The 47,915-nt window shown below is 61.7% G+C and carries 48 protein-coding genes and 2 tRNA genes (1 of these 50 running past the window's edge); 32 read left to right on the top strand and 18 right to left on the bottom strand.

The window, feature by feature from the left end:
- On the bottom strand, window positions 1-939 hold the 5' portion of the coding sequence (gene tfrA / locus BP869_RS05700; protein ID WP_342677745.1) for a fumarate reductase (CoM/CoB) subunit TfrA. 684 nt of this gene lie to the left of the window's left edge; only the first 939 of its 1,623 coding nucleotides appear in the window; it begins with the start codon at window positions 937-939; its stop codon lies beyond the left edge, outside the window.
- Between the two features lie 80 nt (window positions 940-1,019).
- On the opposite strand from tfrA, the gene BP869_RS05705 reads away from it, so the two are divergent.
- Entirely contained in the window at window positions 1,020-2,411 is a 1,392-nt protein-coding gene (locus BP869_RS05705) for an aspartate kinase (protein ID WP_342677747.1), read from the top strand.
- The gene (gene purM, locus BP869_RS05710) at window positions 2,404-3,399 is read left to right on the top strand and encodes a phosphoribosylformylglycinamidine cyclo-ligase (protein ID WP_342677749.1); all 996 of its coding nucleotides are present in this window, start codon (window positions 2,404-2,406) and stop codon (window positions 3,397-3,399) included. Before BP869_RS05705 ends, purM begins: the two co-directional genes overlap by 8 nt.
- A gap of 555 nt (window positions 3,400-3,954) precedes the next feature.
- Here purM and BP869_RS05715 read toward each other — a convergent pair.
- The 3 genes from BP869_RS05715 to BP869_RS05725 are packed head-to-tail and all read right to left on the bottom strand — an operon-like array spanning window position 3,955 to window position 5,410.
- Window positions 3,955-4,494 (bottom strand): ZPR1 zinc finger domain-containing protein, encoded by a 540-nt coding sequence (locus tag BP869_RS05715; RefSeq protein ID WP_342677751.1) that lies wholly within the window; start codon window positions 4,492-4,494, stop codon window positions 3,955-3,957.
- Entirely contained in the window at window positions 4,494-4,865 is a 372-nt protein-coding gene (locus BP869_RS05720; RefSeq protein WP_342677753.1) for a cell division protein SepF, read from the bottom strand. The genes BP869_RS05715 and BP869_RS05720 overlap by 1 nt, the downstream gene beginning before the upstream one ends.
- Window positions 4,866-4,912: 47 nt before the next feature.
- Window positions 4,913-5,410: an RNA-binding protein gene (locus BP869_RS05725; RefSeq protein WP_342677755.1), complete on the bottom strand. Its 498-nt coding sequence runs from the start codon at window positions 5,408-5,410 to the stop codon at window positions 4,913-4,915.
- A 110-nt stretch (window positions 5,411-5,520) separates the two neighbouring features.
- Here BP869_RS05725 and BP869_RS05730 point away from each other — a divergent pair, with 110 nt between their 5' ends.
- The 3 genes from BP869_RS05730 to purF are packed head-to-tail and all read left to right on the top strand — an operon-like array spanning window position 5,521 to window position 7,375.
- The gene (locus BP869_RS05730; protein ID WP_067046633.1) at window positions 5,521-5,748 is read left to right on the top strand and encodes an LSM domain-containing protein; all 228 of its coding nucleotides are present in this window, start codon (window positions 5,521-5,523) and stop codon (window positions 5,746-5,748) included.
- Window positions 5,749-5,763: 15 nt separating this feature from the next.
- Window positions 5,764-5,946: a 50S ribosomal protein L37e gene (locus BP869_RS05735; protein WP_067046631.1), complete on the top strand. Its 183-nt coding sequence runs from the start codon at window positions 5,764-5,766 to the stop codon at window positions 5,944-5,946.
- Window positions 5,947-5,962: 16 nt separating this feature from the next.
- Window positions 5,963-7,375, top strand: a complete 1,413-nt coding sequence (purF, locus tag BP869_RS05740; protein ID WP_342677759.1) for an amidophosphoribosyltransferase — start codon at window positions 5,963-5,965, stop codon at window positions 7,373-7,375.
- A 378-nt stretch (window positions 7,376-7,753) separates the two neighbouring features.
- Here purF and BP869_RS05745 read toward each other — a convergent pair.
- A tRNA-Met gene (locus BP869_RS05745) sits at window positions 7,754-7,828 on the bottom strand.
- 205 nt (window positions 7,829-8,033) lie between these two features.
- Window positions 8,034-8,381 (bottom strand): 4a-hydroxytetrahydrobiopterin dehydratase, encoded by a 348-nt coding sequence (locus BP869_RS05750; RefSeq protein ID WP_067046627.1) that lies wholly within the window; start codon window positions 8,379-8,381, stop codon window positions 8,034-8,036.
- Between the two features lie 53 nt (window positions 8,382-8,434).
- On the opposite strand from BP869_RS05750, the gene BP869_RS05755 reads away from it, so the two are divergent.
- Genes BP869_RS05755 through BP869_RS05765 form a run of 3 tightly spaced genes read left to right on the top strand, consistent with a single transcriptional unit; the run spans window position 8,435 to window position 12,293 of the window.
- On the top strand, window positions 8,435-10,615 hold the full coding sequence (locus tag BP869_RS05755) for a DEAD/DEAH box helicase (protein WP_342677762.1): 2,181 nt from the start codon (window positions 8,435-8,437) through the stop codon (window positions 10,613-10,615).
- Window positions 10,615-11,112 carry a hypothetical protein gene (locus BP869_RS05760; protein WP_342677764.1) on the top strand — a complete coding sequence of 166 codons (498 nt, stop codon included), beginning with the start codon at window positions 10,615-10,617 and terminating at the stop codon, window positions 11,110-11,112. Before BP869_RS05755 ends, BP869_RS05760 begins: the two co-directional genes overlap by 1 nt.
- Complete coding sequence (locus tag BP869_RS05765) at window positions 11,109-12,293, top strand: ABC transporter substrate-binding protein (protein WP_342677766.1); 1,185 nt, start codon at window positions 11,109-11,111, stop codon at window positions 12,291-12,293. Before BP869_RS05760 ends, BP869_RS05765 begins: the two co-directional genes overlap by 4 nt.
- Before the next feature lie 374 nt (window positions 12,294-12,667).
- On the opposite strand, the gene BP869_RS05770 is transcribed toward BP869_RS05765, so the two are convergent.
- Both BP869_RS05770 and BP869_RS05775 read right to left on the bottom strand, forming a co-directional pair.
- The gene (locus tag BP869_RS05770; RefSeq protein ID WP_342677768.1) at window positions 12,668-13,444 is read right to left on the bottom strand and encodes a DUF1616 domain-containing protein; all 777 of its coding nucleotides are present in this window, start codon (window positions 13,442-13,444) and stop codon (window positions 12,668-12,670) included.
- Window positions 13,445-13,890: 446 nt separating this feature from the next.
- Window positions 13,891-14,595, bottom strand: a complete 705-nt coding sequence (locus BP869_RS05775; protein WP_342677770.1) for a metal-dependent hydrolase — start codon at window positions 14,593-14,595, stop codon at window positions 13,891-13,893.
- A 194-nt stretch (window positions 14,596-14,789) separates the two neighbouring features.
- On the opposite strand from BP869_RS05775, the gene BP869_RS05780 reads away from it, so the two are divergent.
- Window positions 14,790-15,209, top strand: coding sequence for a hypothetical protein (locus BP869_RS05780; RefSeq protein ID WP_342677772.1), 420 nt, complete (start codon window positions 14,790-14,792; stop codon window positions 15,207-15,209).
- 30 nt (window positions 15,210-15,239) lie between these two features.
- Here the strand turns inward: BP869_RS05780 and BP869_RS05785 are convergent, their stop codons facing one another.
- The gene (locus tag BP869_RS05785; RefSeq protein ID WP_342677774.1) at window positions 15,240-16,433 is read right to left on the bottom strand and encodes an MFS transporter; all 1,194 of its coding nucleotides are present in this window, start codon (window positions 16,431-16,433) and stop codon (window positions 15,240-15,242) included.
- 192 nt (window positions 16,434-16,625) lie between these two features.
- Here BP869_RS05785 and BP869_RS05790 point away from each other — a divergent pair, with 192 nt between their 5' ends.
- A complete protein-coding gene (locus tag BP869_RS05790; protein ID WP_342677776.1) occupies window positions 16,626-17,756 on the top strand; it encodes a hypothetical protein in 1,131 nt (376 codons plus the stop codon).
- A 56-nt stretch (window positions 17,757-17,812) separates the two neighbouring features.
- Window positions 17,813-18,199 (top strand): hypothetical protein, encoded by a 387-nt coding sequence (locus tag BP869_RS05795; RefSeq protein ID WP_342677778.1) that lies wholly within the window; start codon window positions 17,813-17,815, stop codon window positions 18,197-18,199.
- 37 nt (window positions 18,200-18,236) lie between these two features.
- Here the strand turns inward: BP869_RS05795 and BP869_RS05800 are convergent, their stop codons facing one another.
- From BP869_RS05800 to thsA, 3 genes are all read right to left on the bottom strand, one after another.
- Window positions 18,237-19,043, bottom strand: a complete 807-nt coding sequence (locus BP869_RS05800) for a DUF3658 domain-containing protein (RefSeq protein ID WP_342677780.1) — start codon at window positions 19,041-19,043, stop codon at window positions 18,237-18,239.
- 236 nt (window positions 19,044-19,279) lie between these two features.
- Window positions 19,280-19,364, bottom strand: a tRNA-Ser gene (locus BP869_RS05805).
- 214 nt (window positions 19,365-19,578) lie between these two features.
- A complete protein-coding gene (gene thsA, locus BP869_RS05810; RefSeq protein WP_342677781.1) occupies window positions 19,579-21,171 on the bottom strand; it encodes a thermosome subunit alpha in 1,593 nt (530 codons plus the stop codon).
- A gap of 178 nt (window positions 21,172-21,349) precedes the next feature.
- Here thsA and BP869_RS05815 point away from each other — a divergent pair, with 178 nt between their 5' ends.
- Window positions 21,350-21,910 carry a hypothetical protein gene (locus BP869_RS05815; protein ID WP_342677783.1) on the top strand — a complete coding sequence of 187 codons (561 nt, stop codon included), beginning with the start codon at window positions 21,350-21,352 and terminating at the stop codon, window positions 21,908-21,910.
- 190 nt (window positions 21,911-22,100) lie between these two features.
- Here BP869_RS05815 and BP869_RS05820 read toward each other — a convergent pair whose 3' ends face one another.
- The 4 genes from BP869_RS05820 to BP869_RS05835 form a co-directional block, all read right to left on the bottom strand.
- Window positions 22,101-22,721, bottom strand: a complete 621-nt coding sequence (locus tag BP869_RS05820; protein ID WP_342677785.1) for an orotate phosphoribosyltransferase-like protein — start codon at window positions 22,719-22,721, stop codon at window positions 22,101-22,103.
- 83 nt (window positions 22,722-22,804) lie between these two features.
- Window positions 22,805-23,260 (bottom strand): nucleotide-binding protein, encoded by a 456-nt coding sequence (locus tag BP869_RS05825; RefSeq protein WP_342677787.1) that lies wholly within the window; start codon window positions 23,258-23,260, stop codon window positions 22,805-22,807.
- Complete coding sequence (gene rtcA, locus BP869_RS05830; RefSeq protein ID WP_342677789.1) at window positions 23,257-24,222, bottom strand: RNA 3'-terminal phosphate cyclase; 966 nt, start codon at window positions 24,220-24,222, stop codon at window positions 23,257-23,259. The genes BP869_RS05825 and rtcA overlap by 4 nt, the downstream gene beginning before the upstream one ends.
- Complete coding sequence (locus BP869_RS05835; RefSeq protein ID WP_300166365.1) at window positions 24,216-25,067, bottom strand: ribose-phosphate diphosphokinase; 852 nt, start codon at window positions 25,065-25,067, stop codon at window positions 24,216-24,218. The genes rtcA and BP869_RS05835 overlap by 7 nt, the downstream gene beginning before the upstream one ends.
- Before the next feature lie 85 nt (window positions 25,068-25,152).
- On the opposite strand from BP869_RS05835, the gene lonB reads away from it, so the two are divergent.
- From lonB to BP869_RS05855, 4 genes are read left to right on the top strand one after another with little or no spacing between them, the layout of a single operon-like run.
- Window positions 25,153-27,081 carry an ATP-dependent protease LonB gene (lonB, locus tag BP869_RS05840; RefSeq protein ID WP_342677792.1) on the top strand — a complete coding sequence of 643 codons (1,929 nt, stop codon included), beginning with the start codon at window positions 25,153-25,155 and terminating at the stop codon, window positions 27,079-27,081.
- A 2-nt stretch (window positions 27,082-27,083) separates the two neighbouring features.
- Window positions 27,084-28,412 carry a TldD/PmbA family protein gene (locus tag BP869_RS05845; RefSeq protein WP_342677794.1) on the top strand — a complete coding sequence of 443 codons (1,329 nt, stop codon included), beginning with the start codon at window positions 27,084-27,086 and terminating at the stop codon, window positions 28,410-28,412.
- The gene (locus tag BP869_RS05850; RefSeq protein WP_342677796.1) at window positions 28,399-29,679 is read left to right on the top strand and encodes a TldD/PmbA family protein; all 1,281 of its coding nucleotides are present in this window, start codon (window positions 28,399-28,401) and stop codon (window positions 29,677-29,679) included. The genes BP869_RS05845 and BP869_RS05850 overlap by 14 nt, the downstream gene beginning before the upstream one ends.
- Complete coding sequence (locus BP869_RS05855) at window positions 29,680-29,943, top strand: pro-sigmaK processing inhibitor BofA family protein (protein WP_067046523.1); 264 nt, start codon at window positions 29,680-29,682, stop codon at window positions 29,941-29,943.
- Window positions 29,944-30,933: 990 nt separating this feature from the next.
- Here BP869_RS05855 and BP869_RS05860 read toward each other — a convergent pair.
- Both BP869_RS05860 and BP869_RS05865 read right to left on the bottom strand, forming a co-directional pair.
- The gene (locus tag BP869_RS05860; protein WP_342677800.1) at window positions 30,934-31,635 is read right to left on the bottom strand and encodes a KaiC domain-containing protein; all 702 of its coding nucleotides are present in this window, start codon (window positions 31,633-31,635) and stop codon (window positions 30,934-30,936) included.
- Complete coding sequence (locus BP869_RS05865) at window positions 31,635-32,459, bottom strand: RAD55 family ATPase (protein WP_394339020.1); 825 nt, start codon at window positions 32,457-32,459, stop codon at window positions 31,635-31,637. The genes BP869_RS05860 and BP869_RS05865 overlap by 1 nt, the downstream gene beginning before the upstream one ends.
- Before the next feature lie 138 nt (window positions 32,460-32,597).
- Here BP869_RS05865 and BP869_RS05870 point away from each other — a divergent pair, with 138 nt between their 5' ends.
- From BP869_RS05870 to BP869_RS05945, 16 genes are all read left to right on the top strand, one after another.
- Window positions 32,598-34,175, top strand: coding sequence for a type II/IV secretion system ATPase subunit (locus tag BP869_RS05870; protein ID WP_342677804.1), 1,578 nt, complete (start codon window positions 32,598-32,600; stop codon window positions 34,173-34,175).
- Window positions 34,172-36,112: a type II secretion system F family protein gene (locus tag BP869_RS05875; protein WP_342677806.1), complete on the top strand. Its 1,941-nt coding sequence runs from the start codon at window positions 34,172-34,174 to the stop codon at window positions 36,110-36,112. The genes BP869_RS05870 and BP869_RS05875 overlap by 4 nt, the downstream gene beginning before the upstream one ends.
- Before the next feature lie 72 nt (window positions 36,113-36,184).
- On the top strand, window positions 36,185-36,337 hold the full coding sequence (locus tag BP869_RS05880; protein ID WP_160329460.1) for a hydrogenase maturation nickel metallochaperone HypA: 153 nt from the start codon (window positions 36,185-36,187) through the stop codon (window positions 36,335-36,337).
- Window positions 36,334-36,813 carry an alpha/beta hydrolase gene (locus BP869_RS05885; protein WP_342677809.1) on the top strand — a complete coding sequence of 160 codons (480 nt, stop codon included), beginning with the start codon at window positions 36,334-36,336 and terminating at the stop codon, window positions 36,811-36,813. The genes BP869_RS05880 and BP869_RS05885 overlap by 4 nt, the downstream gene beginning before the upstream one ends.
- 57 nt (window positions 36,814-36,870) lie before the next feature.
- Complete coding sequence (locus tag BP869_RS05890; protein ID WP_067046501.1) at window positions 36,871-37,200, top strand: V-type ATPase subunit subunit G family protein; 330 nt, start codon at window positions 36,871-36,873, stop codon at window positions 37,198-37,200.
- A 40-nt stretch (window positions 37,201-37,240) separates the two neighbouring features.
- Window positions 37,241-39,163, top strand: a complete 1,923-nt coding sequence (locus tag BP869_RS05895) for a V-type ATP synthase subunit I (protein ID WP_342677813.1) — start codon at window positions 37,241-37,243, stop codon at window positions 39,161-39,163.
- A 3-nt stretch (window positions 39,164-39,166) separates the two neighbouring features.
- Window positions 39,167-39,424 carry an ATPase gene (locus tag BP869_RS05900; protein WP_067046496.1) on the top strand — a complete coding sequence of 86 codons (258 nt, stop codon included), beginning with the start codon at window positions 39,167-39,169 and terminating at the stop codon, window positions 39,422-39,424.
- 25 nt (window positions 39,425-39,449) lie between these two features.
- On the top strand, window positions 39,450-40,028 hold the full coding sequence (locus tag BP869_RS05905) for a V-type ATP synthase subunit E family protein (RefSeq protein ID WP_067046493.1): 579 nt from the start codon (window positions 39,450-39,452) through the stop codon (window positions 40,026-40,028).
- Window positions 40,029-40,040: 12 nt separating this feature from the next.
- Window positions 40,041-41,096, top strand: coding sequence for a V-type ATP synthase subunit C (locus BP869_RS05910; RefSeq protein WP_342677816.1), 1,056 nt, complete (start codon window positions 40,041-40,043; stop codon window positions 41,094-41,096).
- 2 nt (window positions 41,097-41,098) lie between these two features.
- Window positions 41,099-41,401: a V-type ATP synthase subunit F gene (locus BP869_RS05915; RefSeq protein ID WP_067046487.1), complete on the top strand. Its 303-nt coding sequence runs from the start codon at window positions 41,099-41,101 to the stop codon at window positions 41,399-41,401.
- Window positions 41,392-43,164 (top strand): ATP synthase subunit A, encoded by a 1,773-nt coding sequence (locus tag BP869_RS05920; protein ID WP_342677818.1) that lies wholly within the window; start codon window positions 41,392-41,394, stop codon window positions 43,162-43,164. Before BP869_RS05915 ends, BP869_RS05920 begins: the two co-directional genes overlap by 10 nt.
- Entirely contained in the window at window positions 43,161-44,555 is a 1,395-nt protein-coding gene (locus BP869_RS05925; RefSeq protein ID WP_342677820.1) for an ATP synthase subunit B, read from the top strand. Before BP869_RS05920 ends, BP869_RS05925 begins: the two co-directional genes overlap by 4 nt.
- A 6-nt stretch (window positions 44,556-44,561) precedes the next feature.
- On the top strand, window positions 44,562-45,209 hold the full coding sequence (locus BP869_RS05930; protein WP_342677822.1) for a V-type ATP synthase subunit D: 648 nt from the start codon (window positions 44,562-44,564) through the stop codon (window positions 45,207-45,209).
- A 163-nt stretch (window positions 45,210-45,372) separates the two neighbouring features.
- A complete protein-coding gene (locus BP869_RS05935) occupies window positions 45,373-46,590 on the top strand; it encodes a phosphoglycerate kinase (RefSeq protein WP_342677824.1) in 1,218 nt (405 codons plus the stop codon).
- An 80-nt stretch (window positions 46,591-46,670) separates the two neighbouring features.
- Window positions 46,671-47,411 carry a hypothetical protein gene (locus BP869_RS05940; RefSeq protein ID WP_342677826.1) on the top strand — a complete coding sequence of 247 codons (741 nt, stop codon included), beginning with the start codon at window positions 46,671-46,673 and terminating at the stop codon, window positions 47,409-47,411.
- A 184-nt stretch (window positions 47,412-47,595) separates the two neighbouring features.
- The coding region (locus BP869_RS05945) for a hypothetical protein (RefSeq protein WP_342677828.1) at window positions 47,596-47,915 on the top strand (320 nt) is incomplete at its 3' end.

The raw sequence follows: 47,915 nt of genomic DNA on the forward strand, positions 1-47,915 counted from the left end.
CGTCTCTGCCGGGAGGTGGGTGACGTCGAGCCAGACGCCGCCGTTCGTCGTCCCCCGTCCCTCCAGCACTTCGGTGGCGATCGCCCGGGCGACGACGTCCCTGGTGGAGAGTTCCATCCTCTTCTCGTCGTAATATGCCATGAAGCGCTCGCCCGACGTGTTGATGAGGCGCCCGCCCTCGCCACGCACCGCCTCCGTGACCAGGCGACCGCGGGCGTCGTACGGGTACACGGCGCCTGTCGGGTGGAACTGGACCATCTCCATGTCGATGAGTTCTGCCCCGGCCCGGTACCCGAGGGCGAAACCGTCCCCCGTCCCTGTCCCGGAGTTCGTGGAGACGTCATAGGCTCTCGCCCCCCCACCTGCGGCAAGGACGACGGCGTCGGCCCTGATAGGAACGATCTCGCCTTTTTTGTCGAGGACGAGGGCTCCGCAGACCCTCTCCCCGTCCTTCAGGAGATCTATGGCGGCGGTCTCCTCGATCCGCTCGACCCCGCTCCCGCGGAGACGCTCCATCAGCGTCGCCATTATCTCGTGCCCTGTCCTGTCGCCTGCATAGCAGGTCCGCGGGATACTCTGCCCGCCGAAAGATCGCTGGGCCACCTCGCCGTCCGCGGAGGCGTCGAAGACGGCGCCCCAGGAGACGAGGTCGGCAAGGCGCGCGGGGGCGTCGGCGGCAAGAGCCTCGACCAGGGCCGGGTCGTTGAGGTACGCCCCTCCCCTGAGGGTGTCCTCCGCATGCACGGTACAGGCATCACCTTCCCGCAAAACGGCGTTGTACCCGCCCTCCGCCATCGTCGTGCACCCCCCCTTTCCGGTGATGCTCTTCGAGAGGAGGACCGTCTCGCCATACCGGTCGGCTTCGATCGCCGCCCTCACTCCGGCGCCGCCACTCCCGATGACAAGGGTATGGCAGTCGATACTATCCAGCGCGCGCATCCTATTATACCGTGGGAAGTGTCAGTACATAAATACCATTGTGTGGGACCAGTGAGAGTGAGCCATAAATGAGGCTTGTAATGAAATTTGGCGGCACCTCGGTCGGCGATGCCGGGGCGATCGGGCGGACTGTCGACATCCTCGCCCGCTACCATGCCGAAGGGCATGAGGTGGCGGTCGTCGTATCGGCGATGTCGGGCGTCACCGATCAGCTCCATGCGATCGCTGCCGAGGCCGAATCATCTGTAGAAGAGCCCCCGATTGCCGCATTTATCCAGGCTCTCCGGGCGAAACATCTCAAGACGCTCGAAGCCGCCGCTCCCGGCCAGGCCGAAGAGGTGGGGGCTGTCATCAACGAGCGCCTTGTCAACCTCGAACACATCCTTACGGCGGTTCACGCCCTCCATGAACTCACCCAGCGTTCGAAGGACTATATCGTCAGTTATGGCGAGCGTCTTTCGGCGCTCATCCTCTCGGCTGCGATCAGGGAGCGGGGCATCCCCTCCACCGCCCTCGATGGCTGCGAAGCCGGGATCCTGACGACGAGCAAGCACGGCGACGCTCTTGTCCTGCCGCAGAGCGACCCCCGTATTCACAGCCGGGTCGTCCCCCTCCTCATGGACGGCATGCCGGTGATCACCGGCTACATGGGCTGCACCCCCGAGGGCATCGTCACCACTCTCGGCCGCAGCGGTTCCGACTACTCGGCCGCGATCGTCGGCCGTGCCATCGACGCCGACGAGATCTGGATCTGGACCGACGTCGACGGCGTGATGACCTCCGACCCGAAGATCATTGCAGATGTCCGTGTCCTGTCCTATGTCAGCTACCGCGAGGCGATGGAACTCTCATACTTCGGGGCGAAGGTCCTCCACCCGAAGACGATCGAACCCGCGATGGAGAAGGACACCATCGTCCGGGTGAAGAATACTTTCAACCCTGACTCTCCCGGCACAGTCGTCCGCCGGCAGGAGCAGAAGGAGAAGCGTGTCGTCAAGGCGATCACCCACATCGCCCGCGTCGCCCTCGTCAACATCAACGGCGTCCAGATGATCGGCAGGCCGGGCGTGGCCAGGGAGATCTTCACCGCTCTCGGCGACGCCGGGATCAACGTGATGATGATCTCGCAGGCCTCGTCGCAGGCGAACATCTCCCTGATCATCGAGGAGAACGACCTGCCGCTCGCCCTTGAGGTGCTTGCAGCCCCGGTGAAGAGCGGCCTGGTCCGCGAGGTCACCTCCGACCGGAACGTCGTGGCGATCGCGGTCATCGGCGCAGGCATGGCCGGGACGCCCGGGATCTCGGGCAGGATCTTCACCGCCCTCGGCAAGGCCGGGGTCAATGTGATGATGATCTCGCAGGGATCGTCAGAGGTGAACGTCTCGTTCGTGGTGCGGCAGGACGAGAGCAGAAAGGCACTGCAGGTGCTCCACGACGAATTCAGGCTTTCGGAGGAATGCAAAGATGAGTAAAAGTACAGGGTACGCCGAAGCCGGCGTGGACATCGATCTCGAAGCGCGGGGCGTGCGCACGCTTATTGACCAGCTTTCCTACCGGCGTCAGGGCTCCTTCCCGATGCTCGGGAGCGTCGGCCACTTCGCCGGGCTCATCGACTTCGGCGACATGGCGCTTGCCCTTGCCGTCGACGGCGTCGGCACGAAGATGCTCGTCGCCGACGGCCTGCAGGACTGGTCGACGGTCGGCATCGATTGCGTGGCGATGAATGTCAACGACCTCTTCGTGATGAACCTGGAGCCGGTGGCTTTCGTCGACTATATCGCCACCGAGGGCATTTCCGTGGATAAGATGCGCCAGATCGGGATCGGCCTCAATGAAGGGGCGCGCCAGGCGAACATGAACATCGTCGGCGGGGAGACTGCGACCCTGAAGGGCCTCGTCACCGGCCTTGACCTTGCAGGCACCTGCCTTGGCGCCCAGAAGAAAGATAAGGTCGTCACCGGTGAGACGATCGCCCCCGGCGACCTTATCGTCGGCGTGCCCTCGACAGGCGTCCACTCGAACGGTTACACCCTCGCCAGGAAGGTCGCCCTGGAGAACGGCGGCTATGACGTCGTTCTCCCCTCGGGACGGACGGTCGGCGAGGCCCTCCTCACGCCGACGCGGATCTACCGCGAGGCCCTGGACGCCGCCGCGGTCTGCGACGTCCACGGCATGTGCCACATCACCGGCGGCGGCCTCCTGAACTTCACCCGCCTCTCGAAGTACGGTTTCGACATCACCGACCCCCTGCCCGTCCCCGAGATCCTTGCCTGGATCCAGGAGTTGGGCGGTCTTGACGAGAACGAGATGTACCGCACCTTCAATATGGGCATGGGCTATGCCTTTGTCATCCCCGAATCGAGCCTCCCTGCCCTCAGGGCAGTCATCCCCGACGTGCAGGTGGCGGGCACCGCCGTCCCGGAGAGCGGCGCGTACCTCCGCGGCGTGAAGATCCACTGATCTTCTTTTTTCTGGTTTTATGGCTCTGTAGAATCGGGCATGAACCCCTGGCTCAAGCATACGTGATGAAAAATTCTCGTTGCAGTTCTCCTGAGTGCGGAGGGATACTTGATTCCTCTCCTTGCAACAGGGCACCTGAAGGATACTGTTCACTTGCCGCCCCCCGGTGCGAGACGGCGGTGAAGATTCTGCGGTCGGGGCGGCACGCCTGATCATCACCCCTTCCCACATCTTCACGCCGGGGGCGCTGCCCCCGGACCCCCGGGACGAAGATAGGGGCGGGAAGGCAGAGAGCCCGATCGTTCTGAGGGCGGTTTTGTTCTCCGTATATCAGGTATGAGAGAAATCTGTGTGTTCAAATTCTCATCCATAACTCCAGAATTGAACGTCTGGATCATTTTCATGGTAAATCCTGTTCTTGAGGTTTGACGCGGGAGTGTACGTTCTCGGTATATCTGGGAGGAAGGTGGAGGGGTCCGCATCGCTCATCATGCAACCAGAGGAGAGATCGATCCGGGATAAAGATTCAAAAGAGCCAGAAAAGATCGTATCAGGTCAGGGCGAGGTCTGCCCTGCCTGTTCTTCTTCTTGGTCGGCATCAGCGTCCTTCGGGTTTCTGATGATTGCGGAGTTGCCCGAGGGGTCGTCGATGACCAGGGTGATGCTCTCCTCGCCGCGCTTGACCGCCTCGATCTGCGCCTTGATGGAGATAGCCCGATCCCTTTCCTCGCTGTCGGCCGTCTTCAGGGCGATATCGAGAGCGTCCTCGATCCGGTCGAGCACCCCCTCTACATTGGTTATGAACCCCTCCGACGCCGGCCCGGGATTCACCGTGATCCCGAGTTCGGGTACTTCGATCGTGCCGGCGGAACTGCGCACCACCCGTACCGAGAGATCGTCCTCGCCCGAGATCCGTATCTCGCTTCTTTCAGGCTGGCCGTTCCGGAGGATGAACGTGTCGGCCATCCGCCAACCGCAGGGACAGACCGCGCTCTCGATGAGGATCTCCGAAAAATATGGGATTTCTTCCGTCTGGTAGATATACTCGATCTCCTGTTTACAGATCGGACAGGGCGCATGCAGGACGTTCCGCACTACGCTCCTCCGATCCTCTCGCGGGAGATCTTTACCGACATGGGGGTAATGATGACGTACTGCTGGTCGCCAAGGCCGATGATGTCGCCGTTGACGTCATTGGCAACCTCCCTGAGGTCTTTTAAGACCCGCTCGTACATGATCTTGTCAAGCTTCAGCCGGGAGATGTCGACGATGACAACATTGCCATTGTAAACCTCGTCCTTCACGCGGGGGGTGTCCTTGATATCGGCGATCTGGGCGACTTTCACAAGCATCGATGCGGGCTCGTCACTGGCCGTACCCTCGTACGATGCCAGATCCAGTTCCATATAGTCGTCCTGATGTGCAGGAGCGCTCTTGCCCATGATGGAATCGAGAAATTTACCCATGGAAAGAACTGTAGAATGGAATTTATTTAATGGTATCCAATCCATCCTCAGAGTTCCAGGTTCCAGATCAGGTCTCCGACGCGGTGGACTGTCCTGACGGCCTTTCCCTTCTCCAGTGCAAGGAGGTCCGTCCCATCGTACAGGGCGACGCCCACCGCGAGGGGCTTGCCGTACCTCTCCTCGGCAATGATGCACGGGCGGTCCTTCTTGATGTCCGGCGTGGCGGCGACGATGCCGGGGCGCATGATATCGGCACCGTTCATCACGTACGGCACGGCCCCGGAATCGATCGTGATCCTCCGGGCGGCGAAGGGGTGTTCGATCGCCCCACGCACCGTCGGGAAGATCCAGTCCTCGAAGGCCATGAAAGCGGGTTTTTTCTCCACCAGATAGATGCTGAAGGCTGACGTCGTTTCTACGACCTCGATACTCTTTGATGTGAAAAGTGTCTCTTCGTCTCCGATTTCATCTTTCAGGGCGTTTCTGATGCGCGCGATCTCCGACTTTTTGATCGTGTGCCTTTTTTTGACCTTTATCTCTTCCATTGTTCACCACGATTCTGGTCTATTCTGCTTTAAACCGTTCGACGCGGTATATTTAAGTAGATTCCCCACGCACGTATGGTACTCTTGAAGAGGTCTGAAAGGTAATTGCCATGACAAAAAGACCACTAGAGATTCTGGATCAGGTGCTCAACGGCCAGCCTGTTATCATTTCTCTGAAAGGCGGGCGTGAGATCCGCGGAGTCCTGCAGGGTTACGACGTCCATTTAAACCTCGTCCTCGATCGGGCCGAAGAAGAGATCGAAGGCAAGGTGGAGAAACGCGGTACGTTGATCGTACGCGGGGACAATGTGATCTATATATCTCCCTCTGTTGAATAATTACGGTGAACGGTTATGACGAAAGGTACACCATCAATGGGTAAGCGGCAGAAGCACAGTCACATTATCTGCCGCCGGTGCGGGAAGATGTCCTTCCACGCACGGCACAAGGTCTGCTCTGCCTGTGGTTTCGGGCGGAGCAAGAAACTGGTCAGTCACAAGTGGACGACGAAGCGTTCCCGGATCCCGACCCATTAAGTTTTCAGGTCAGATCATGTGTGGGATCGTTGGCATCGTGGATGCTGGCGGTGTCTCTTTCCCGCTATACTATGCCCTGTACGCTCTCCAGCACCGCGGGCAGGAGAGCGCGGGGATGTCCACTTTTGACCACCGGCCCTATGTCCACAAGGGCAAAGGGCTTGTGGCCGAGGTATTTGATGAGCAGATACTCCAGGAGCTCAGTGGGAACGTTGGTATCGGGCATGTCCGGTATCCGACGACCGGCGCAAACTTGCCGGAGAACATCCAGCCATTCAATTTTGTCTGTAGAGATCATACGCTCTCCCTTGCTCACAACGGCAACCTCGTGAATACCGATGCCCTGCGGTCCGCCTATGAACAGGACGGACAGATCTTCTGCACAAGCACCGATTCCGAGGTGATCGCGACGATCCTTGCCCACGAGCTCCGCGACTCGGGCTCTGTCGAGGACGCCGTCGGTGTGGCGATGCGGAAGTTGCGGGGGTCGTACTCGGTCGTGCTGATGCTCGACGAGACGCTGTACGCCTTCCGCGACCCTCTCGGGATCAAGCCCCTCTGCATCGGGCGCACCGAGACCGGATATATCGTGGCCTCGGAGAGCGTTGCGATCGACGCCCTGAACGGCACCCTGCTCAGGGACGTGCGGCCCGGAGAACTGATCACGGTCACGGAGAACGGGATCCGGTCTGTCCAGATCGCGACGTCTGATAGGCGCGCCCACTGCATGTTCGAGTATGTCTATTTCGCACGGGCAGACTCGGTCATCGACGGCACTCTTGTCTATGACGCCCGCCGGAAGATCGGTGAGGTCCTCGCCCGCGGTGCACCTGTCGACGCCGACATGGTCGCTCCGGTGCCTGATTCGGGGACGGCATACGCGATCGGTTATTCGACGGCGTCGGGTACCCCGTACCTGGAGGGCCTGATGAAGAACCGGTATATGGGCCGGACATTCATCATGCCGAACCAGCGGAAGCGGGAGAACGCCGTGCGCATCAAGCTCAACCCGATCAAGAAGCACCTGGAGAACAAGTCTGTCGTGCTCATCGACGACTCGGTGGTGCGGGGCACGACCTCACGGCGGCTCATCGACATCGTCAGGGACGCCGGGGCGAAAGAAGTCCATCTCAGGGTCGGTTCGCCGCCGATCATCGCCCCCTGTTATCTCGGGGTCGATTTCCCGACACGGACCGAACTCATTGCAAATGAGCGGAATACCGATGAGGTGCGCGACCTCATCCATGCCGACTCTCTCTATCATGTCCCTCTGGACAGGATGGTGGAGGCGATCGGCATCGACATCGGCAACCTCTGCACCGCCTGCCTCACCGGGAAGTACCCGGTCGAGGTCTGCGGGGAGTGCTGCGACTGCCGGTGCATCGAATTTATGAAAGGAAGCGTCCAGACTCATCTGGATCTGGACTGAACCCTTTTTTCTTTCTCTTCTTTCTCTCCTCCGTATCGGTGTCGCTTGCGCAGCGGTATGGTATTGATGGTCCGGGCCGGAGGTCTTCGAGGCCGGGGGACATATGTCCTGGATATCCGGAAAGGGAGACAGATATATCGGTGTGGGGTGTTGTTCTGGATAGGATTTTCTATGGATGGCCTGTCTTTCCCGGACCAATCCTGAAGGGCGACGAACACCGGCGATTGTACGAAAACAGGGGCCTTTGAAGGACACTCCTTTTCAGGCACATCTTCGAGCTGCCCGCAGGCGAAATATGCTCGTTTTATGTGGCCTCTGGGCTGCACGGTGTTGTCGTGGGGAAAAAACGCTCTGCGCTTTGAAAAAGTATCAGAATAGTAGCGAGGGATGGATTTGAACCATCGGTCTACGGGTTATGAGCCCGTCGGGATTTCCTGACTACCCTACCTCGCTCCGGTATATTAACAAGGTTGTCACAGCGTATATAGTTTCCCTCGCAGCAGGGGATAGATTAATGTACTGCCCTTTTTCTCCCTCCCGTGGACGGTGAAACCGAAGCGGTCGGGTAAAGAAGCGCGAGGGTTGCCCCCCTGAAAGAGGGCGTGCTCACCTTTGACATTGCCCCGTTTTCCCGTGCGCCGGTGAGAAAGTGTTTGGATTATCTGAAGAACCCTTTCGGCCCTGTCCTTTCCCCCAGTTGTGCGGCAAGGACGAAGTCTGTCCGCGTCAACCCGCCTGAGGAGTGGGTGTACCAGGAGACCTCCACCTCGTGGTATTTCCTGAGACAGATGTCCGGGTAGTGGCTGGCGCTTTCCGATCCAAGGGCGATGACCTCGTTGATGAAGGTGCATGCCTCGCCGACGGACCTGAAGACGAACCTCCGTCTCAACCGTCCGTTCTCCAGACACCACCCCGGCACGTCGGGGAGGAGGGCCAGCATCTCCGGTCTGGTGAGCGGCGCTGCACCGGGCACGATGGGCCGTGCCGACTCCTTGCTGAGAGGCATGGTAGTGCCTCTCCGTCCTCATATATGATGGTTTGCTCTTCGGCGATGAAAACTTGTTATGGACGAAGACCGCACTTTTCTCCATGTCGGCCGTCTTCTCCTCCCTCCATCCCACTCTTCAGGGCATTATTGCCGGCCGCCTCGGCTGGGACGACCTGCGCCCGGTGCAGGAGGCGGCCTGCCAGGCCGCCGCCGACGGCCGCGACCTCCTTGTCGTCGCCGGCACGGCCGGGGGCAAGACCGAGGCAGCGCTCATCCCGGTGATCGATGCCGTCCTGAAGGGCGGTCTTCCCGGCGTCGCCTGCCTCTGCCTCTCCCCCCTGAAGGCCCTGATCAACGACCAGGAGGAGAGGATGCTGGAGATATGCACTCCTGCCGGCCTCTCGGTCGCAAAGTGGCACGGCGACGTCGGAAAAGGCGAGCGTTCCTGGTCGGGCGGCGACCCGCCCCACATTCTCCTCACGACGCCCGAGTCCCTGGAGGTGATCCTCCTCGACCGCTCTCTCAGGCCCGACCTTGCGCACCTCAGGTTCGTCGTCGTCGACGAGGTCCATGCCTTTGCCGCCGACCTGCGCGGCGTCCAGATCCGGTGTCTCCTCGACCGTCTCGACCGTCTCGCCGGCCGGCCCCTCCAGAGGATCGGCCTCTCGGCCACGGTCGGCAACCCCGGCGAGATCCTTGCCTGGCTCTCCGGTCCCGGCCGCGAGGCCGGCCTTGTCGCCTCTCCGGTCAGGCCCGGGAAGAAGCAGTTCTCCTTCTCCCTTGCCGTGGGGAAGGAGGAGCAGGCCGCCGCCGTCGCCGGCCTGGTCGCCGGCAAACGGGCCCTCGTCTTTGTGCGGAGTCGGAGCGAGGCCGAAGGACTTGCCACCGCCCTCAAAGGGAGGGTCGATCGCCTCTCCGTCCACCACTCGTCCCTCTCTGCTGCGGTGCGCCGGGAGGCCGAGGCCTCCCTCTCCGTCCCCTCCTCCTGCGTCATCTGCACGAGCACCCTGGAACTCGGCATCGACATCGGCGGCCTCGACCTTGTCGTTCAGGTCGGCCCCCCGACATCTGTCTCCTCCTTCCTTCAGCGCCTCGGCCGCACAGGCAGGCGCGGCGGGGCCGCGCGGATGGCCTTTGTCCTCGGGTCGGACCTCGACCTCCTCCTGGCGGCCGGCGCGATCGAAGCGGCGGCGCGGCGTGAGGTCGAACCCCTCAGGCCCCCCTCTCTCCCGTACACGGTCTTTGTCCAGCAACTTTTCCTCGCCCTCATCGGTGCGGGACGTCTCCCGCGCCGCTCCCTCCTCACCTCCCTTCTCTCGTCCCCTGTCCTTGCCGGCATCGCGCCCGACGACGCCGGGGCCATCGTCGACCACCTCCTCGCCACCACCCACCTTGCCGCCGACGGCCCCTTCCTGATGCCCGGCCCCGCGGCAGAGAAGGACTTCTCCCGGTCCCACTGGTCGGCCCTCCTCTCTGTCTTTTCCACGGGCGCCGCGTTCCGGGCCCTCACGCCGGAAGGCGAGGAGGTGGGCGACCTCGACGCGCGGTTCGTCGCCGGGGGAGTCGGGACAGTCTGCACCCTGGGCGGGCGGCGGTGGCGGATCATCGCCCTCGACCCCGGCCACCGCATCGCCACCGTCGTCGGTGAGGGCGGGGGCTCGCGCGCCTCCGACCGCCGCCCTTTCTGGTCGGGAAGCGGTGCGCCGATGAGCCCGGTCATCGCCCGTTCCGTGCAGGGCATCCTCGCCCGCGGCAGGTCGTCCCTCCCCCTGGCGAAACGGGAACAGGCGGCGGTCCGGGGCATCGCCACCGAGATCGGGGCCGGCATCCCTGCCGAAGGTTTCCTTGTCACCGAATGCTCAGAAGGCATCTTTGTCCTCTCCTGCCATGGCGGCCGACTTAACAGGTTGCTCGCCTCTCTCCTCGCGCAGGCCCTCGGCGACGGCCCGAAGGTCAGGGCATCCGACCTCTGCCTCCTCGTCGAAGGGGTGACCGGCCCTGACCCGGCCGGGGAGGTGTACGACGCCCTCTGTGCGATACGGACCCGGCCTGCCGCCTCCATTGCCCTCGCTCTCCCCCTGCCCGATCCGGCCGACTGGAAGTTCGGCCCCCTCCTCCCTCTCCCCCTCTTTGCCCGGATGGTCGCGGCCGACGTCCATGACTGTGACGCCCTTGCCGAGGCCCTTGCCGCTGCGCCGGTGCATACGGGTGAGGAAACTATATCTGGAGCCTCTTCCCCAGATTTTCCATAATGAAGCCTGCCCTCATCCTGCTCCTCTGCCTGGTCGCGGCGGTCGCAGCCACTCCCGTGCAGGCGGCCCCTGTACGGGAAATCGCGGCCGCCCCTCTTCCCGGCGAGGAGTTTATGGTGACCCTGGACCTGAGCGGGATCGCCGTCGGCGGCATCGTCGAGACAGTCCCCCCGGGCTTCACCTTCGTCTCCACCACCCATCCGCCTGGCAGAGTCTCGATCAAGGGGCAGCAGGTCTCCTTTGTCGTCCTGAACGACACCATTGTCAGGTACCGCGTCCGTGCCCCCGATACCGGCAGTGGCACCTTTACCGGCGTCTGGGAAGATTTCCTTGCCGACAAACACGGCGCTATCGATGGGACGGAGGTTACCGTCAGGACCGGATCCGAAGAGGGTGCCGGGACCCCCGGGGCGACCCCGGGCCTGCCTGGCTGGACAGCCTGGACCGCCCTGTGTGCCCTGGGTGCCGCGGCCTTTTTCCGGGGGCGGTCTCTGTGAGGTCTGTCCCTGTCGCCGTCTTCCTCCTCCTGCTGGTGACCCCGTCTCTGGCTGCCCTGCCCTGTGACGGCAATGGCGATGACGTCCTCTCCGAGGGGGAGTTCGTCTCGGCGGCCTTTGCCTACCTGGACACCGAATACCGGAATGGCACCGGTCAGGCACCGCCGCGGGACGACCTTGCCGACGCCGCCTTTGTCTATTATTACTGGGGCGGCAGGCCCTGGACATGGACCGGTGCGGCAGGGAGCACCCCCTCTTCGTTTGACCGGCCGGTCAGGCGTGCGGCCGTCATGCACCCGTTCGTGCTGGAAACCCTCCGTTCGATCGGGTACCCGATGGAGAATGTTGTCGGGATCGATTCTGCCACGGCACAGGCCTCGACTTTCTTCCCTGAGATGGCGGGCCGTGCAGTGGTCGGGAGCCCCGAACACCCCGACACTGCCGCGCTCCTCTCCCTCGCTCCCGATGCCGTCTTCGTCGAGGCGGGCGCAGGCGGGGACCGTGCTGCACAGGCCATTTCAGAGGCCGGCCTTCCTGTCGTGCGTGTCGCCTGCTCCTCCCCCGCATCCTATCTCGGGGAAGTCAGGGCTCTTGGAGATCTTCTTGGCCTGAACGACGGTGCCGCCGCTCTCTCGCGCTTCATCGACGAGGAAGAGGAACGGGTGCGCGCCTGCCTGGCCGGCCTTCACCCGCGCGAGGCGCCGGTCGTCTATGCCGAGGACGTCGTTGACTACACCGCGTGCGGGGAGGGGACGCCTCTCTGCGAGGAGGTCAAAGCCGCCGGCGGCCGGCCTGCCTTCAGCGGCACCGAAACGGTGAGCGACACCGCGGTTCTTGCTGCGGACCCTGAATATGTCGTCAAACTTGTCGGCCGCGAGCCGTACCTGATGGGCGGGTATGGCGACCGGATCCCCGTTCGTTTCATCGAGGTACGAAATGAGATCGGCAGGAGGCCGGGCTGGTCCGGCACCCGGGCCGTAAAAGCCGGGCAGGTCTTCGTGGTCCACACCTCCCTCGTCGAGGGGCCGCAGTATTTCATCGGCCGCCAGTACCTCGCGTCATGGTTCCACCCTGACCTCTGCGCCGACCTCGACCCTGCCGCAGTCCAGGCAGAATACTTTTCCCGGTTTCAGGGGCTTCCGGGATCCGCAGGGATCTATGTTTCGGGAGGAGTGGGATGAGGCAGGATCCTGGACCTGATACCGGCAGGATCGAAGGTGTCCGGCGTTGTCCCTGACACCCCCTCCCGCTGTATGACGCCGGAGGGTGATGCTGTGGTCATCACCCCTCTCTGTGCCCCCCTCTCTCGCGCCTCCGAACATCGCCTCCTTCGAGGTACCTGATGAGAGGAACCATCTCCGCGATGCGGTCAAGGAGGTGTCGAGGACAGGCTTGGACTGACGGGTGCGGCATTGCATCGGTGCAGTTCGAGGATGAGGACCTTGTTGTCGACCTGACCGATTTTACCTCTGGTTGAGGGATGCCGGAGAATCCGATCGGCCTCGCAGGCAGCCTCACGCCACGGCGACGCCTACAGGGAACAGCCCCTCCTCCATCATTGTGCCGGTGGCCTGACCCCTATCCAGAGGTGGAGGTCCCGGTACGCGGCGTCGAGCCTGTCCTTCCCCCAGACGCTATCTGAAGGAACTGTTTCGTTGAAAAGAATGAAATCCAGGCGGTTCATGTCGGTCCTTTCGACTGTGAAGGGGAAAGGTACTTCGGCCGTCTGGTTGTGGGGGACGGTGACGGCGAAACGGTCGATTATCTCCATGTCCCTGAGGCTTGAGGTGTTGGTCGTCGGGTCGAAGGCCTGTGAGGTAAGCAGCACCTCGACGGTATAGGTGATGTCGCGGTATTCGTGGTTCCCGATACCGATGATCACCGACTGGTTGCTCCCGGCCGCGAAGGCGGTCGGATAATCTGTGGCCTTCCCGCCTGGACCGAGGATGTAGAACTCGGTGAAGTGCTCTCCCTCCTTGGGAACGGCGAGCACGTAGAGAGTTGTGGCGATGGCAAGGAGAATTGCAAGGACGAGGATGATGGAGAGGGTTCTGTCTGTGCGTGACTGGTTCTCGGGGAAAAGGTCTGCCTTTGCCTCTGCCGCCATCTCCCTGAAGGGTACGACGAATCGTTTCTCCGCCGGGACCACCGCCCGTCGCCAGTGGGCGACAGCGAGCATGGCGAAGGTGAAGAGGGTGGGGGCGATGAGGATCGGGAGATAGGCGCACAGGACGCTCGCCACTGTGCATATGGCGATTATAGCGAGGTTTTTTGGCACGTTCCGCGGTTCGAAGCCCTCAAAGATTCTCTGATAATATCCTTCCTGGTCCATGTCATCCCCTTTTTTCGTGATCTCTCGCAAGGATGTTTATAATATTATTCTCTCTTCTGCCTCCCTGCGAGATACAGGGGGCTGTAAGGGCTTCCGGTACAGGGAAGGCTCCTGTCCTGATTTCTGAGTGATACCCGGCGTTGCGGCAGTGGTTGTCGGGGCGAATGTCATGGAAGCATATGTACCTGATGCCGGGATCTCCACGCCGATTCAGTCCCCGTCGATCCGGAAGGGCATCTGTTACTATGCCCCGTCTTCATAGTGATCCCGAAAGAGTGTCCGGGCCTTCGGGGTCTGCCGGCGGAGAAAAAGCAGTCCCTGAGGGGGTGAGGACGGTTTCCCGCTCCTCCCGACTCTCGTCATCCTGGCCATCGTCATCGCTCTGGCGGTTGTCAGTTACCGGATGGTCCGGAAGCAGTAATCTCTCTTCCCTTTTTTCAGGTCTTTCAGGCACTGTCGATCCTGAGACGGTGGGCCTGCAGGATCGCAAGGCCGGCGCCTCCAAGAACCAGACCGCAGAGGACGAGGTCTCCTGGCTTTTCGAGGCCGGTCGGTATCAGGTGCAGGGCGAGCACCCCTGAAAGGATCATGATGCCGGCAAGGAGTATGAGCACCCCGCCGAGGGGCAGCCTGACCTTTTCAAGGAGGGGCCCTGTCCTCTCGAAAAGTGCCGTCCTGAACTCTTTTTTCAGGAGGAGAAGAGTGGCAATGAAGAGGGCTGCAAAGAGGATCCACTCTGAGGGTTCGGAGAGTTCGGTTATGAGGAGGGACCAGAGGTCGCGGCTCTCTGCCCCTGCTGTGAAGGAGCCAAGGAAGGGATAGAGCCAGTTTGCCGGATAGAGCCACATCGTGTCGAGGGCCTGGTGAGAGGCGACCCCGGTCGCACCGGCAAGGACGATGGGGGACCTGAACCGCCAGAAGACGAGGAGGCCGACTCCAAGGGCGAGGACGAGGAAGAGAAGGGTATGCGTATAGATCCTGCCGTAGCCGACCGAATCGGCGAGGATAATATAGCCGAGGGGCTTGTCGACGAGGTCGGGGAGGATGGCGCCGAGAGCGCACGCCGCAACGACGGCCCGCCTCCCCCCGACCGCCCCGGCGAGGATGAGGCCGAGGACGATACCGGCGGCGAGGTGGCAGAGGAGGAACATTCCACCACCACTCGGGCACCCCGCCATATCTAACTTCCCGATACTGCAGGTTTTCCTGTATTTGTCGGGGGAAAGATGTCATGTGCCCGTGCACAACACCATATCGAAGGGTATATGAGAGGAGGTAACATTCGATGGATGGGGAACACTCATGTCCGGGCCCTCCCGGAGGAGACCCCCGGTGGTGAGCACCCGTGAATGATATTCATATCCGCATTCCGTTCCCCTTTGATGACGAGGGCTATATTGAACGGACCTGCCCTGCCTGCCGGAGGAACTTCAAGATGCAGCTGAACGAGCGCGAGGTCGAGTGGATCTCCCGGGCACGGCTGAACTCCTTCAATCTCCTCTGTTCGAACAGGATATATAAGTTCGAGGACGAACCCGAAGCCCAGTGTTCGTGTCCGTATTGTGGCCATGTCGCGCCGGTGAACCGGTGGTGGACCCATGACCAGCGGAGTTATATCCAGGTCTATGCCCACATGGCGATCCGCGATATTCTCCTGCGCGACCTCGCAGCGGGGCAGGTCTCCGGGGCCGGCCATTCTGCCGGGACCTACTCGACTCGCCTTCAGGTTACCGGGGTGCGGAACCTCCCTCTGTCCATCCCCTGAGGATGGCTTTTTTAATTCTTTCCGCCGCCGTCATCGGAATTTTGCCGCTTTCTTTCTGGCGTGTCTTCGCATCCAGAAATACGCAATGATCGCCATTGTCTCGGCGATCGCGACAAAGCCCACGATGTGGGCGACCGAGACCTCGTACAGGACGCCCATCACCGTGCTCCCCAGGAACCAGCCTGTGCCATAGACTGCATAGATGTAGCCGAAGGCCTGACCCCTGATCTCGGTGGCTGTCCGGTCGGCCAGGGACGCCCGCATCACCGTCTCGTGGAGGCCGATGCCGGCCCCCCAGATGAGGGTGCCGAGGACGATGAGAGAGGGGGCTGTGCTGAAGGCGAGGGCCGGGATGGCGATGTTGATCAGGGGGATGAGGAGAAGGGCTCTCGTCCCGATCCGGTCGTAGGCCCATCCCCCGCCGAGGGCGACCAGTGTGGAGACGGCCATCGCCCCGGCATAGATGAGGGGGATGCTCGGGTCTGCGATGAGCCCCTGGACCTTCATGTGGTAGGAGATGAGGGGGAAACTGGCAAACCCGGCCATTGCAAGGAAGAGGAAGGTGGCGTACGGGACGAAACGCCGTGCCGCCGGGACGGCTGCATCTTCGTCCGACCTCTCGAAGATGCCAGGTTCAGGGACGGCCCTCTTCCCGATGGCGAGGAAGACGAAGAGGAGGACGATCGGGAGGGCGAGGAGGGCGAAGCCGGTCTGATACCCTCCCCCGGTCAGGATCGCCGCGGAGAGGAGGAGGGGGCCGATGATCGCGCCGACCTGGTCGAGGGCCTTGTGGACGCCGACCCCCCAGCCCCGGCCGACAGGCGAGGCCGCGAGGGAGATGATGGTGTCGCGTGCCGGCGCACGGATCGCCTTGCCGATCCTTTCTGTGATGAGAAGGACGGCGGCGACCTCCCAGGTGCCGGTCAGGGCAAGGAAGGGGATGGCAAGGAGGAGGCCGTAGCCGAGGTAGACGATCCGCCAGTAGTGTTGTGTCTGGTCTGAGTAGAGGCCGGTGAGCACACGCAGGCCGTACCCGGTGAACTCGCCGAGACCTGCGACAAGGCCGACGATGGCGGCAGAGCCCCCGAGGGTGAGGAGGTACGGGCCGGTGACGCTCCTCGCCCCGTTCGAGACGATGTCGCCGAGGAGGCTGACGATGCCGAGGAGAAGGATGAGCCTCATGGCGGTCTGCCGCGGGGCGGTCATCTGGTCTGGCCCGGCCATGGCGAGGGGTGGAGGATGGAGGAGAAATAGGTTCGCCTGGCATCCTGTCCTTCTCCGGCGGCCGTGGGATGGTGTTATGGAGGGTTTCTGCAGAAATAATACCTTTAATGATATTTTTTATCTGTCTAATCCTCTGTGTGGCAAATAGATAATCACATATATTTGATATTTAATATTTTTGCATGTGATGATATGCGATCCCTTCTCTCTCCCCCCGGTAGAGGATGCCTCCTTCTCCTCCTCCTCATTCTCTTTGTTTGTGCTGCAGGATGCGTCGGTGAAGAAGAAAAAAAGATTGCGGAAGCAGGTGCGCTTGTCGAGTCGGCGGCTGCCCGCTATGAGATCCTGAACACCACCGAAGATCTTGACACCGTCTCTCTCGGGAATATCAGAGCAGAGATGGCTGCAGCGAAGACGGACCTTGATGAGGCCCTCGTGATTCTCGACACCGTCTCCTATGACCGCCTCTCCCCTGACGGAAAAAAACAGCTCGATACTCTCAGGACGCTGTGCCAGGTGGAGGCTGAGTTTGCTGGAATGATCCGCGACGAAGGCTGTGATCTGCTGGAGCATTCCCAGAACGCGATGTTTGAGAAGGGCAATGTCTCCGGGCTTGAATCATTCGACCGGGCACGGGAGGATCTTGTCAGGATGAAAGAGAAATCTCTGGTTCTGGAGACGAAGATGGCCAGGATCGATCTCGAATCCCTTCCTCCCGACTGGCAAGAGGACGTGACCGGGATGAAGGCCGATGTGGGGGATTTCACCACGATCCTTGGAGACACTATCACGCTGGTCGACCAGCTCGAGAAGATGTCTTGCCTGATAGATTCTTCATATGCCCGTTTTGAAGTCCTGGAGACCGTCGGAGAGGCCGATCAGTATTCAACCGGAACCATAAGGGCAGAGATGGCTGCTGCAGAGACCGATCTCAGGGAGGCTCTCAGGATCCTCGAGACGATCCCCTACGATCGACTCCCTCCCGAAGGGAAGGAGCAGTTTGATGCCATAAAAACAGTGTGCGAGGTGAACGCGGACTTCTGCGCGATGATGCGGAATGAAGGTTGTGACTGCCTGGACCACTGCCAGAAAGCGACGCTTGCACCCGACGAAGCCTCCGCGATTGCACAGTTTAGACTTGCAAAGAAGGATCTCGCCGGGATGAAAGAGAGACTTACGGCGATCGAGGCGAAGATGGCGACTATCGATATCGAATCTCTGCCCTCTCCCTCCAGAGGAGATCTTGTCGGCATGAAGGTCTATATCGAGGAGTACGGCAAGAGCGTCAACGACGCGATCGATCTGCTGGACCAGGTCTGCTGACGCCCTCTTCCGGGTGAGGGCGGCGGATGTTTATCCGTGGAGGGGCAAGATCTCTCATGGTATCGGATCTCTCCCACGAGTGCGATGCGCCCCTCTCCCGTCCCCGGAAGGATCCGGCGATCGCCGCCTCCGCCTCCTTTGTCTGGGGAGGGATGGGCCAGGCCTACAACGGCCAGTACGGGAAAGGCCTCCTCTTCTTCATCGGGGTGATGGTCGGTTCCCTTCTCCTCCTCGTCCCCGGCATCATCATCTGGGCCTATGGCATCTACGACGCCTACGTGACCGCACAGAAGGTGAACGACGGCGCGGCGCCATACAGGGAGACGGGTTTTCTCCACCTCCTCGGCTTTGTCCTCCTCACGATCGCCCTCATCTTCGTCTTCGCCGTGGCGGCCGTCTTCCTCCTCCTGATGGCAGGGCTGGCCGGCTACCTGCCTCTCTGAACTTTTTTTCAGGTCCCCCGCGGTCGTGACACGGCCTTCACTCTGTCGGCGCCCTGCGCACCTGCAGGATGTGCATCGCCCGGGTGTCGCCATCGGCCTCGACCCACCCCATCTCGACGAGGCCGAGAAGCCGGGAATAGAGGTAGGCGTCGCCGCATTGATCGTATTCCATGGAGAGGGCTCCGAGGGCGTCGCCGATAACCCGGGCCGCACTCATCCACTCGTCCGGGACGGCGTCGAGGACGGCCTGGGGGATGGTAGCTGAGACGGTATGGCAGAGCTGCCCCCTCCAGAGGGTGCGGACGTCCTGGCCGTCCTCGTCCTGTTTTAACTGTTTCCAGGTGCGCAGATAATATTCTGCCTCGTCCGGTGTGAGTGCCCGTCCTTCGTCCTGCTGAGCGGCGAGCCACTCTGGCTCGAGTTCGCCGAGGCTGATCGGGACGATCCTGTCAGGGCCCGGATCGGGTTCGTCCTCGTACAGGACATCGATCCCGTCGGTGAGGTCGACGACTTCGATCCCGCAGGGGTCGGGCTCCCTGCTGAGGAACTCCAGGAATCCGGCGTACTCCCGGGCAGACCGCCGGGTGAGCCAGACAACACGCCGGGCGTTGCCGGGCCGTGTCTCTTCCCAGAACGCCTTGATAGCGTTCAGGTCGTCGGCGTACCAGGACTCGTACTCGGTCCCGGCGTACAGGGCCCGGAAGAAGGCCTCCCTTGCCTCCAGGTCGTACGGGTCGATCGGCCCGAGGGAAAGGTTGTCAGGGAGGGCGAGTGCTGGCCTGCCCGCGGCATTGAGGGCGCCGGCTGATGATTCGGTAAAAGTGATATTGATGGTGTTGGTCATTATAGGTGTCTCCGGTTCCGGGAGGGATTGAGGCAGGTACTTCGGTGGCCGGGCACATATGTGTGCGGGTCGGGGACGACGTATCGGCCTTTCCTAGTCTCTCACCTGTATGACTCAGGCCCCCTCAGACGATGCGTCAGGAGAATGGGGGATGCTTCCACCAGTGCTGCTGCAGAAAAGGAACTTTCCGGAGGGCTCCCGCTCTCCCCTGTCACACCGTGCAAAATGGAAGGAAGCGCCGGGGGGGAGATTTGAACTCCCGAGGTGTCAAACACCAGTAGCTTTCGAGGCTACCGCCTTCCCGGACTAGACTACCCCGGCCTGTCCGGCTATTATTATCTGTCGGCTGCGTTCATAACCTTTGCGATGGCATGGATGCGCCGCCTCTCTACGTGACCGCGTCCTCCCGTGCCTGCCGACGCCGTCATGGGTGCCGCTCCTCTCCAGGAAGGGGCGGATATATCCCGACCCTCCGGTCAGGCAGGACAATGGGATAAAAACAGGGGAGCCGGGACTTTCCCGGCTTTTCATCTCTTCAGGCGACAGGGCCTGAGGGACCCTTCTTGACGGTGACGAACATGTCGTCGACCCGGACGAGCATTGCCGCCATCTCGGTTGCGGACATGATCGCCTGCTTCTTCACCCGTGCCGGCTCAAAGACCTTCTCGGCCTTCATGTCCACGACCTCGCCGGTGTAGACATTGAGGCCAGCGTACCTGTTGCCGGCGGCGTGGGCCTGCTTGAGTTCGACGACCTTGTCGATCGGGTCGAAGCCCGAGTTCTCGGCGAGAGTCTTCGGGATGTCCTCGAAGGCCGCTGCATAGGCTTCGAGGGCGATCTGGGTCCTGCCGCCGACGCTTGCTGCGTAGTCGCGGATCCGCAGCATCATCTCGACCTCGACAGAGCCGCCGCCGACGACGAAGGTCCCGTCTTCAAGGGCGTCCTGGACAACACGGCGGGCGTCTTCGACCGCACGTTCGAGTTCGTCGATGAGGTGCTGGGTCGAGCCCCGCAGCAGGATGGTGACTGCCTTCGGGTTCGGGCACTCGGCGATCTTCACCAGGTCGGCGTCCTCGAACTGCTCGACATAGCCGGCCGTGCCGAGGACCTCGGGCGAGATCTCCTGGACCTTGTTCACGATCACGGCGTTGAGGGCCTTTGCCGCGAACTTCATGTCCTTCTCCGCAACGTCCTCGACCGCGAAGATGCCGTACTTCGCCAGGTAATACTGGACGGCGTCGGCGATCCCCTTCTGGCAGAAGACGACGTTGACTCCTGCGTCGCGGATCGCGTCGGCGAGCTTCTTCAGGCTCTCGCGCTCCTGTTCGCCAAAGGCGGTGAGCTGCTCGCTGCCGGAGATCTTGATCTTCGACTTCACCTGGGTCTTCGTGATCTCCAGGGGCTGGGCAAGGAGGGCGACCTTCGCGTTCTCGACTCTGCGGGGCATCCCGTCGGCGACCCGCGTCTTGTTGATCACGACACCCTTGACGAGTTCGGCGTCGTCCATCGAGTCGCCGACCTCCTTGGTGACGGCCACATCGTCCTCGTCGATGACGGTCTTCCCGTTCTTCTCCTCGGCAACGGCCTGGACGGCGTCGACGATGATCCCGGCGACCTTCTCCTTCACCGACTCGATCGACTTCCCGGTCATCGAGGTGGAGGCGATCTGCAGGAGGATCTCGCGGTCCTCGGGCGTGACCGTGATGATCAGGTCGTTGAGGATCTCCAGCGCCTTCTCCATACCCTTCCTGTAGCCGAGGGCGATGATCGTCGGGTGGATCTCCTTTGTGAGCATCGTGCTGGCCTGCTCCATGAAGGCGCCGCCGAGGATGCAGGCGGTGGTGGTGCCGTCGCCGACCTCGTCGTCCTGCGTCTCGGCGACCTCGACCATCATCTTGGCGCCGGGGTGCTGGACCGAGAGCTCACGCAGGATCGTCGCTCCGTCGTTCGTGATTGTAACATCCCCGCTTCCGGAGACGAGCATTTTGTCCATACCCCGGGGGCCGAGCGTCGTCCGTACCGCGGCGGCGATTGCCTTTGCCGCAAGGATGTTGGACTGCTGCGCCTCGTGCCCCTTGGTACGCTCGATGTTATCTCGTAATATGACAACTGGCTGTCCGGCAAGCATGATAGAATCCTCCGATATCTCATTAATATGGATTAGAACTTCTATATATATGGTCCGGTGTTCTCTCCACCTGCTCTGAGTGGGGCAGAGTGTGTGCTTCCTCCTCCGGCGGAAATGCCTTCTGGCGCAGAGATCCGGTCTGCAGAGATTCTTTATGGATCGGCACCGAAAGCTGCGTATGGATCACAGCCTTGCCCTCACCAGGCTGGAACAGGGTATCCTTCTTCTGGTCATTCTTGGCGGGGCCGGCATCGCCTTCAATCTCTATACAGGCCCGGGTACGGACAACCCTGTCGGCATCGTCCCCGACGCCCTTACCGGTTCTTCGGCGGCCCTCCTCGTCGATACCCCTCTCGAAGGGTTCGGCGACCCGGCAGATCCCGGCAGGATCGGTTCTGTCTCCATCTCCCTCAGGCTCTTCCCGGGCTCTGTCGGGGCCGTGGACATGGGCCGGGCAGGTGTCCTCTTCACCACGCAGGGAGGCACGGAGACCTGCAGCACCAGCCCGGTCCCCCCGAACTGGACGATCACCGACAGGCTGAACGCCCTTCCCATCGGCGCCGCCGACGATGACGACCTCCTCGAACCTGGCGAGGAGTTCGTCATCAGGGTCTGGCCGTCCCGCGCCCTTGCACCCCGCGAGACCTTCACCCTCACCGTCGCCCCGCCGCGGGGCCCGGCGGTGAAGGTCACGCGGACAGTGCCCCCGAGGATCACGCCGGTGACCGATCTCGGATAAAATCGGGGGCCGCAGGTCGTCCACGACCCCGCCCCTCCCGGTCCTGCCTGTCGTGATCTCGTCGTCGACGTGAGCATTGCCCCCTGCGGAGAGTGGTGGGAAGGCAGATGGGTCAGCACCGCTCTTCAGGGAATGTGAAGAGAGATCGATCTGAGAATGAGGGTTTTTACAGTGCCAAAAAAAGGGGATCTCAGTCGATCCGCGAGACCGTGCAGAGCGGGAGGACAGGCACTCCCTCGACGGCCCGCACGTCCCTCTTGTCAAAGATCACCCAGATCGCGACCGGCCTCGCCCCGTGGGACCGCAGGTAGTCCACGACCTCGTGGAGGGTCCTGCCTGTCGTGATCACGTCATCGACGATGACGCAGGCGTGCCCGGCGATGGAGGCGAAGTTCCCGGAGATCGAACCGACCTTCTTCTCGGCAGGGCTGTGCTTTGCCGGGTGATAGATCGCAAGCCTCTTCCCTGTCCGGCCGGCGATGATCGTCGCCATCGGGACTCCGGAGAGGGAGATGCCGACGACGGTGTCGTATGCGGCGGCCTCGGGGCCGGAGAGGAACTGCCCGTCTGCGGCGGCGCCCTCGTGCCGCCTGACCAGCATCTGCCCGACAAGGTCGAGCATCCCCGCGTCGCTGCTCATCGGCGTCCAGTCGATGTGCACGTCCTTCGGCGCCTCGGCACTCCGCTGCTGCGTCAGGAGCCAGGTCACCGTCTCCATCGAGAGGGAGAGCTCGTCCGCGATCTGCTCCGGGCTATGGCCGTCGGAGAGGAGGATCTGTGCCTTGTTGATCAGTTCGTCGAGGGAACTCATAGAAGAGTGGTCTTCGGATGGATATTTAAGCGTTTGCGGGGCTCCTCCTCCCGGCGATGCGGGGGGCGTCGCCCCCTGATGGCCTACCGCCTCTTCCTCTTTATCGCCGAACCGCAGATCGGGCACTCCCCTTCGTGCCCGAAGTACCGGCCGCAGCCGGTGCAGCGGTACTTCCATGCCACCTTTGCGGCCCGCCTCTGCTGGATCGGTTCTGTGGCGACGCCGAGGCGCATTGCCGCGTTCTGGAGGGCGAAGTCGTCGGTGTACACCGTCGCCCCGAGTTCGCGGGCGAGGGCGAGGACGGAGAGGTCGGTCGGGGAGAGGACGCCGATGTCGCGGCTCTTCCCTGCCGCCTCCCGTGCGGCGAGGGTGCTCTCCGGGGAGGGACTGGCAACGGCGAGCCCCTCTGCAAGGAGTGCCTCGTACCGGCACTTTGCCCGCAGGTCCACCAGTTCGGCGACGACCTCGGGCGTCGTGTACAGCTCCCCGGCATAGGGGCGGTCCACGAAGAACGCCGTGGCGTCGAGGACCGCCTTCATGCCGAGAACACCGCCGGGGTTGCGCCTGAGACGGCGATCTCGTAGCCGAAGAGGGAGAGCAGGCGGCAGGTCGTCGCCGCGTGGCTCGATATTTCTGGCGCCGAGTACGATCCCCCGGCCCTCGCAAGGTAGACGAGGAGCTGGTCGGCGAGGTGGACGTCGACATCGCAGGCGACCGACCGGGCGGCGAGCAGTTCGTCTGCCGCCATCCAGCCGACCTTTTCCGCGGGAAGGCCGCGCCTCCCGACGGCGACGCCGCCTTTCGCCCCTTCAAAGACCGTCACCGATGTCCCTGTGCCAGGCCCGGGCGTCCTCTCGATCCGTACCGGGAAGCCGGGGAGGGCGGCAGATGCCGCCTGTGCCTGCCTCTCGGCCACGTGATCGGGGAGGTTCTGGGAGCAGGAGATGATCCCGGCATGGGCAGGCACCCCTCCGATGGCGAGGGGGGCGAGCTTCGAGGGCTCGACCGTGACCCGCACCCGTCCGCCGCCGACCGGGAAGTATCCCCGGCCGAGGACCTCCACCTCTATCTTCGCCCCGTGGGCACGGAGGAGAGGCACGAGCACCTCGGAAAAATAGTCGATGGTCGGGCTCTTCGAGACCTCGGTCCCGCCGGTGAGAGTGATCGTCCCCCCTGCCTCCAGGGCCACAGGCAACCAGGCCTGGAGGACGAGGGGGATGCTCCCGGCCGTGCCGATCGCAAGGTCGATCTTGGTCTTCCTGACCTCGCCGGGCGCAAAAGTCAGGGTGTCGCTCTCCCGGCGGCACCCCCTCATCTCTGCCCCGCAGGCGAGGGCGACCGCCTGCACCGCCGTGCAGTGCTGGGCCGCAAGCCCGGGTTTCGGGCGGTTCGCCCTGATCTTCGTGATCCTGATGGGCGTGCCGGTGAGGGCCGCAAGGGCGACCGCGGTCCTCACCACCTGCCCCCCGCCCTCCCCGACGGCCCCGTCGACCTCTAACATTTCCGCAGAGCTGCCGCGATGCACCGTGCCGCCGAGACCTCGGAGCACGCCCGCTCGATCGTGTCAGAGCAGACGACGCTCTTCACTCCGGCACTCCTGAGGTGGACATAGGCCCCGCCTGTGAAGACGCCGTGGACGCAGATGGCATGGACGGCCGCCGCACCCTGGGCATAGAGCATCTTCGTCGCCGTGGCGAGAGTTCCGCCGGTCGAGATGATGTCGTCGGTGATGACGACCTCGCGGCCGGAGACGTCGAAGGTCTTCGGCTCCATCCTGACCTCCTCGCCGGAAATTCTGGTCTTTTTCAGGTAGTCACACTGCCACCCGCCCGCGGCCGCGATCTCGGCCGCAAAGTCCGCAGCCCCGGAGTCGGGGGCCAGGATCAGGGGGTTGTCGAGGTTCCTGCCTTTCAGGTACTCCCCGATCTCGGTCGCAAGCGAGAGGTCGTGGGAGGGGACGTCGAAGTGCCCGGCAATGTCCTTCTCGTGGATATTGACGGTGATCACGTCGGTGACCCCGCGGGAGAGGGCCCGGGCGGCGACGCGGGCGCTCACCGGCTCGCCGTCCTTGAACTTCTTGTCCTGCCTGGCATAGCCGAGATACGGGATGACCAGAGTATTTGTCGTCGTCTCGCAGGCGTCGACGAGGAGCATCAACTGAATAAAAGCGTCATTATCGGTGACGCTCCCCACGATCACGGTCTCGTCGTCCAGGGGGTCGAGGACCTGCAGGTACAGCTCCCCGTCAGGGAAGCGGGCGAAGCGGGTGTCGGCTACCTGGACCCCGAGTTCATCGGCGATCCGAACGGCGAGTATCTGGGATTTTTCTGTGCATACAACCTTCATTTCTGGTTTTTCCCCCAGCTGAAACTACTTAAACTATCATGAAAATAGTATATAAGTATCATTGCCCAATGAGGTTGCACTGCTCATGCAAGACACTGTTTCTAACATCCTTGAGAAGAAAACGGACGAGGATCTCCTTCAGGGCTCTGCCATCACAAGCTCCTCCGAGGTCACCGTCCCACCCCGGCTGATCGATCAGGTGATCGGTCAGGACGCAGCCGTGGAGGTGATTAAGAAAGCGGCCACCCAGCGCAGGCACGTGATGATGATCGGCAACCCGGGAACGGGCAAGTCGATGCTTGCGAAGGCGATGGCCGAACTCCTCCCCAAGGAGGAGCTCAAGGACATCCTTGTGTACCCGAATGTCGAGGACTCGAACAATCCCATCATCAGGACGGTAGCGGCAGGAAGAGGCAAGCAGATCGTGGCCGCTCACAAGGCCGAGGCTGCGAAGAGGAAGCAGATGAGGAACACCCTCGTCATGCTCCTGATCTTCGGCATTATCGGCTACGCCCTCATCGCCGGCCAGGCGCTGATGGGCATCATCGCCGCCGCCTTCATCTTCATGGCACTCCAGTACTCGCGGCCGCGTGAGGATGCGATGATCCCGAAGCTCCTCGTCTCCAGCGAACCGAACAGCATCGCCCCCTTCATCGACGGCACCGGCTCACATGCCGGCGCCCTCCTCGGCGACGTCCGCCACGACCCCTTCCAGTCCGGCGGCCTGGAGACCCCGGCCCACGACCGCGTCGAGGCCGGCGCCATCCACCGGGCGAACGGCGGCGTGCTCTTCATCGACGAGATCAACACCCTGACCCCGCACTCCCAGCAGAACCTGCTCACCGCCCTCCAGGAGGGGGAGTTCCCCATCACCGGCCAGTCAGAGCGTTCGAGCGGTGCCATGGTCCGGACCGAGGCCGTGCCCTGCCGGTTCATCATGATCGCCGCGGGAAACCTCGACGCCATGCAGGGGATGCACCCTGCCCTGCGGTCCCGTATCCGCGGCTACGGCTACGAGGTCTACATGCAGGACACGATGCTCGACACCCCGGAGAACAGGGAGAAGTTCATCAGGTTCATCGCCCAGGAAGTCAAGAACGACGGGAAGATCCCGCACTTCGACAGGAGCGCCATCGAAGAGGTGATCAGGGAGGCACAGCGCCGTTCCAACAGGAAGGGCCACCTCACCCTGAAGCTCCGTGAGATGGGCGGCCTGATCCGGGTCGCGGGCGACATCGCCAGGCAGGAGAGCGCCGACGTGACCTCTGCCAGGCACGTGCTTGCGGCGAAGAACACGGCCCGCTCGATCGAGCAGCAGATCTCCGACGAGTACATCCACCGCAGCCGTGACTACGACCTCACCGTCGTGACCGGCACACAGGTCGGTCGGGTGAACGGTCTTGCCGTGATGGGCGCCGACTCCGGTTCTGTCCTCCCGATCGTTGCCGAGGTGACCCCGACCCAGGGGGCGGCCGGCACGGTCATCGCCACCGGCCTCCTGAAGGAGATCGCCCAGGAGTCGATCAAGAACGTCTCCGCGATCCTGAAGAAGTTCACCGGCAAGGACATCAAGAACATGGATATCCACATCCAGTTCATCGGGACGTACGGCGGTGTCGAGGGTGACTCGGCCTCCATCTCCGTCGCCACTGCGGTCATATCGGCCATCGAGGGTATCCCGGTGAAGCAGGACCTCGCGATGACGGGTTCCCTCTCGGTGCGGGGCGACGTCCTGCCCATCGGCGGCGTCACCTACAAGATCGAGGCGGCCGCGAAGGCCGGGATCAAGACAGTGATCATCCCGAAGGCAAACCTGGGCGACGTGCTCATCGAGGACCGCTACCGCTCCATGGTCGAGGTCATCCCTGTTGCGCACATCGAGGAGGTGCTCGAAGCGGCCCTTGTCCCGCAGAACCGCGAGCTCTTCCTGGACAAACTCAAGAAAATCGCCGCCGAGCCGGTGAAAAAGGCCCTCGAGTCCTCGGCGATCGGCGGCACCCATCTGGCAGCATAAGCATGGACAGCGTCCGCTACTATGATATCAGGCATGTCCGCGGCTCGGCCACTCACGTCGACATCGACAATGGTGTGGTCGAGTCCGCAGGCACCAGTTTTTTTGACCAGGCTGTTGTGAGAGTGCTCGGCCCGCAGGGCTGGGGCATCCTCACCCTGGAGAACTTCGATCCCGACGCACCCTGCGACAGGCTGATCGCACGGGCACTCGAACTTGCCGCGATCACAGGCGACGAGGTCGACCTCTCTGACGCCCCGCAGCGTGGCGTCCTGCCTGTGCCGAAGGCCGGCGAAGATCCGGTCGAGGTCTCTCTTGAAGAAAAGACAGAACTTCTCTCCTCGATCGAGGGGGCGGCCAGGCTGCCGGGGATTGTCAACACCCGGGCCCGGTATGCCGAGTCGATCGAAGAAGTGCGCTTTGTCGATTCCTCGGGCTGCGAGTACTCGTACGAGATCCCGCGCTGCGGTTTCTCGGTGGTTGCCGTCGCCTCGCGGAACGGCGAGATGCAGATGGGCCGGGAGAGCAACTACACGATCCTGGGCCTCAACCTCCGCCACAGGCAGGAGATGGGAGAGAAAGCGGCACAGACCGCTCTCGCCCTCCTTGACGCAAAGGCGGCGAAGGGCGGCAGGATGCGGGCCGTGCTCGACCCCGAACTCGCCGGTGTCTTCGCCCACGAGGCGATCGGCCACGCGAGCGAGGGCGACCTGATCCAGGAGGGGAACTCCGTGCTTGCCGGGAAGACCGGGGAGAGCATCGGAAGTCCTCTCCTCACCATCGTCGACGACCCCTCCCTCCCGTACTTCGGGTTCGAACCTGTGGACGCGGAGGGCGTCGCCGTCGGGAGGACCGAACTGATCCGGGGAGGCAGGGTGAACGCCTACATGCACTCCAGGCAGACCCTTGCCGCGGTCGGCAACGGCCTTGCCGGCCATGCCCGGGCCGAACCCGGCGAAGCGCCCCTGGTGCGGATGAGCAACACCTTCATCGAGGAAGGCGACGCCTCGTACGACGAGATCATTGCCGAGTGCCGGAACGGCGTGCTGCTGCAGGGTTCCCGCGGCGGCCAGGTCGATCCTGGCCGGGGTGTCTTCCAGTTCAATGCCGAGTATGGCTACATCATCGAGAACGGCGAGATCGGGACGATGGTCAGGGATGTTTCCCTCTCCGGGGACATTCTCGGCACTCTCCATGCGATCACGCTCCTCGGGAACGACCGGGAGATGCACGAGGGGTACTGTGGAAAAGGCGGGCAGAGCGTCCCGGTGAGCGACGGTTCGCCCCATGTGCTCCTTGAAGATGCGGTGGTGGGTGGCAATGGAACTGATTGATGCGATCCTCCGTGCCGGTGCGGCAAAGGCCGACGAGGTGGAGGTCTATATCTCCGAGGGGGAGTCTGTCTCCGCCGACCTGAAGCGCGACCGGATCGAAAATGCCGGGGGCTCGAAGGGCTTCGGCATCGGGATCCGTGTCATTGTCGGCGGGCGCATCGGCGTCTCCTCGACCGCAAGCCCGAAGGACTGGGAGGCGTGCCTCGCCGCCGCCCTTGCGAGCGCCAGCCTCGCCCACCCGCAGGAGTGGGGCGGCCTTCCCGGCCCGGCCTCCCTCCCCGACGCCCCGCAGATCAACGACACCTCTCTCCGCCTGGACGCGGCGACGGCGCGGTCGATCTGCATGGAGATGCTGGAGGGCGCCGCGGAGCACGACGCCGCGGTCACCGGCGGTTCGGCCTCCCTCGCACGGGGAAAGGTGACGATCGCGAACACTTCCGGCATCCTGTACGAGCAGGAGAGGACGAGCACGGGTTGTTCTCTGGAGTGCATCCACGAGCGCTCGACCGGGTTCGAGTTCGACGCATCCCCCTTCATGGACCTCGACCCCCGCCATGTCGGGGAACAGGCGGCCTTCTTCGCGGAGCACGGCGCCGACGCCGGCGAGATCGAGACCGGGGACTACGACCTTGTCCTCTCGCCTGTCGCCCTCTCCCAGTTCCTGGACTATGTCCTCGAACCCGCTCTCTCGGGGAGGAACGTCCATGCCGGGCGGTCCTGGCTTGCCGGGAAACTCGGCGAGACCTGCATCGGCGAGGAGATCTCGGTCTTCGACGACCCCTCCCGCCGGGGCCTGGGGAGCACGCGCTTCGACGCCGAAGGCGTGCCGGCCCGGAAGATCACCTTCTTCGACCACGGTGTCCTGGCCCACTATGCCTATGACCTGCGGACCGCCTACCGCTATGGTCAGAAGAGCACCGGCTCGGCGGTCAGGGCCGGGCCCGGCGGTGCTCCCGCCATCGGCGTCCACACCATGGTCATCGACGGCCCGCGCGACACCGTCGACGACGACCGTGCGGTCTATGTGAACGACATTGTCGGAGCGCACACGGCCAACCCCCTCACCGGCGACTTCTCGGTCGAGCTCTCCAATGCCACCTGGATCGAGGGCGGCGAGTTCGGCGAACCGGTGCGGAGCGCCATGTTCGCGGGCAATGTCTTCGACCTCCTCGGCGCCGTGGCGGCGATCGGGAGGGAGGAGCGGATCGTCGGAAGCGCTGTTCTCCCGGCGTTAAGGTTAAATAAGCAGCGTCTGATTGGTAAATAGATGATAGAAACCATCATTACCATCGCCGTGGTGATCGCGGTCGCCGCCCTCCTCTACTACTTCGTGAAGGAGGGAATGACCCTGATCATCAATGCCGTGGTCGGCCTCATCTGCCTGTACCTCATCAACATCTTCCACCTGATGGGCTACATCGGCGGGACCGACCTTGCCATCTCCTGGGCGACGGTGATCATCTGCGCCCTCGGCGGCGTGATCGGAGTGGTCCTCCTCGTCCTCCTCAACCTGATGGGGATCACCGTCTGAAATCTTTTTTTCTGTGGGGATGCGTCCTGATTATTCTGTTCATGAGAGTATTTTGAGCGTACTCCGGGCTCCGGGGAATCGCTCATGAGTCGTGAACACGCCTCAGGCATTCAGGCATACCGCATGAAATGTTTTTCATGGCAAATCTGCTTGGGAGAACCGGTGCCGGGGGGTTTCACTCGAAAACCAGAGATTTTCTCAAGGTCGCTATCGCCCCCTCCCCCCGGTCTCGAAAGCCGGAGGCTTTCTCCTGCTCGCTAAAGCTCGCACCCCCATCATTACGATAGGAGGGTGGATGGCAGACTCCTTCACGATCGAATCTGCCCTTCCCGGGTTCTATCCTGTTTTCGGGGGTCCGGGGGCTGCGAATGGAATGAGCACAAGAAAATCTCTGATTTTCGGCGCCAGTCCCCCGGTGGAGAATGCGGGGAAGGCGGGGGGTTCGCACCCTTCGCCAGAGAATCCGGGGGAACATCCACCTGAACATGAGATTTTTCCATAGTCAAATGAGCACGAGTTTTGGGATAACGGCTCTGTAGAAACCTCCATACTAGGGCCGATGTATTCCTGATCCCATGAAGAGATACGCGGATCCACTGCTTCCCTCACGATCTGGCCGTGGGACTACGCCCCCAGACCCCCGCTCAGGATTGGACCTCAAATGGGCAAATCCTGCATTTTGAAGAGGAGATTGCCCTCCCTCCTCTATCCTAATGGTAGGGGGTCTGGGGGGCGGCAGCCCCCCGGAACCAGCACACAAGAACAGGATGTCTCCAGTTATCACTCCAAGAAGTACTCACACGCGAGGGTTTCTACAGAGCCGGGATAACCTCAATCTCTGATTTTCGATGTGCGAACGGAGTGAGCTAGAGAAAATCGTAGATTTTTGAGCAGTCCCCCGGCGGAGAGTGCGGGAAGGGGAGGGATCTGCACTGCTCGTCATGGAATTGGAGGGAGATATCGATCCGGGAATAAGAGATTCAAGACCCCTCAAAACACATTCGCTTCCGAGTACACCTGCACCCTGTCGCGCTGGATCTCGTACGGCTTGATCTCGCGCGAGTGGTTCGAGCCCCGCATCTTCACGACCTCGGCCGCCGGGTGGACCTCGGAGATCGAGGACGGCCGCACGTACCGCAGGAGGATGACGGTGTCGACCATATACTCGATGAGGGCGTACTTGCTCGCGTAGGGATTGTCCTGGCTCGTCTCGGAGGTGAGGATGAGGGTGCATGCCTCGTCCCGCATCATCTCGACAAACCTGAAGAGTTCGTGCCGCCGCGTCGCCTCGTCGGTGAAGAGGCCCTCGAAGAGGGATATCGGGTCGATGACGACCCGTGTCGCCCCGACCTGCCTGATCAGCCTTGGAAGCTCGTTTTTTATCTGGTTGACCGCGACCGTAAAGTCTGTCGGGTCGAGCTTGATCACGAAGAGGGACGTATCCCTGTAGGTGTCCAGGTCCCATCCCTTCCTCTCGATATCCCTGTAGATCATCTCGGCCCTTTCGTCGAGGGAGATGAAGACCGCCTTCTCCCCCTGCTTCAGCCCTTCATAGACGAACTGGAGGGCGAACGTCGTCTTTCCCGTACCGTATGTTCCGACGATGGCGCAGACGCTTTTGTCGAGGAGGCCGCCGTCGAGCATCGCATCGAGCCCCTCGATCCCGAACATGACCCTCGCTTCCTCCTCCATTATATGACCACCCTGATGTTGGAAACCTCGAAGCCGTTCCCTGCCGTGATCCGTATCGCAAACTTCACCAGGTTCCGCTCCTCCAGGTGGGGCATCACGCCCCTGAACTTCTGGATAGACATCGTCCTCTGCCGTCGCATCCCCTGCGTCTCCTCCCATGCAAAGAGAAAGACCGCATCCGCGCAGTCCTGGATCTCGGTCTCCTGCAGGGGAGGGAGGACGCCGCGGGTGAGGGGGAGGTAGACCACCGACCCCCAGCGTTTCGCAACTCTCTGGAGGCCCCGCAGGAAACCACTGAAGGCCTCCCAGCGCTCGCCAGTCCCGGCCTGGGCGGCGAGATCGGTGAGGGAGTCGATGATGATCACGCTCTGCGCCTCTGCCCCGGAGAGGACAACCGATAATTCAGTGAGGAGGCTTTCCCGCCGGGTATGCTTCTGCATCCGGGAGAGCACGTCGCCCTGCGAGTACCACTCCGGGGGCACGACGCTTGCATCGAAATAGACCTCGGAGAGATCCTCGAAATGGACGCCACCCTCAAGGAGAGGATACATCTCAGGACTCACCGAGAGTGCTGCCTCGGCGAGGACGTCCTCCTTGAGTCGTGTCATCGTGATGTAGAGGACCTCACGGGGCGCCGGGCTCAGTCCCTCACGCTTCATCCGGGCGAGGGCGATCGCCGCGGTGCGGACGAAGTCGCTCCCTCCTGCCCCGATCTCGCTGAGGAGCAGGACCATCGACCCCGGGGGTACGCCGCCGTCCAGGACAGGGTCGAGGGATCCGATCCCGGTGGGGATCCTCACGTCAGCTCGTGCCTCCACATCCATGCGAAGTTTCATTCGCCGTGCTATAAAAGAGTAGCAGATAGGGGTACACTTCGTGCCAGACGACCTCACTCGCGCCTGACCGAAAAAGTAGAGATAAATAGGATCTTCGATCTACCCTTCAGCAACACGGAGTCAGCCATGCATCTGCCGTTTTTTGGAAAAGGGTCGGGAGGCCCGGAAACTGTTCAGGAGTACGATCCCGGAACAGATCCCGCTCTTGTAGAAGCCGAGATTCCAAACGGCCTGGACCCTGTCGAGCAGTACTGGGTGGAGGAGGGCCGGTCCCTCGTCGCCATCGTCCGGGACAGACAGAGCGGGCAGGCTGAATACCATCTCTTCGAGCCCGTACTCTCGAAATTTGAATATGAAATCCTTGAGAGGCTGTATGAGGACCTTCGGGACGTCCTTATCCTCTCCGAGGAGGAGATGATCGCCGACCGTCGCCGGGTCCTCCTCAGCCGGACGCATGCCCTCATCGGGGAGTACGGGGTCTCCCTGGACCGCCGGACCCTCGCAAAGGTCGAGTATTACCTGGTGCGGGACTTTCTCGGCTGGTCCCGCCTGGACGGGCTGATGAAGGACCCGGATATCGAGGACATCTCCTGCGACGGTGTCGGCGTCCCTGTCTTCCTGTATCACCGGCGGCACAAGAACATCAGGACGAACCTTGTCTTTGCCGAGGAGGAACTGGACTCCCTTGCCATTTCGCTGGCCCAGCGCTCGGGCAAGCACGTCTCTGTAGGAAGCCCGGTCGTGGACGCCACCCTCCCGGACGGCTCGCGCCTCCAGCTCACCTTCGGGCGCGAAGTCTCGACGCGGGGCACCTCCTTCACGGTCAGGAAGTTCCGGGCCGAACCCTTCACGCCCATCGAACTCCTCGACCTCGGCACCTTCTCCGCGGAAGAACTCGCCTATTTCTGGACGGCGATCGAGAACAACAAGAGCCTCCTCTTTATCGGCGGGACGGCGAGCGGGAAGACCTCCTCTCTCAACGCCGTCTCCCTCTTTATCCCGCCCCTTGCGAAGGTCATTTCCATCGAGGACACGCGGGAGATCACCCTCTTCCACGAGAACTGGGTCGCCTCGGTGACGCGGGACACCCTCTCGGGCGAAGAATCCTCATCCATCTCGATGTTCGACCTTCTCAAGGCGGCGATGCGCCAGAGGCCCGAATATATCCTTGTCGGCGAGGTGCGGGGCGAGGAGGCGCAGACCCTCTTTCAGGCAATGAACACCGGACACACCACCTTCTCCACGATGCATGCCGGGACCGTCGACGCCGCCATCCACCGTCTCGAAAACGAACCCCTGAACGTCCCGAGGAACATGGTCCAGGCCCTCGACATCGTCAGTGTTCAGGCGCTCATCTACCGTGGGACCGAAAGGGTGCGGCGCTGCCAGGAGATCGTGGAGATCGCGGGCGTGGACCCCGGCACCGGGAACCTCCGGGTGAACACGGTCTTTGCGTACGACCCTGTCCGCGACACGATGGAGTACACGGGACGCTCCCTCGTGTACACCCGCGTCATCGAGACGCGGGGCTGGGACACCGGGAGGCTTGAGGCCGACATCATGGAGCGGATCCGTGTCCTTGAAGCGATGAAGGCGCAGGGGATCGTCGATTACCGCCGTGTCTCCCGGATCGTCCAGGCCTTCGCCACCAACCGCACCGCCGTCCTCGACCATCTTGACAACCTCTCAGGGCTGTTCCCATGACCCCGGCGCCCGGCCCCGGCCTTTTCCGGCGGGTCGCCGGCGCCCTGATCCGGCGGGACCCGGTGAAGTACGGCAACATCAGGCAGGACCTGATCTCTGCCCGCATGGGCATCACCGTCAGGGCCTATGTGCAGAGGGCCCTCCTCATCTCCCTCTGTGCCGGATTATTCTGCGGCATCATTGCATTTGTCCTCTCGGGTATGGCGATCCTCCCGGTCGGCGAGGGGATCGTCAACCTCCTCTCCATTCCCCTGCCCGACGTCAGCAGCGGCACGCTCCTCTGGTACCTCCTGCGCATCCTTGCCTTTTTTGCCGGTGTCCTGGTCGGCGGCATGCTCGCCTATGCCCTCCTCCTCAGGTACCCCGCGGTCGAGAAGAGCAACAGGGCAACGAAGATCAACCTCTCCCTGCACAACGCCGTCTCGTACATCTATGCGATGCGCCGGGGCGGCGCCGAGGTGATGGAGATCTTCCGGTCCCTCTCGGAGAACGCCGGGATATATGGAGAGAGCGCCCTGGAGTTCAGGCAGGTGGTGCTGGACACAGACTACTTCGGCTCAGACGTCTTCACCGCCATCAGGCACCTGGCCCGGACGACGCCCTCGGTGAAAATGAAGGATTTCCTGGAGAACCTCCTCTCTGTCGTCGAGAGCGGGGGGAACCTCTCCGCCTACCTGGAGACGCAGGTGCGGATCTTCCAGGACGAGGCGAGGTTCGAGCAGAAACAGTTCATCGCCACCCTTGAGTTCGTCGGTGAGGCCTATGTGACCGTCTTTGTGGCCGGTCCCCTCTTCCTCGTCATCGTGATGGTGGTGATGGGGCTGGTCGGCGGGTCGGCGGTCACCCAGTTGTCCCTCATCACATACGTGCTCATCCCGATAGGTTCCCTGATCATGCTCCTCTTCGTCGACCTCATCTCGGTCAGGGAGGACGTGCCCGAACGCTACACCCGCGTGAAGGTGCTCGACCACTTTAAAGATATCAGGGTTGTCGGGGAGGAGGATGAAGAACCGCTGTTTGCGCAGATGGCGCATTACGACCGGGTCAGGGGGCTCAGGGCCTTTCTGCGCAACCCCTTCCGCGCCTTTGTCCTCGACCCCGGGCTGACCTTCCTCGTCTCCTTCCCTGCCGCACTGGTCTATCTCGGCGCCGTCCTCCTCTCCCTGCCCGCGGGGCTATCGGCAGAGACAGCCATCGCCCTGGTCGACGACCATGTCGTCATCGCCCTCCTCGCCATCCTTGTTCCCTATGCGGTCTTCTACGGTCTCTGGAACAGGAAGGTCAGGGGCATCGAGGCCGGGGTGCCGGAGTTTCTCTCCCGGATGGCAGGGATGAACCAGGTCGGGCTGACCCTCGCCCAGGCACTCGTCATCCTGGTGCGGACCAACCTCGGCGTCCTCTCGTACGAGATCGGGCGGATCAACCGGGACGTTGCCTGGGGCGCCAGCGTCTCCGATGCGCTCGTCCGTTTCGAGAGGCGGGTGCGGACCCCGGCCGTCTCCCGGTCTGTCACCCTCATCACGACGGCGACGCGGATGAGCGGGAACATCTCGGAGATCCTCACCATCGCGGCGAAGGACGCCAGGATGTCGGCAGTGCTCCGGGAGGAGCGGTCCTCGGCGATGCTCCTCTACCTTGCGGTCATCTACCTTGCCTTCTTCGTCTTCATCTTCGTCGTCGTCGTCATCGCCTCCCAGTTCCTCCCTGTCCTCGGCGATGTGGCGGCCTCGGCGGGTGAGATGGAAGGGGTGCTGCCGGGCTTCGGCACTGCTGCCCTCCTCCCTTTCAAGCGCCTCCTCTACCATGTCTGCCTCGTCCAGGCAGTCTTCTCCGGCCTTGTCGCCGGGAAGATGGGCGAGGGCTCGGTGCGGGCCGGCGTGAAGCATGCCGCCGTGATGCTTGTCGTCGCGCTCGCCGCCTTCAACCTGCTGGTATGAGGTCGGCGTGTTGCCCGCGGCCCCTCCTGAAAAAACCAATATTTTTTATATTCGGGAAATGATCTCACCTGTATGTGCTCTATCGGCGGAGGCACGGATATCGAACTGGAGGAGCGGGTGAAGGGAAAGACCTACAAATGCAGGGAATGCGGAGAACACTTCAAAACGGTCGGAAAACACCCGGTCTGCCCCTCCTGTCAGTCGGAGGACGTCGAGCAGACATGATCCTCCACCCGGGTGAGGACGAGCTCGTCCTTATCAGGGCTCCCTCATCTTCTTTTCTCCTTGCAGGCCGTGCACGCGACCGCTTTGCCCTCGTTGTCGACACGGTGGACGACGAGTATTGCGAACCGGTCAGGCCCGGCGACCTTGTCTGCGTCTCGGCCCCTGAGGGGGGTTCGGTGCGGGCGGCGGCGATGCTTCTTCTCCTTGTCCGCGACCATCACTATCCGGTCGTCGCCCTTCCGAAGGGCCATCCCGGTGTGAAACGCATCCCCATGGTCGTTTCGGCCGCCCCGGAGATCACCCTCTCCTGCGGGATTGTGCGGGGCACCCACCCCGACCAGCGCCTCCTCTGTTCAGGGGCAGACCTTGCAGGCCTTGTCCTCCGGGGTGGGGAGGATTCTGTCACGCTTGAAGGCCTTCTTCCGGGGTGCACGATCTCGTATATATGTGTGAACCGTGCTCTGGTGGATGAATAACAACAAATATAAAGGTAATTTCCATCAAATATGTGTAGGCCGTGAGAGGAGGGTTGGATGAAGAGTGAGGTTTTAAAGAGCATCAAGCAGGCAGAAGAAGAGTATACGTCAATGGTCAGCACCGCTCGGCTTGAGCAGAAGCAGAAGCTTGCGGATGCGAGAGCGGAGGCCGAACACATCGTTGAGAAGGCCGCCGCCGATGCAGAGGCATACAAAAAATCGCGTCTCGCTGATGCCGGGACCACGGCCGCCAGAAAGCGTGCCGAGATCCTGAAGAACGGCGAACAGCGGGCAGCGAAGCTCAAAGCGGACAGCCTTGCGAATCTTGATAAGGCGGTCGAGTTGCTCGTCTCGCGTTTCAAGGAGCAGCTGCATGTTTCAGCCTGAACGGATGAGTCGTATCCTGGTTGCAGGATCCAGAGACCAGATGGATACGATCATCCGGGAGCTGTACCACCAGAACGCTTTTCATATTGAAGATTTTGTCGAGAAGGAAGACGAGGCCTACGAGGGTTTCAAGATCGGCATGCCCCTTGCGGAAGCAAGCACGGCGTCTACCGAACTGATCAAGATCCGGTCTATGGAGAACATCTTCGGGATCAGTCCCGACGCTCTCCCGGCGACCAGAAAAGAAAATACCCCCGCACTGAAGGCCGAAGTCGACCGGAAACTTGCCGCATTCGTCAGGGATGTCGAGGATCTCACTGCACAGCGGTCCAGACTTGAGGCACAGGTGAAGACTATCGAGGGGCGTGTTGCCGCACTCGAACCCTTCACCGCTGTTCCTCTTGATATGGACCTTTATCACGGCTATGAAGGACTATCCGTCTTTGCAGGCTACGTCGAGTCCGACGTCGAGATCCCGGTCCCCCACGAGAAACATTTCGTCCCTGCCGGCAAGGGTGGGCAAAACTTCATTGTCGTCTTTGTCCCTGCATCAGATGCGGACGCGGCTGACCGCGTCCTGCTCGAAGCAAAGTTCCAGTCGGTCCCCATTCCCGAAGGCGCAGGCCCTGTCAAGGACCTGATCTACGATGCCCGGGGAAAAATCGCCGGTCTCAACGAAGAGATCACGAAGATCGCCCGGAACTTTGAGGAAAAGAAGAAAGAATACGGTGAATTCCTCGTTGCATACGACGAATACTTCACGGCCGTCGTGGAGCAAGCGGAGGCCCCGCTGCGGTTTGCAACAACGGAAGACGCCTTTGTGGCAGAAGGCTGGGTGCCGTCGGAGCGGGTCGAGGCGATCAAAGCAGCACTCACCCATGCGACCGCCGGCAAGGTCTATGTCACTGAGCTCGAAACCGGCGACGACCCGCTGGCCGTCCCTGTCGAGTACGACAACCCAAAGTTTTCGCACCCGACCGAGCTCTTTATGGACATCTACGCGCGCCCGCGCTATGACGAGTTCGACCCGACGCTTCTCCTTTCGATCGTCTTCCCGATCTTCTTCGGTCTGATCCTGGGAGATGTCGGCTACGGTGTCGTGCTCCTTGCGATGTCCTATGGCCTGCGGCGTATCTTTACGTCCGATGGCTGGACCCGGTTGCTGGACATCCTGCGGAACGCATCGGCGATGAGCATCATCTTCGGTGTGCTCTTCAGTGAGTTCTTCGGGACCTCTCTACCCTGGGAACCGATCTTCTATTCCAGACACCTGAATATCGGCGGGCATGCGGTTCATCACCCGATGGTTGCCGAACTGCTGATAGTCTCGGTCTGGATCGGTCTGTTGCATATCTCCCTTGGGCGTCTTCTCCATGTGAGAAACCTCAGGCGTGCGATGCACCAGGACGCCCACGTCACGAAGGAGATCCTCGGCCAGTTCGGCTGGCTCTCCACGATGTGGGGTATCGTCATCACAATCTGGTCGATGTTCCCGATCCCGTTGATGGTCGACCTCACCGGTTTTGCACCGGTGGCAATGGGTCTGAACGCCGCGGGCATCTTCGGTGCCGTCCTTATCCTGCTCGGTATCGTCCTGATCGGTCAGGAGTCCCCCCTCGAACTGATGGAACTCCCGACGATCATCAGTCACGTTCTCTCGTACACCCGTCTGGTTGCGGTCGGTCTCTCGTCGGTCGCGATCGCGATGGTTACAAATTTCATCGCGATCGACCTGATCATCGACCCGCAGCTCGAATCACTCACCATTGCGGGAGTGGTCATTGTCCTGATAGGTCTTGTCGTCCTGCTCCTTGGCCATACGCTCAATATCGCACTCGGCATTCTGGGCGGCGGCCTGCACTCTATCAGGTTGCACTATGTTGAGTTCTTCACCAAGTTCTACAATGGTGGAGGAAAGAAGTACAATCCTTTTGGCATGAAGAGAAAGTTTACGGAGGAATAAACTATGGCAGATCCAGTTGTTGCTGAAATGACTCTCGAAATGATTCAGGCATCGCAGATGGGACTTAAGGCAGTCGGCGCAGGCCTCGCTGTCGGCCTTGCCGGTGTAGGTACCGGTCTTGGTGAGATGGGCATCGGTGCCGCCGCCATGGGCGCGACCGCCGAGAACAAGGACATGTTCGGTCTTGCACTGCTCTTCACCGTTATCCCCGAGACTATCGTCATCTTCGGTCTTGTCGTTGCTCTGCTGCTGCTCTTCTAAATACGAAGTGAACACGGAGTGAACGATGGGACTGGAAGCTGTCGTTGGAGATATCAAGGAAAAAGGCCGGAAAGGGGCAGCGCAGATCCAGGCAGAGACTGATGCAGAGGTCAGGCGCATCCTGAGCGAAGCGCAGGAGCGTGCGGCGTCGATCAAGCAGCAGGCCGAGGAAGAAGTGGAGCGAGACGTCCAGCGTATCATTACCCAGGAAGTCTCGGCCGCAAACCTCTCGGTCAAGCGTGAAGTGCTCAACGCCGAGAAAGACACCCTCTCCAGAGTCCACGAGGCCACGATTGCCCGGATTGGCGATCTGCCTGCAGACTTCCATGCGCAGGCCCTCCGCGCCCTCCTTCCCCTGGCGGCTGAAGCCCTCGGGGGCGGCGTGGTGTACTGCAATGCCCGTGATATCCCAACCGTAAAAGAGGTCCTTGCCGAGAGCAAGGACCTGTCAGGCTTCTCGGTCGGCGAACCCGTCTCCATTGAGGGCGGGATCGTCGTCGAGAGCGCCGACGGCCGGATGAAGATCGATTATACGTACCGCACGTTCCTGGAGACGGTATGGGAGTCAGGGCTCAAGGATGCGTCTGATATCCTGTTCCCCTGAGGAGGATAGGGCATGGCTGACGTAGGGGGTCCTGCCCCATACATTTACGTCTCCACGCGCATGCGTGTGCGCAAGGCAAAGTTGATCCCGCGGGAAGAGTACCTGCGGATGCTCAACATGAGCCTGCCCGAGATCACCAGGTTCATCGGCGAGACCGAGTACAAGAAGGAGATCGACGAACTCGGTTCGTCCTTCTCCGGCATCAACCTCATCGAGGTCGGCCTCTCCTGGAACCTTGCAAAGGAGTATCAGGAGATCCTGAAGATCACCCCGTCCGGACTGATCCGGTTCGTGCAGAGTTACCTGCGCCGGTGGGATATCCAGAATGTCCTGACCATCCTCAGAGGAAAGGTTCAGGGCGTGAAGGCCGGGAAGATCAAGGAAGTGCTCATCCCCGCGGGTGAGCTTGATAAGAACGTCCTCGACCGGCTGCTCGCCGAAGACTCCCCCGAGAGGATCGTGGAGTCTCTCAAGGACCGGCGCCTGGGCCCTGTGCTCTCTGCCGGCCTGCACGAGGCCCTGGAGACAGGCTCTTTTGCGAAGCTCGAGAACGAGCTCTACAAGCAGCTCTATACCCAGATGATCTCGGACGCGAAGGGCGGCATCAAGGGCGGCAACGTCTTCCTGAACTATATCCAGATGGAGATAGACCTCAGGAACCTGATGAACCTCTTCCGTTTCCGCGCCGCGCATGCAGGCGAGGAGATCAGGGATCTGCTCGTCCCGGGCGGCAAGGCCTTCACGGTCGACGAACTGATGCGGATGAGCACGATCGAGAGCCTTGACGAATTCGTCGACGCCGCGAAGAAGAAGACGCGGGATCCCGAACTCGTCGCAGTCTTCGACGAACTCCAGCAGCAGCGTTCGATCCACGAGATCGAGGTCATGCTGACGAAGTTCGAGCTCAAACAGATGGAAAGGCTCTCCAAGCTCTATGCATTCTCGGTTCTTCCGATCCTTGCCTACCTTGAGATGAAGAAGTACGAGGTTGCAAACCTCCGTGCCATTGCCCGGGGGAAGGAGTACAACCTGCCGAATGAACGCATTCAGAGTTACCTGGTGATGTAAGAATGGAGATTGCAGTTATCGGAAGCAATGAGTTCGTCATCGGGTTCAGGCTTGCGGGCATTCAGAAGACAATCGCCGCGGAAAGCGACGATGCCCTGAAAAACGCCATCCACAACGTCCTTTCGGACGGGTCGGTGGGCATCCTGGTGCTGAGTGGCAGCGATATGAACAGGCTCCCCCTGCGCCTCCGGAGCCAGCTTGAGGAGTCCGTGAGGCCGACAGTGATAGCGGTCGGTGAGGAAGAGGGAGGCCTCTCCATGCGGGAGAGAATAAAGAGATCGGTCGGTGTTGATCTGTGGAAGTAAAAGCAGCGTCAAAGACAGGCACTTCGACAGGAGTGCTCAAGAGAATTTCAGGCCCGGTCGTCACGGCCGTCGGTCTCGACGCCCACATGTTCGATGTGGTCAAGGTCGGGAACGAGGAGCTGATGGGCGAGGTCATCAAGATCTCGGGTGAGAACGTCATCATCCAGGTCTATGAGGCCACCGATGGCATCCGGCCAGGCGAACCGGTGGTGAACACAGGCATGCCGCTCGCGGTCGAGCTCGGCCCCGGTCTGCTGAAGAGCATCTACGACGGCATTCAGAGGCCGCTTGAGGTGCTCCTGGAAAAGATGGGCAGCTTCATCGAGCGTGGTGTGACCGCACCCGGCCTCGACAGGACAACGAAGTGGGACTTTGTCCCGGTCGTGAAGGTCGGAGACCGCGTCGTGCCCGGCATGGTCATCGGCACGGTCCAGGAAACCACGTCGATCCTCCACAAGATCATGGTCCCGCCCAACATGAAGGGCGGCGTGGTCAAGAGCATCAAGGGTGGGTCTTTCACCGTCGAAGAGACAGTCTGTGTCCTTGAGGACGGCTCAGAGATCCAGCTGATGCAGAAGTGGCCGGTCCGTGTCCCGCGGCCGGTGACCGAGAAGATGAACCCGGACATCCCGCTCGTTACAGGGCAGAGGATTCTCGACGGGCTCTTCCCGATCGCCAAGGGTGGCACCGCCGCAATTCCGGGTCCCTTCGGCTCGGGAAAGACGGTCACCCAGCAGCAACTTGCAAAGTGGTCTGACGCCCAGATTGTGGTCTACATCGGCTGCGGCGAGCGCGGCAACGAGATGACCGAGGTGCTGACCGAGTTCCCGGAGCTCGAGGACCCGAAGTCGGGCAGGCCGCTGATGGAGCGGACCATCCTGATCGCGAACACCTCGAACATGCCTGTGGCAGCCCGTGAAGCGTCCGTGTACACCGGTATCACCCTTGCCGAGTACTTCCGTGACCAGGGCTACGACGTCTCCCTGATGGCCGACTCCACCTCCCGGTGGGCAGAGGCAATGCGTGAGATCTCCTCCCGGCTCGAAGAGATGCCTGGCGAGGAAGGCTACCCTGCATACCTTGCGGCCCGCCTCTCCGAGTTCTACGAGCGTGCCGGCCGTGTGACGACCCTCAACAACCTTGAAGGCTCGGTCACGGTCATCGGTGCGGTTTCGCCGCCGGGCGGCGACTTCTCGGAGCCGGTCACCCAGAACACCCTCCGTATCGTGAAGGTCTTCTGGGCACTTGATGCCAAGCTCTCGCAGCGCCGTCACTTCCCTGCGATCAACTGGCTCAACTCGTACTCCCTGTACCTCGACGTCCTGAACACGTGGTACGACAAGAACATCTCGCCCGAGTGGAACCCCCTCCGCAGCTGGGCGATGAATGTTCTGCAGAAGGAGTCAGAACTTCAGGAGATCGTGCAGCTCGTCGGTTCCGACGCTCTCCCCGAGGAGGAGCAGATCACCATCGAGGTCGCCCGTATGCTCCGTGAGATCTTCTTGCAGCAGAACGCCTTCGACGCTGTCGACACCTACTGCTCTCTGGAGAAGCAGCTCGACATCCTCAAGGCTATCCGCGCCTACGCCGACCTCTCCTCCGCGGCCCACGCCGCCGGTGTGATGCCGTCCCAGATCCTGGCGATCAAGGCGAAGAACGACCTGCCGCAGATCAAGTTCGTCCAGGACTACAAGCCTGAACTCGAACGGATCCTGAAGGCAATGAAGGACGAATTCTCTGGACTGAAGGCGGGAATGGCATGAAGGAATACAGAACGATCAAGCAGATTGCAGGCCCGCTGGTCTTCGTCGAGAAGACCGAGCCGGTCGGCTACAACGAGCTTGTGAACATCGTCCTCGCGGACGGCACCATCAAGCGCGGCCAGGTGCTCGACACCTCCGACGACCTCGTGGTCGTCCAGTGTTTCGAGACCACTGCAGGTATCGGCCGTGACTCCGGCGTCAGGTTCCTTGGTGAAACGATCAAGATGCCGGTCGCAAAGGAGATGCTCGGCCGTATTCTCTCCGGCGGCGGCAAGCCCATCGATGGCGGCCCTGAGATCGTGCCCGAGAAGAGGCTCGACATCACGGGCGCCGCGATCAACCCGTACGCCCGTGCGTCCCCGGCCGATTTCATCCAGACGGGTATCTCGACCATCGACGGCACGAACACCCTTGTGCGCGGCCAGAAACTCCCGATCTTCTCGGGCGCAGGTCTCCCGCACAACGATGTCGCCCTGCAGATCGCCCGTCAGGCACGGGTGCCGGGCTCCACCGAGGAGTTCGCCGTCGTCTTCGCTGCGATGGGTATCACGAAGGAAGAGGCCAACCACTTCATGGCCGACTTCGAGAGGACCGGCGCCCTTGAGAGGGCTGTCGTCTTCCTGAACCTTGCAGACGACCCGGCCGTCGAGCGTATCATCACCCCGCGTCTCGCACTGACGACCGCGGAATACCTGGCGTACGAAGTCGGTTACCATGTGCTCGTCATTCTCACCGATATGACGAACTACTGCGAGGCCCTCCGTCAGATCGGTGCGGCCCGTGAAGAAGTGCCGGGCCGCCGCGGCTACCCGGGGTACATGTACACCGACCTTGCGTCGATCTACGAGCGTGCCGGTATTGTCAAGGGCAAGAAGGGCTCTGTCACCCAGATCCCGATCCTCACCATGCCGGGCGACGATATCACCCACCCGATCCCTGACCTCACCGGGTACATCACCGAGGGCCAGATCGTGGTCTCCCGTGAGCTCCACCGCAAGGGTATCTACCCGCCGATCAACGTCCTCCCGTCCCTGTCCCGTCTGATGAACCTCGGTATCGGGAAGGGCCACACCCGGGAAGACCACAAGAAGGTTTCCGACCAGATGTACGCCGGCTATGCGGAAGGCAACGACCTCCGCGGCCTCGTGGCCATCGTCGGTAAGGAAGCCCTTTCCGAGCGTGACCGCGGCTTCCTGGAGTTTGCCGACCTCTTCGAGGGCAAGTTTGTCAGGCAGGGTCTTGACGAGAACCGGACGATCGAGGACACCCTTGATATCGGCTGGGACCTCCTTGCGACGCTGCCGGTCGAACAGCTGGTGCGTATCGACCGCGACCTGATCCAGAAGTTCCACCCGCTCTACCGCAAGGGTGCGAAAAAGGCAGAGGTGTAAGGTCCGATGGCGCTCAGAGATGTCAAGCCCACGAGGTCGGAGCTGATCAACATCAAGCGGAAGATCAAGCTCTCCGAGCGGGGCTACAACATCCTCAAGATGAAGCGCGACGGGCTGATCCTTGAGTTCTTCAAGGTGCTGAAAGAGGCGAAGGACACCCGGGGCGAGATGCTGCGCAAGTACCAGCACGCCCAGGAGATGATCGCCCTTGCAAACACGGTCGAAGGAACAATAGGGGTGAAGGCTGCGGCGTTCTCCGTTAAGGAGAACCCGGAGATCACCCTCAAGTCCAAGAACATCATGGGCGTCGTCGTCCCCCAGATCGAGGCATCGAAGGTGAGAAAGAGTCTGGTCGAGCGTGGCTACGGTGTGCTCGGGACCAGGTCAGTCATCGACGAGACTGCCGAGGCCTACGAGGAACTCGTCGAGGCGATCATCGAGAGCGCCGAGATCGAGACGACGATGAAGCGCCTGCTCGATGAGATCGACCACACCAAGAGGCGTGTGAACGCCCTTGAATTCAAGGTGATCCCTGAACTGAAGGCCGCCGCCTCCTTTATCAAGATGCGGCTCGACGAGATGGAGCGCGAAGAACTCTTCCGTCTCAAGAAGATCAAGGCGAAGACCGCGGCAAAGGCTGCGGAATCTGCCTGATCCTTTTTTTGTTCCTGCTCCGGTGACATGCGTCCCTGAAGGCGTGGTCTGTGTTTTTCTTTGCTGACGAATGGGTTCGTGCCGATACGGACGAAAACCAATATCATTTTATCCGCCCAACGGATACGGGGACATAATAATCCCTATGGTGGCAGGTTATCTCATGACAATAGGAACCCTCTCTGAACTCGATCCCTCTGGAAAGACGGTCCTTCTCCGCCTGGACCTGAACTCCCCCATCGACCCGGCTTCGAACCAGATTCTGGACGACAAACGGTTCCGTGAGCACCTGCCCACGATCCGGCACCTGGAGGACTCCAGGGTCGTCATCCTCACCCACCAGAGCAGGCCGGGCAAGAAGGACTTCACGACTCTCCAGGCCCATGCGGAGAAGCTGGGGCACATGCTCGGCCGCCCTGTCGGGTACGTCGACGATATCTTCGGGCGGGCGGCGCGGGAGGCGGTCTCCTCCCTCCATGCCGGCGAGGTGCTGATGCTTGAGAATGTCAGGTTCAATGCCGAGGAGAACCTGACTCTGGCGCCCGAGGTGGCGAAAGGTACTCATATCGTGCGCAGACTCGCTGCGATGGGCGATGTCTTTGTGAACGATGCCTTCGGCACTGCCCACCGCTCACAGCCAACTGTTGTCGGCCTGCCCATGCTGATGCGGTCGTCTGCTGGTCTCCTGATGGAGCGCGAGGTCAGGAATCTCTCCCGGGTTTTCACCGGGGCGCCGCGGCCGGTGACCTTTGTCCTCGGGGGGACGAAGGTGGACGACTCCATCGCCGTGGCAGAGAATGTGCTTGAGAACGGTATTGCCGACCGTGTCATTGTCATCGGCGTGGTGGCGAATGTCTTTTTGATCGCCGCCGGCTACGACATCGGGAAACCGTCCAAGGATCTTGTCGCCCAGTTGAAGTATACGGCCGAGATCGAGAGGGCGAAGGCCATCCTCTCCCGTTTCGGCGACCGGATCCTCTTCCCCGATCAGGTCGCGGTGCGGGAGGAGAATACCCGCGCCGAGTACCCGGTCGACCGTATCCCGGCCGACGCCCCGGTGATGGACATTGGTTCTGACGCCCTTCAGACTGTCTGCGATGCGATAGGGTCCTCGGGGACGGTCGTACTGAACGGCCCCGCGGGTGTCTTCGAGGACACCACCTTTGCGGTGGGAACGTTCGAGATCCTGAGGGCTTCATCGAAGGTGCCCTTCTCCGTTGTCGGCGGCGGTCACACGGCCGCAGTGATCGAGAAGATGGGGCTTGAGTCGGCCTTCACTCACATCTCCACCGGCGGCGGGGCGTGCATCGAATTCCTGACCGGCAAGAAACTCCCCGCGATCGATGCGCTGGAAAGGTCGCAGGGGATCTTCAGGGTCTGAAGCCCTTCTTTTTTCAGCCCCGCGGGAAGGGATATATGCCAGCAGGCATATGTCCACGGTGATCGGCCGGGGGGTATGTCATGAGAGAGTTGAGCGGGAGGGTCGCCGTATTGTGTGCGGTTCTCTGTATCCTGCAGGCCGCCGTTCTTGCAGGGGCGGCGGCCGATGTCACTGTCAGTACTCATGTGACTATCGTCACCGATACCGATGTTGTTCCCCCCTCTACTGGCGGTGGTGGGAATGGGGGCTCTTCTGGTGGGGATGGCGGAGGGAGCGGAGGTTCGTCGGGTAGTGGCCAGACCGCCCCTCCTGTCGGTGATGTGGACGGGAATGTCACGGCAGATGAGGATGTGTCTATCAGGGAGACCGGGAGCGGCGATGCATCTTTTCCCGCGGTTCCTCTGAAAGGCCCTGGCCTCCAGGACGGGAACCTGACCTGTCTTGCCTGTGAGGGGGAAGCGGTGGTGGGAAATGTCCTGAGGATCGCCGGTGTCTTTCAAAACCCGGGCCCTGCCGACACGAATGCAACTCTTGTGGGCAATGTATTCAGGAGCGGTGCATTTGTTGGCGTTATCGACGGTGAGGTGCGGACGGTCATGGCAGGGACCGAAGAAAACCTGTCCATGAACTTTACTCCCCGGGAACCGGGCGACTATCTGGTTCGCGCCCATGTTGTGTACGGCGGGAAGATGACCGGGGTCTCGGATGTGTCCTTCCCTGTCACGGATGGGGGTACGGTTCCTTTTCTCTTCCCCTTTGTCGGTGCGGCTCTTCTTGTTGCTGTCTATGCGGCCGTCAGGTGGCAGAGGCGGAACTCCTGACACCCTTTTTGGTTAAATTCTGTTTTATCTCTTTTATGGTGTAGTGCCGCTGCATATGGTTCTGGTCTGGAGTCCAACGCATCATGGCATCGCTGTCTCCTGAGGGGCAGGGGATAAAATTATATTGTGGAAATTATATCGTCTGGCACGATGCACCGGTGCGGTCACCGGTCGTCGCGGGGGCATGGTCGTGGGCAGGCGGGTTCTGGAGATTTTTGTGCTTGGTATTATCTTTCTGGCCGTTGTATCCCCTCTAGCGGCTGGTGCCGATCTGGATATGTCGGTAATGAGGGGGTCTTTTCCCGGTGATGGGGTCTCTCCTTTTCATCCGGAGAGGGATGTCCCGCTTATGAAACCGGGACCGAAGTTCGACTCTCCCGACGACGTACTCGATGACATGATCGACGATCTGATCGACGATCTGATCGATGACTCTCCCGACGACGTGCTCGATGACATGATCGACGATCTGATCGAAGATCCGACGACCGACCCGACGACCGA

It is taken from the genome of Methanofollis sp. UBA420 (assembly GCF_002498315.1).
Taxonomy (GTDB): Archaea; Halobacteriota; Methanomicrobia; order Methanomicrobiales; family Methanofollaceae; genus Methanofollis.

Bases quoted from the DNA above. Each gene is read 5' to 3' on its own strand.
- BP869_RS05870 (WP_342677804.1), top strand. From the start codon at position 32,598: ATGCATCTGCCGTTTTTTGGAAAAGGGTCGGGAGGCCCGGAAACTGTT.
- BP869_RS05820 (WP_342677785.1), bottom strand. From the start codon at position 22,721: ATGAGTTCCCTCGACGAACTGATCAACAAGGCACAGATCCTCCTCTCC.
- purF (WP_342677759.1), top strand. From the start codon at position 5,963: ATGTGTGGGATCGTTGGCATCGTGGATGCTGGCGGTGTCTCTTTCCCG.
- BP869_RS05860 (WP_342677800.1), bottom strand. From the start codon at position 31,635: ATGGAGGAGGAAGCGAGGGTCATGTTCGGGATCGAGGGGCTCGATGCG.
- BP869_RS05905 (WP_067046493.1), top strand. From the start codon at position 39,450: ATGGGACTGGAAGCTGTCGTTGGAGATATCAAGGAAAAAGGCCGGAAA.
- BP869_RS05930 (WP_342677822.1), top strand. From the start codon at position 44,562: ATGGCGCTCAGAGATGTCAAGCCCACGAGGTCGGAGCTGATCAACATC.
- BP869_RS05750 (WP_067046627.1), bottom strand. From the start codon at position 8,381: ATGCCTCTCAGCAAGGAGTCGGCACGGCCCATCGTGCCCGGTGCAGCG.
- BP869_RS05880 (WP_160329460.1), top strand. From the start codon at position 36,185: ATGTGCTCTATCGGCGGAGGCACGGATATCGAACTGGAGGAGCGGGTG.
- BP869_RS05720 (WP_342677753.1), bottom strand. From the start codon at position 4,865: ATGGGTAAATTTCTCGATTCCATCATGGGCAAGAGCGCTCCTGCACAT.
- BP869_RS05730 (WP_067046633.1), top strand. From the start codon at position 5,521: ATGACAAAAAGACCACTAGAGATTCTGGATCAGGTGCTCAACGGCCAG.
- BP869_RS05775 (WP_342677770.1), bottom strand. From the start codon at position 14,595: ATGTTCCTCCTCTGCCACCTCGCCGCCGGTATCGTCCTCGGCCTCATC.
- BP869_RS05850 (WP_342677796.1), top strand. From the start codon at position 28,399: ATGGAACTGATTGATGCGATCCTCCGTGCCGGTGCGGCAAAGGCCGAC.
- BP869_RS05900 (WP_067046496.1), top strand. From the start codon at position 39,167: ATGGCAGATCCAGTTGTTGCTGAAATGACTCTCGAAATGATTCAGGCA.
- BP869_RS05770 (WP_342677768.1), bottom strand. From the start codon at position 13,444: ATGGACCAGGAAGGATATTATCAGAGAATCTTTGAGGGCTTCGAACCG.
- BP869_RS05940 (WP_342677826.1), top strand. From the start codon at position 46,671: ATGAGAGAGTTGAGCGGGAGGGTCGCCGTATTGTGTGCGGTTCTCTGT.
- BP869_RS05825 (WP_342677787.1), bottom strand. From the start codon at position 23,260: ATGAAGGCGGTCCTCGACGCCACGGCGTTCTTCGTGGACCGCCCCTAT.
- BP869_RS05915 (WP_067046487.1), top strand. From the start codon at position 41,099: ATGGAGATTGCAGTTATCGGAAGCAATGAGTTCGTCATCGGGTTCAGG.
- BP869_RS05845 (WP_342677794.1), top strand. From the start codon at position 27,084: ATGGACAGCGTCCGCTACTATGATATCAGGCATGTCCGCGGCTCGGCC.
- BP869_RS05835 (WP_300166365.1), bottom strand. From the start codon at position 25,067: ATGAAGGTTGTATGCACAGAAAAATCCCAGATACTCGCCGTTCGGATC.
- BP869_RS05725 (WP_342677755.1), bottom strand. From the start codon at position 5,410: ATGGAAGAGATAAAGGTCAAAAAAAGGCACACGATCAAAAAGTCGGAG.
- BP869_RS05890 (WP_067046501.1), top strand. From the start codon at position 36,871: ATGAAGAGTGAGGTTTTAAAGAGCATCAAGCAGGCAGAAGAAGAGTAT.
- purM (WP_342677749.1), top strand. From the start codon at position 2,404: ATGAGTAAAAGTACAGGGTACGCCGAAGCCGGCGTGGACATCGATCTC.
- thsA (WP_342677781.1), bottom strand. From the start codon at position 21,171: ATGCTTGCCGGACAGCCAGTTGTCATATTACGAGATAACATCGAGCGT.
- BP869_RS05865 (WP_394339020.1), bottom strand. From the start codon at position 32,459: ATGGATGTGGAGGCACGAGCTGACGTGAGGATCCCCACCGGGATCGGA.
- BP869_RS05855 (WP_067046523.1), top strand. From the start codon at position 29,680: ATGATAGAAACCATCATTACCATCGCCGTGGTGATCGCGGTCGCCGCC.
- rtcA (WP_342677789.1), bottom strand. From the start codon at position 24,222: ATGTTAGAGGTCGACGGGGCCGTCGGGGAGGGCGGGGGGCAGGTGGTG.
- BP869_RS05785 (WP_342677774.1), bottom strand. From the start codon at position 16,433: ATGGCCGGGCCAGACCAGATGACCGCCCCGCGGCAGACCGCCATGAGG.
- BP869_RS05935 (WP_342677824.1), top strand. From the start codon at position 45,373: ATGACAATAGGAACCCTCTCTGAACTCGATCCCTCTGGAAAGACGGTC.
- BP869_RS05705 (WP_342677747.1), top strand. From the start codon at position 1,020: ATGAAATTTGGCGGCACCTCGGTCGGCGATGCCGGGGCGATCGGGCGG.
- BP869_RS05875 (WP_342677806.1), top strand. From the start codon at position 34,172: ATGACCCCGGCGCCCGGCCCCGGCCTTTTCCGGCGGGTCGCCGGCGCC.
- BP869_RS05910 (WP_342677816.1), top strand. From the start codon at position 40,041: ATGGCTGACGTAGGGGGTCCTGCCCCATACATTTACGTCTCCACGCGC.
- BP869_RS05925 (WP_342677820.1), top strand. From the start codon at position 43,161: ATGAAGGAATACAGAACGATCAAGCAGATTGCAGGCCCGCTGGTCTTC.
- BP869_RS05895 (WP_342677813.1), top strand. From the start codon at position 37,241: ATGGATACGATCATCCGGGAGCTGTACCACCAGAACGCTTTTCATATT.
- BP869_RS05815 (WP_342677783.1), top strand. From the start codon at position 21,350: ATGGATCACAGCCTTGCCCTCACCAGGCTGGAACAGGGTATCCTTCTT.
- BP869_RS05790 (WP_342677776.1), top strand. From the start codon at position 16,626: ATGCGATCCCTTCTCTCTCCCCCCGGTAGAGGATGCCTCCTTCTCCTC.
- BP869_RS05795 (WP_342677778.1), top strand. From the start codon at position 17,813: ATGGTATCGGATCTCTCCCACGAGTGCGATGCGCCCCTCTCCCGTCCC.
- BP869_RS05885 (WP_342677809.1), top strand. From the start codon at position 36,334: ATGATCCTCCACCCGGGTGAGGACGAGCTCGTCCTTATCAGGGCTCCC.
- lonB (WP_342677792.1), top strand. From the start codon at position 25,153: ATGCAAGACACTGTTTCTAACATCCTTGAGAAGAAAACGGACGAGGAT.
- BP869_RS05735 (WP_067046631.1), top strand. From the start codon at position 5,764: ATGACGAAAGGTACACCATCAATGGGTAAGCGGCAGAAGCACAGTCAC.
- BP869_RS05760 (WP_342677764.1), top strand. From the start codon at position 10,615: ATGAAGCCTGCCCTCATCCTGCTCCTCTGCCTGGTCGCGGCGGTCGCA.
- BP869_RS05800 (WP_342677780.1), bottom strand. From the start codon at position 19,043: ATGACCAACACCATCAATATCACTTTTACCGAATCATCAGCCGGCGCC.